The sequence below is a fragment of the Fibrobacter sp. UWB7 genome (assembly GCF_900142945.1).
Taxonomy (GTDB): Bacteria; Fibrobacterota; Fibrobacteria; order Fibrobacterales; family Fibrobacteraceae; genus Fibrobacter.
Genome location: NZ_FRCO01000009.1, coordinates 1 through 57,671, shown reverse-complemented (window position 1 = coordinate 57,671; position 57,671 = coordinate 1). Strand labels below are relative to the sequence as shown.

Below are 57,671 nucleotides of genomic sequence, written 5' to 3'. Positions count from 1 at the left end.
ACCGGCAAGACCGTCGTCGCAGACATTGTCGCTAGGCTTTTCTGGGCCCTTGAGTTGCGCACTAGCAAAAAGGTCGTAAATGTCGCCATACAGGATATCGTAAGCCAGTACAACGAAGGTGATACCCTTCAGAAAATGAAGGACAAAGTCCAAGAAGCTATGGGCGGTGTCCTGTTCATTGACGAAGCGTACCTATTCGCCGAAAGCGACTGGGGACGTAAGGCATTCCAGGTACTTTTGACCGAAATGGAAAACAACCGCAAGAACTTGACAGTAATCCTTGCCGGATACGAAGATCGCTTGCAGGCGCTCAAAGATATCAACCCCGGTATCGACAGCCGTATTCCATACAAGTTGCATTTCAGGGACTATTCCAAAGAGGAAAAGCTTGAAATTTTCAAGTTCCATCTGAAGAAGGAAACTGAGAAAAAAGACATCAAGCCTGTCCTTACAGGTCCTGCAGAACAGAAACTTCTCCGAGTCTTGGATGCTTGCGAAGGCAATGGTCGCGGTGTCAGAAACATCTTGGAAAAGACCCTTAAAAATGCCGATGGTGCATCTGAAATTACGGAACAGCATGTCGTCGATCCTCACGAAATCCATCCAGACGAAGCCGAAAAAGTCATGCAGGATATCGAACGCGAATTCATCGGCATGGCCAGTCTGAAGGAACGTCTCAAGCAGTACTTCATGCGTATCCAATATAGCGTCATGCGAAACAACGCTATGGGAATAACAAAGCCCTCTAATTACGCCTACCGCATCCGCTTTACAGGTCCTCCGGGTACCGGCAAGACATCAATTGCACGCTACATGGGCAGATTTTTCCACGCCATGGGCATTACTGAAACTGATGGTTTCCAGGAATGCGGTGCAACCTCGCTCAAGGGGGCCTATGTCGGACATGCGCAAAAAGCGGTCAACAACCTGTTCCATGAGAATCGAGGCAAGGTTATTTTCATCGACGAAATCTACAGCCTCTACAACCCCGACGCCCATCAGGATGATTCGTTCTCGCGCGAAGTGATTGATACACTCGTTCGCTGCCTGACTGCCGAAGAATACCAGAGTACGGTCGTCATTGTCGCAGGCTACAAGGATCGAGTCGACAAGTTCATGGAAGCTAACCCAGGACTTGCAAGCCGCATCCCCGATGAAATTGAATTCGAAAACTACTCCGCCAACGACTGCTACAAAATTTTTGTCGCCGAAGCCCAAAAGCATCAGTACGAAGTCTTGGACGGATGTCAAGAAAAGCTGGAGGCTTACTTCCAAACCGAAATAGACAAAAATCAGTCCAATTTCGGAAACGCCCGCGACGTGAAGGCTACATTCGGTCTAGTCGAAACCAACATCATGAACAGGATCTTTGCCAATGTCCAAATGTCGGATTTAGCAAAAACAATGCCAACAAGGGAACAGTTTACGCAAATTACCCCAGAAGACATTCCTGCAGCCACCCCAATCGCAGAAAAGGATGAAGACTAATTATGGAAAACACCTGCTTTAAAATCAGAGCTATTGATGAACTCAGAAAGACCGTAGCCGCCATCAAAGCTTCATGCACAGACAAAGATGTTTCAAAGCGTGCGGGCGAAATCGAAAAAGCTCTTGGCGATTCCGAAGGCAATCTAAAAGATGTCGGCGACAGATTATGCGAAACATACATAAATGTCCAGAGACTGAAAGAAAAGGGTGGAGATGTCGACAACATCATCTACACATTCGTCATTGAAATTCTTGATGGCATTTTACAAAGCGGACCTACCGAACGATATTACTTAGAGAACAATGATGCATTTTTGATGGAACTTTCTAAAGAAATCGACCTAAAAAGGGAAATCCCTGTTGATGCAATTCCTGAATTGGAATGCTCCTGGAGCGATGATCTAACGACAGAAGGGACGCTCAATTTTCTGGAATTCGTAGACAAGACCATCAAAAATAGAGACCACTTAATTTGGGAATACGGCGAACTTATTGCCTTTTTGACCCGCCTCCTGTATGAAAAAGGGGAATTCGATAAAAGGCGCCAACTCAAGGAAGATCTCCCGCTCCTCACATTCGTGCGTACTTGTGCCAAGAAAAAAGATGACGAAATCGCAGCGCAAATAGAAGAACTGAAAGCTGAATCCAACAGCGAAAATACCGCTAGCGATAATACATTTGGTGAGCCCAATACCGAAGAACCTGTTCATGAAAATGCCCAGGAACCCGTCGATCATCCCGCTTCGGAAACCTCTGTCGAAAACACCGCCACTGAGACAAATGAATCCCATACAACTGAAACCGCTACAGCTGATGCATCAGAAACTACAGAAGCGCCAAAAGAGGAACACGACTCCCCCGCTTCCGCAGCATTTACGGAATCTGAAGGCAACCGCGCCGATGTGCTGTTCGTCCTAGACGCAAGTGGCAGCATGCGCCCATGTTTTGACCAACTCAGAACACATATCAAGCGCTTTGTAGAACCGTTCAAGACAGCAGGTTTCACATCTCTACGCCTTGGGCTTTTGGCATACAGCGCCAACAAGGACAGAACACACAACAGAATTGTGTACCGCAACATGTTCCTCTGCCCAAACCGTGCTAGCAATATGGCAACCCTCTATGGCGACCATGAAACCGCAAGCAAAATGTTCTTTACCAACACTTCGAGCATCGAAGGGAATGTAGACAAGTTCGTCCGCAGGCTGGACGAAATCAAATGCCTTGGCGACGAAGACACTCCATTTGCCATGGACTGTGCCGCTGATTTCCCATTCGAACCCATCAACACGACCCGAAGAGTCATTATCCTCTTTACAGATGAAAGAATTGACGATGGCGTATCTAAAATGAAATCGGTCGGCGAAAACTACAGCACGCTCGACAAAATTATGGACAAGATTAGCAAGAAGCACATTTCCCTTTACTTCTATGGTCCATCGAGCCCCGCTACCGAGGTTCTCGAAGATTACCCGCGCGTTGTTTACCAAAATGTCATCGCTTACCAAGACAGGCATAGCCCCACAGAAACTTGGGACAGTCTGAACATCGGACGTGTTTTGGAAAGCCTTGGCAAGAGCATTTCGAGATCAGCCCTGTCCGCAACGGAAGAACCCGAGACAGAACGCGCCATTTACCATCAGGATACCTGGTCAGAGGATTCCTGGAATTAAGTTATTATTACCAAAAAAAGGATAAATCATGAGTGAAGAAAAAAGAGCCGACGTAGTATTCGTTGTGGACGCAAGCGACAGTATGAAACCCTGCTTCGACCAGTTGCGCAACAGCATCAAGAAATTTGTGGAACCGTTTAGAGAAGAAGGTTTTACATCGCTCCGTCTAGGACTCTTAGCATACAATGCAGGTCCGAGCAACGGCAAATGGGTTTACCGCAATACATTCATCAACGGCGACGCTCCCGAAAACATGAACATCCTTTACGGTAACGATGAAGATGCGCAAGAATCACTGTTCACACGCTCCGGCGACGGTTTTGTCGATGTGGAAACATTCTGCAACCGCCTCGATTCCATCAAATGCTGCGCTGACGAAAACACACCGCTCGCTCTTGACTGCGCTGGTGACTTCCCGTTCGAACCGATTTGCACGACCAGAAGAATCATCGTCGTATTTACCGACGAAAAACTCGAAGACGGTGTATTGAAGCAAGAAGTCATCGGTCAGAATTGTTCAGAACTTGAAAAAGTGATGAACAAAATCATCAACGAACGCCATGCAACACTTTATTATTTCGGTCCCCAGTGCGAAGGCGTAGAAATGATGGAAGAATATTCCCGAGTCATCGTCACCAACGTCAAGGAATACAAGGAACGCGCCGAAGACGAAGACATTTGGGCAAACATTGACTTCGAGAGAATTCTGGAAGGCATGGGAAAAAGTATTTCGCGCTCTGTTTTACAAGTTGTGGACGAAGGCAACTACTCCAAAGCTGTTTATGGTCAAGACAAGTGGGACCTGGAAGCCTGGGGCAAGGATGAAGTCGGTGGAATTATCGATATTACCGATGTGAAGGAAGGCGCCGTACTGGATGTCTCCGAACCGCTAGAATGGATAAACGCCCAGATGCTGTGGAAAACCCCTATCGACTTGGATATCCATGCTTTCTATAGATTGAAAAATGGCATCACAGGACACATCTACTATGGTAATAAAAACGCCCACGGCATGGAATTGGATCGCGACGCCGGTGTAGGAGACAAGCTCGATGACCCTGAAGGCAACCAGGAAAATATCAGATGCACTTCATTAGCCAATATTGATCGCATGATTATTGCGACTAAGATTTTTAATGAGCATGGCTGCTTCTCCGACTATGAAGGCGAAGTCAATATCACGACAAGTAATCCGAGACAGCCTCAAATCCTCTGCAGAATGGAATCCAAAAAACGTCTGAACTGGTGCGTCATCGCCTCTATCAACAATAGCGATCCGCAAAAGCCGCGAGTCTTGGCAATCAATAAAGTCGTTGCAAATGATCCAGATATCCATGACTCTAAATGGTATACAAAAGAATCCTAAGCCAAGGGCGATGAAAAAAATTTAACGAGAAAAAAAATGGCAAATACAATTTTTTCTAAAGATGAAATTATCGAAGGCACGGACAATGGCGAGCCTTACAAGTTCCAAGCCATCAAAGACGGCGTTGAAGGCTCAGGTTCTATTTACGGCCCAGGAATTGACCTCCTCCATAATAACGAAAAGGTCTTCTTAAAAAAGTATGTGGATCCCGCTCCGCGTTCACCATGGTTCAACGCGTTCGTAGATTACCAGAAAAAAATCCAAAATAAGATTGAACAGTCCAGCAACGCCAAGCAATTGATTGCAGGCATCCACCGCTTTTTTCAGGATGGCCGCCGCCGTTTCTGGCAGACTATTGAATACGTCGAAAACAGCAAGGACATGAAGAAGTACCTGGAGTCTAACGACACCACTTGGGAACAGCGCATGATGTTTGCCAAGGTATTCATGTTTGCAATGAAGGTCTTGCACGAAGAATTGCACCTCGTTCACGGAGACCTCAAACCCGCAAACTTGCTTTTGATTCCTCTCAATGGTGGAACTTACAGCGTCAAGCTCATCGATTTCGACCGCCCCATTCTCTTGGACGAAAGCGAAGTTCCCTGGATTACCGAAGGGTTCATCGGTTCGGAAGGATACTATTCACCCGAACACAAAAAGCGACAGCGACCCACGGACAAATCGGACGTGTTTACCTGCGGCTTGATTCTTTACGAATTGCTCGCAAAGGAAGGCCACCCCTTCAACTACGCTACAGTATCGGCAGACTATAACGAAAATGCAGCCCCCATGCCGCATCTGCTCGGCACGTTTGGCAACGAAGAAAGCGACAGACTCATTGAAGAAACATTGCACCGCATGTTGGAGCCAAACCCTGACGACCGCCCGACAGCGGATGAGGTCTATCAAGTTTTTTTTAGGGCGGGCGGAAGCATCCGCCCTAAGACGCCAGAAACAGCTCAAAATCATACAAGAGTCACTCAACCAGCCTATTCAGCACCTGTTGCATCTGCTTCAATGGTGACAAACCAGTCGCCAGTTGATGTCCAGGCGTTAAAAGGCGCTGCCGATGTCGTGTTCTTGCTTGATTCCACAGGCAGTATGTCACCTTGTATTACCGCCTTAAAGCAACATATCAATTCGTTTATCGAAGCACTTATCCGTGGAGATGAATCACGCAACATTTCTCCCGTCGAAGACTGGCGTGCAAGAGTTGTCGGATATCGTGACTTCGAGGAATGCAATAATAGCGAGAAAAATGCAAAGCTGTACCGCAAATTTGGTGGCGGCGGCTGGCTCATTTCAAACCCGTTTACCCGTGACGAAAATGAACTGCATAGCCAACTCGACAAGCTCAAATCCTTCGGCGGCGGCAAAGCCCCGCAGGAATCTCTTCTCGACGCCTTAATGCTCGTGCTCAAATCAGGGTTTCTCCCCGCAGGGCAACAAGACGCAGGCGAAGCCGATGGTGGCAGGGCATGGCGCACAAACGGTGTCGGTCGCATTGTCATCGTCTTTACCGACGCTGGCTACCACCCCACCATGAGCTACTGCGCCGAAAAGACGCTATTTGAAGAAGGCGCCCTTTACCCGCTCGACTTGAGAGGTGCAGGCTTGGATGAACTCCAACACGCCATCGAATCGGGATTCTTCAAAGTTTACGTCTTCGCTCCGAACATCAGCGATTACGATGAGCTAAGCGACCTTAGCAACGTTCTCATCATGCAAAGCGATGACGAAGACGAAGGTCTCGTCAAAATGATGAGCGATTCACAAATCGAACGCCTAATCGATGACATCGTCAAAGGCGTGAGCCGTTCTTCCAGTGACTTTAGGGAAATCCCGATTTAGGAGGTATCATGGGTTGGCACTGTCCAAAATGCAACTTTATGGTAGAAGATGGCGCATTCCAGTGCATGGCATGCGGCTACCACCAAGAAACACGATTGATCCTGACATCGGGTGTCGGGAATAAATGGCGTACATTAATCAGCGCCGAGATTACCCGCAGAACATACAAACGCCTGTACCCCGATACAGAACACCAGTATATCCCACGCAACGAAGGCGAACACCCGTTTTCCGTCATCAAGGATGCCGAAAACAACTGGTTCTTGCAAGTCAACGGAAAAAGCCCCGTCGCCGTCACCCTTAACGGGAACCTCTGCGACCCTGCCAGGGAATACCTACTGAACAACGGTGATTCGATTTCAATTGCATCACGAAGTGATTCATCGAGACAAGTTGCACCGCTGACAGTTTCGTTTATCTTAAAGGACGCTGTTTGACAATTATATAATTTAAGGAATTAAAGGTCGGTTGATATGAACAGAACAGAATTGAATGCCAAATGGGACGCCTATTGCCAAAACTTTGTCGGGCATGAGCCAGAAGGCTTTTCCCTAGAAAAAGTTGTCTTTGATGCCCAAAAGAAAGATTTCCCAAGCGAAACCTTGAAAAAAATTTCTATCGAAGACTGGATGGAATCGCTTTCTTTCCGCGGGGAATCCGCCATGTCGTTGCTTGGTCCTATGGAATGCAAGCGCGAAGAAATTCAGGAATACCTAAGCTTCTTGAAGCAAGGCAAAATCAAGATGGCATTCGATTACGAAGTCGGCAAAAGTGACCCGCTCCATGTCGTTCGTGAAAGCTCCAGCTTTGCTGGCAGGGAAATCTGGTTCATCGGCGACATTCACGGTGACCTTTTAGCATTCCAGTCCGCCATAGCGTTCATCAATTCTAATTCCAAAAGTAAACCGATATATGTCCTCCTTGGCGACATCTTCGACCGAAATGACTTCAGCTTGAACGTTGTCTTGGCAGTATTGCGCCTCTTAAAAAACAGCCCCGATTCCGTATTCATGATTGCAGGGAACCACGATGACGGCCTTTCGTGGAACGAAAACGGGAGAAAGTTCTCTTCTGTCATTACGCCGCAACAGTACACAGATTACCTGAACGCCATTGATGACGATCTGATCAGTTCCTTGATGGCAGAATTTATAAAGGTGTTAAAAATCCTCCCGCTTGGACTCGTATTGCCGAACGGGCTTTTGGCAACTCATGGTGGTGTCCCCTCGCGCCCCGACCGCAGCGTAAAAAACATTTGGGAAGGATTGAAGCCGCAAGACATCAAGAAGCTTATTGCAGACAAGCGCTTGGAATTCCAGCGAAACCGCTTTATGGGCGAAGTCTCATCCGGGAGCAAGCTCGCCCCCGAATTCAGCTGGGTCGAAATAATAAACTTCAGCCATGCCGTAGAATCCGCTTACGGCGCACAAATCTCTGCATTGTTGCGCGGTCACGACCACTGCGACCTCTGTAGGCACGAATGGGCTAAATCCTCGTTCAAAGGCAACGAAAACTGCCGTGATTTTGAACGCGTCCAAAATGTCCTCACCATGACCACCATGACCTTGATGGACGACGGAGAAAAGCGAATATCCGGCTTTTTGAAGCGCGAAGTATCGTGCCCGTCTGTAGCCCATTACATTGATGGAACGCCATTGCCTAAAGTCTATACTCTAGAATTTTCTGCCGAAGAAGTGAAGAACTTCAGCAACAAAGTCCACCAATATTTAGGCAAAGAATCTCTTGCGTATGTAGAAAGTCACTTAGAGCGCCTCCAGGAAGACTTGGAGGAATGCGAAGATGATAGAAAAGATAACGAAGAAAACCTCAATGCCAAAAAGCCTCTTTGTGACGAACAGAAAAAAGCTGTCGAAAAAGCCAATTCACAAATGGCAACTTTAGAAAAAGAACTCAACAATATTATAATCGGAACGGAAAGGGCAAAGGCAGATATTGAAAGTTTAGAAGCAGAACAAAAAACAACAATCGCTAACCACGAAACTTTGTTGAAAAAGCTCAGCGATGGTGAAAAGATTCTTAAAGAAAAGCAAAAAAACATTGATGAATGCAACAGAGCAATTGCAAAGTATAATGAAGAATTGAAAAATGCTGATAAAAAAGATAAACCTAAAATAATGAGCGGCTTGAAAGGTTTTATAGTAAATTTATTTGGTTTCAATGACACCAATAAGGACTACACACCAAATGAGTTGCAAATAAAACTCAACAAATTCAAAAATGACACCTTCCAACTGCAGTCAACATTAGAAGAAGACAACGAAAAGGCCGAAAAGTTGTCCAATCAACTGAAAACCATCGAACTCAAATTGAACGAAAAGAAAAACTTGTTAGCAATACTAAAACAGCAAAAATCCGACAAAGAACCTGAACTGGAAAAAGCAAAGGATTCCGTCCGTAAAGAAACGCAAAAATACAACGAACAGCAAAACGAAATCAACCAGTACGAACGTAAAGTCAAGCTTGCCAAAGATGATATCGAAAGCATACAGCGCGATATAAAGCTTTGCAACACCCAAAAAGAACAATACACCCGCTGGATTTCTACGCAGAACTAAGGAGATGACGCCATGAGTGAAAATGAAGTGATTTTGAATCAAGATAGAGCGAAAACATCTCTGGAAAATGCAGAAATCTGCGTCAAGGAATATCTGGGAGAACGCGAACGTCCTGTTGTCTTTTATCAGTTTGATGACGCCGCATACTACTACCGCGAAAAGGCGATAAGTGCCGTCAAGAATGCCATCAATACAGCAGCTGAATGTGGCGATGAAATCTCCGAAGTTCAAGCCTATAAAAACCTTTTTGACGTTATCATTTGCAACCTAGAAACTTCAGAGAAAAAGAAACTTTTCAAGGACTGCTACGAGCCTCTAGTAAACATCTTGACAAATGATGTTGCAAAGGGTCTCCTGTATTACCAGCTAGGGCACAGTTCCGAAAAACTGGATATTCCATCTGAAAGCTTTTTCGAAAATGCCGTCAAGCTCAACAACAAAAACGTCCTTGACGAAGATGTATTCAAGACCAACCCGAAATTCATTTTCGACTGGCTTGAACTTTATTTGACCGATCCTGCGCAAAAAGACACTGCCGACGAATACGAAAAACTATTGACTGACATTGTCGAAAATACGGAAAGCGCAGGCGAATATTTCTACAAAATGGCAAATCTCTTGAAGGAAAAATCCCTCGCAGAGCGCGCCGATATCTACTATCGCTTATGCATTCCGCTAGGCTACAAGAACGCCGTCGAAGATTCGACCTTCTTTACTGAAAACTACGAAGATGAATTTATCGAATGGTTCAATAACCAGCTCGAAAAGCAGACCGACCTTGTTGCCATCAAAAACCAATGCTTTGTCAGTCTTTGGAAAGCCAATGAAAAGAACCTGTTCTCCCGCTCTAAAAAACTATGGGCAGAGAAAATCACCGATAAAGATTTTAAAACAGGTTGCAGAGAATACAGTATCTTTGCCGATGATGGTTTTGATTGGGCAGAAAACTGGCTCCTCGCTGAAATCGAAGACAAGAACGTACAAGGCGCCATTTCGGACAATGTCATTGAAAGATGGTTTAATGCTGAACGAAAGGATGAACAACGCGACATCGCCTTGGGCATGTTGTTTGTAAACGGTCGCTGTGCCCATCTTAAAAACTCTCAAAAGTACTACATTTGTATTTCCAAATACTATTTGGAGAAAGGAGAATTCATGGCCGCCCTGGCCTCCTTTCTTTGCACCGGCAAAAATGAAATTAGCGTTGCTTTTGATTATTCTGATTTTGAGCCTGTCCTGCGTAGCGCTGTTAAAAGCCATTATGTAGAACTAATCCAGCAAAAGATTGACGAAAAAATACCGGGAGCCTCCAGGAATCCGCTGCCCATCAGCACCGATTCTTATGGCAAGTTCACGGAAAAGAAAATCAACGGCTTGACCTCTTTGAAGCAATACATCCAGACAAGCCGCCTTACCGAAAAACTTTTCCGCAGCTCCACAGAAAAGCCGAACTGCACTCGCTATTTCCTGTTGAACAAGATGGCTGTTCTTGCAAAAAATTCCGACGACATCGATTTCAGAGAACAAGAAAGCTCATTCAGGGAACAGGCAAAATTGGAACTCAAGGATGCCATCAGTGATTTTGACACCATGGCACTATGCGTATGGCTTGAAGAACATATCTATTCCGAAAAAGCCGACGACAAGGCTACGGTTACCGTCCTTTGCGACCTGATTCAGAAAATAGAACCGAAAAAGCTCACCGCACCCTATTTGCTGCTAGCCAACTATTGGGCATCCAAAAAAATCGACGATGACATTGTCCCGACAGTTCTATCGTGGATTCTAGATAATAGCAACGAATTGGACTGGTTTAAATCCACTACCGATTTAAAGGAACTTATTAAAAAGACTTTTGAAATATTATCTTTGAATAAGAAATGATTGAACCGATTGTGAATGGAGCTTTAAATGTTCTGTAATAACTGCCACCAGGACCTGAAGGATTTTGGAGAATTGCTCGACAAAATCCAGAATTGCCCTCTTTGCGGAGGACAGTTAATCAAGACCCCGCCTAAAGTGGCACAAAAAGGCATTTCCGAACTGCTCAACATTTTGGTCAATAATGCAGGCGAAAAAATCTACCTGTACGATGACCTTTTAAAAAGCGAACTGGAGAAAATCGACTCTCCAGAATTTGAAAATGCCCGTGACAAATTGCTCCTACTTACAATCAAGCATATCCCTTCAAGCATGTACAAAGTCAAGGATTTTTCCATTAGCGAAAAGCAGGAAGTTCTAGAAACCTGTTCCACCCGACTGATGCAAGATTTGGGATTGCAATTTGAACCGAGTGCGGAAATGCTAAATATTTTGCAGGAACGCATTTGGCAAAAGAAGTTACCGCTTTCCCAAAATTCTGGCGATGGCATTTTCAAGGATCCCCGCGATGGGCGTGCCTACAAGACTGTAAAAATCGGTGATCAAGTCTGGATGAAGGAAGAACTGAAATATAAGTGCCCATTCCAAAACGAAGACGGCTTGATGTACTCTAAAAAAGCACTCCGGTACCTAAACGTGCCCGGTTGGCGCCTCCCAACAAAAGACGATGTCACAAAGTTGATGGCAATGGCAAAACAAACAGGTTACGGAGACACGTCAAGTACCTTGATGTCACTTAAAGGCTGGGAAAAATTCAGTGTAACCCCTATAGATAAATTCGGATTTGGAGCGCAACCCTTCAAAGGATGTAATTACGTCCGTTATTGGCTAAAAGACGGCAACGTTTTCCAGATTTCGATAGGCAGTCTCGGAATAGCAACTGCATTTGAGGCTTATGTGCGCTTGATTAAGGACGACAATGTTGAAGAAACATCAAAGTCCAAAACAGTAAAGAAACCAGCCGCAAAAAAAGCCGCTGCCTGCAAAAGATAACCTTTAAATCACAATTTGAAATTGGAGCTTTAAATGTTCTGTAACAACTGCCATCAAGACCTTCAACAATTCGGCGCCTTGATTGAAAAATTTCAAAATTGCCCGCTATGCGGTGGGCTACTCATCAAGACCCCACCTAAAGCGGAACAAAAAGGCATCTCCGAACTGCTTGACATTTTGGTCAATAATGCAGGCGAAAAAATCTACCTTTACGACGATCTTTTAAAAAGCGAACTGGAAAAAATCAATTCTCCGGAATTCGAAAATGCCAGAGACAGGCTGTCGTTGCTTGTGACAAAGCACATTGCCTCGAGCATGTACAAAGTCAAGGATTTTTCCGATAACGAAAAACAGGAAGCTCTTGATGCTTGCTCCAAGCGACTCTTTTTAGATTTAGGATTGCAATTTGAACCAACCGCAGAATTGCTAAACCTATTGCAAGAACGCATTTGGCAAAAAAAATTTTCGCTCTCCCCGAATTTCTCAAACGGCATTTTCAAAGACCCTCGCGATGGTCAAACCTACAAAACCGTAAAAATCGGTGACCAAGTCTGGATGAAGGAAGAACTGAAATACAAATGCCTAGGATTTGATAGTAAAACACAAACATATTCTAAACAAGGACTTCAATATGTAGCAGTAAAAGGTTGGCGTATTCCAACAGAAGACGATTATCAGAACTTGATAAATTATGCCAAAAATTCCGGTTATGGGGATGCATCAAGTGTTCTGATGTCACGCACAGGATGGGAAAAATACAATATTACCCCAACAGACAATTTAGGTTTTGACGCAAAACCTTGCAAAGATGCAAATAATGTTAGTTATTGGTATCAGGGTAGTAACTGCATTGTAATACATGCAGGAGAGGTATCTCTAAATGCAGGTTATCCATATACAGACAGAAATAACTACGTCCGTCTTATCAAGGAGTAAAAAATGATTGTCGATTTAAAAGATCTCGAAGACGAAATCAAGATGGTCAAGGGTCTCGCCAAAGATGCAGGCTCCGATGGTCGCGCTATGCTCCGCAGTGTCAAACAGGCAGAATCGCTACTCAATAAAGCCAAGCTCGCCGAAGCCAAAGGCGATTTCGAAAAAGAAGACGAACTGATCGAACAGATTCGTTCCCTTCTCTAAGCTAGTCATGTCGATTAACGATAAACTGGCGAATGCTGCTGCAAAACGCTCCCTGCAAGAACTCGTCTCCCGTTATGGGGAGGCGGCTTCTCTTGACTTATCCGCATACGATGGCAAATCAAGCTTGACAGGACAAGCCACAAGAAGTCTAAAAAGTATCGCAGAAAGTAGGCTCGGCAAAACCGCAGAAGAAGCAAGCCGCAATATACACCAACAAGCGGGCTTCTCAGCAGAAGTCATCGAAACAACCACAATCAATAAACAGCGAATCATCGATGGCAAAAACACGCGCAGTTTCCGTTACGACGATCTTGGCAATACAAACGACCAGCTCATCGATGTTGTCGATGCTGAACAAATGTCAAATGGCACCTGGAAAGAAATTTCCGGGACAGGCTATCAGATGAAATTTCTCGGGAAAAACGGCAGCGAAACTTTTGATAAGCTCTGCAATTCAAAACACGACAAGTATTACGAAAGCGGTACGCCTGTTAAAATACCCAAGGATTTTTACGCTGATTTCTGCACTCAGGCAGACGCCAAAATAGATCAAGTCAAGCAGCAAATCAAGACATTAAAAGCAAACGGCGGCGATCCTTCTGTCATCGCCAAAAAGCAAGAGCGCCTCAAAAAATACGAAGCCATCCGCAAAAACACATACAGCAGCGAAACAACTAGCAACGACGCTATTCTCGCCCGCACAAGTCCAAAGCTCTATACCGCCAAAGCCGTACTTTCCACCGCAAACCAAGCCGGTCTGGAAGGTGCCAAATACGGGGCTGCTTACGGCGGAGGCATTGCTATCGCCTGCAATATAGGTGCTGTCTTAAAAGGCAAACCCATCGACGAAGCGATAAAGGATGTCGCTATACAATCGGCAAAATCTGCCGCACGTTCTTATGCTGTCGCTAGCGGAGCCACTGTCATTGATGCGGGTTTACAGCATTACAAAAACGAATTGCCCAAGCTCCTGAAAAACGCCAAGGCGCCCACAGAAATTGCAGGGTTCGTCATGGATTCTGCAGCGGCATTCTATAACTACTACAATGGCAGCATTTCCGGTGTCGATTGCATGAAGCAAATTGCCTGTAATGCATCGCAAGTATTAATAAACTTGACGCCTATAGGTCAAGCCGTCTTTATAGCACGAACCGTCTACACACTCGTCTCGATAAGTGTCTCTGTAATCAAGGAAGCCATAAACGCCCCACGAATTGCAAGAGAACGCCGCATCCAAATCGAACAGGAATGTGCAGAACAAATTAAAGCGCTAAAACAGTTCCGCGAAGAATACGAACAACAAGCCAAGACCTGGCTCAAGAAAACGACAGACACATTTGTCACTGCGTTCAATACAATGGACACTGCACTGCAAATCGGCGATGTCGATGCTTACATTTCTGGCGCCAATCAAATTACCCACGCCATGGGTGCCAAAACACAATTCGAAAACTGCGAACAGTTCAACCGTCTGATGAATTCAGATGAAGCCTTCGTCCTTTAAGAAGAGGAATCCAATATGCCAATACCTATACTTCTTGGAATTGCAGCAGCAGGTGCAGGTCTTTTGGGCACCAAAAAAGCTCACGATGCCAGCAAGACAAATACACGTGCCTCTAGCCTGAATCGACGCGCTGAATACTACATCAACAAAGCAAAAACCGGGCTCGAAGCCAAGAGAAGCGAATGCCAAAAGTCGCTAGAAACTCTCGGTTCCACCAAGCTCAATGTTTTAAACAATGGCATTTTACCGTTCGTTCGTTCATTCCAGAAAATTCATAATGTCGACTTGCGCAATAGCCCAGGTCTAGAAGAACTCTCCAAATTCCATATTACGAAGCAAGAACTTGCCGAAATGGAAAAAATGGGAACCCTTGCCGAAGGCATCAAAAATGGAGCTATTGGCGGTGTTGCAGCCGGTGCGCTAGTAGCTATCGGTGCTTATGGGGCCGCTACTACATTTGGAGTCGTCGCCGGTACTGGAACCGCGATTGGAACGCTTTCTGGAGTAGCTGCTACAAATGCAACATTGGCATTTCTCGGTGGAGGCTCCCTTGCCGCAGGTGGCTTTGGAATGGTCGGTGGAATGGCTGTCTTAGGTAGCGTAGCTATCGGTCCCGCCCTTGCCGTCATAGGGTTCGTCATGAACGCCAAAGCACAAGAGAACCTAGAAAAAGCAAGAGCAAACATCGCTGAAGCCGAAAAAGTTATCGAGCAATGCGACACTGCCTCAACATTATGCGACGCCATCAAGGATAGGTGTGAACTATTCAATAGCGCTCTGAACAAACTCATGAAACAACTCGAAGGCGCTGTGCGCACTGTAAATGACATCGTCAAACGCTATACAGAAAAATATGGCAGCGCAGACTTCAACAACTTCTGCGATGCAGAAAAGAAGTCCATCACCGCCGCATGCTCCCTAGCCAAAACAGTCAAGAGCATCCTGGACACACCAATTCTAATGGAAAACGGTGCTCTCACCAAGGAATCTGAAAAAGTTCTTAAAAGTATTCCTCAAGAATCCTAGAAATTAATCTTAACAGCAAAACCATATTCATAACTCTTCCCCTGTGGAGGAGTTTTTTACTTTACCCACAATACACCTTCCCTGCTTTTTCAAACTCTTCCTTGAACCAGAGACGCAGTTCTCGCGGTTCAAGGATTTCTGCTTCAGCAAGGAACTGCGGGAAGTAGATTTTTGCGAGTTTCTCGGAGCATTCGAAAGTGTAATCACCAGCACCACGGACTTCTGCACAATCCATTTTCGTGGGTGTCTTGCCGCAGGTATTATCCATCGCAATGACTTTAGGGCGATTTGTGACGAGCTTGTTGTAGCGTTCGGCACCTTTCTCCGTAAAACGCACTTTGACATTTTGTCCGTAACAGAGGAACGGGTCAAAATGCTCGTGGTAAAGATCTGCCTGATGCGAGAGATCAAAATTTTCGCAATGGTACGCACTGCTTTCCAAGTCGGCAGCGACTCCCCTGATGTGGCAAAGTCGAAGCGAATAGAAACGATTTGGTATAGGCTTACTAGTATCACTACCGCACACAACAACATACGCACGGACTTGCGATGGCGAAAATGCCAAAAAGCAGGGCGAAACGTTTTTCACTTCACCACGATAATTCAGCGTCACATTAACGCGCTTTTCTATGGCATTTAATAGTTTATTCAAATCATCGTGAAAGATAAAGCACTCGCGTTTCCCTCGCGGGAGATTGACGTAACTTTCAAAATAGTATCGGCAAAGAGCTGCTACCTTGACGTTACGGGCAGTCCCCAAATTATTCGCATAATTTGCAAAACTTTCGCCAGTCTTGGAAAGTGAAAACTGGAGCGGTGGAATATTTTTGTACAAAGTATCATCCATCGCTAGCTGGGTGGCATCCGGCACGGGAAATTCCGCATAGCGTGCAAGAATACGGTTACACAGGTCACCAATTCCCTTGAGCCCATAATCTTCGACATCGAGCTCCATCTGGCTACGCAATAAATGCGACGACGCCACCTTAATTTTCTGAGAAACGCTAATCATACCTTAAAGATAATTTTAATAGCGCTACTTTTGTACGTCAACACGCAATATTTAAAAGTTCCATTTTTCTCGACCTGTGCCAAGGATTTTGCGTATTTTCAACCAATTTCCGCAATATTGTACTTTCCAAAAGTTCCAACTTTCAGAACGCAAAAATATTGCCTATTTGAGCACATAGAAAAATCAGTTAAATTAATGGCAAAAGAGATAAAAACATCAAAATGGAGACCACTATGGCTACCACAACAAAAACCAACGACACCGAACTCGATATCGCCTTGAACGAACTCGAAACAGAAATAAAAGAACTAGAAGCAGCTGCTGAAGATATCGAAAAGACGGCTCAAGAAATTGACAAATACATGAACATGCTTGATGATCTTTTGGAATCTATCCCAGAAGAACAAAGTAACAACTAAGTTCTACTTTTTCTTTTCTTCTTCAGGCCGTGAGCGACAAGTGCTTCATATTAATGAAGCATGGTCGCGAGAGTGAGTGCCTCTTACACTTTCTATTTACTTTGGGCGCGAACGGCTTCAGGATCAGGTTTTGTATCTTCGAGCAAGCGGTCAGCCCATTCGTCCCAGAACTTGCAGCGTTCGCCTTCGAGCTTCATCTTTGCAAATTTTACCGGTTCTGTTTCGACGGCAAGCGTCACCACGGATTCCTTGTATGCCTGCGGGAGCCCAGCCACATGCGCCATGCGCTTCTTGAGTTCCGCGACAGTCGCATCAAGAATATCGACTTCAAAACGGCGCTCAATGTAGCGACGGGTAATGAACCCAAGCGACATGAAGTAATCGCCCTGATTGCCTTCAGCAAGATAATTCTTGTTGCGCAAATTCTTGAGAGCAAGCACAGCCTCTTCGTACGGCGGGAGCTGCGGAGCTTCGCCACGCTTTGCAAATTTCTTGTGCAAGAACCAGCCAAGGAATACGAGCAATGCAACGCCAAGCACAGCGAGCATTACATAAAGCCACTGCGGGAGTCTCGGGTCGCTCAGCGGATCTTCCACTTCGAGGATATCTGCTTCTTCGCCAGTCGTACGGTTAGAAACCTTGACTGCGACCGGGTCCGTATGCGTCTTGACCGTATCGGTTCCGACAATGGCGTTCACTTCTTGCGGAGCAATCAAAAAGTCACCGCTCACAAATGTATTGAGCGTTGCAAGCCATGTGAACTTCGCCGTGCCTTTGGGCATGCCTTCGGTAATTTTTTCATTCTTCATTTCCTTGACTTCAAAGCTGCCAAGGTTACCGACAAAGCTCGGTAAATCGACAATCGCATTATCAGGCGCCGTGACCTGGATTTCGTAATTGAACTTATCGCCGATAAAGACCTGTGCGTTATCGACATTCGCCTTGACCGTCAAGTCAAAAGCATTAGCAGAAACAACTAAAAGTAACGCAAGCGAAAAAAAGAATTTGAAACTTTTCAATGAAGTAAAACGAGACATCTTAAACCTCAAAAGGGAATATACAAAAAAAATGAAATCTTAAACAAACCGCCCACCGCTCTAAATCGCGGCACTCCTTCCTACCGCCTACTGCCTACTATTTATCACTTTATTCAGCATTCTTTGGCTGCGCAATGCGACGGTCGGGTGTTCCCTGTAAATCGATGCAAAAAGCTTCGTGTACGGAATTTCGCATTCGGCAAGTTCCTGCATGGCAGCTTTTGCTTTCTGCTTACCCAATTCCTTAAACGCATATGCATCCGCTTCGAATTCCTGAGTCCAGCAGTACCAATTGAAAAGATAACGGAACGGAATCGCCACTAGATGCAGCCACAAAATCGATTCAAAAAAGCTCACGTTCCAACGGGTGACCATTGCCGCCAAGAACCACACGGCAACCATCAAGAATGCCACCTTCATCAGATTACGCAAAATCGAATGGCGCAAAACGCGATGACCTTCTTCGTGCTTTTCCACGAACTGGCTTTTCTGCGGTTCCTTGCAGTTTTCCGGAAGCGGTACAATATCGTTTATTAGCGGAATAAATCGCAATACGGCAAAAACGCCACCACGCAACTGTGTCAACCTGCGTTCGCGAATTTCAATCGCAACACGCAACGCAATTTCAAGACAAAGTAAAATATACAACAACATAACAGAAATATTTGCGCAGTCCAATCAATGCCTAAGCAATGATTTTCACAATAGCATTCAAGCGCTTGACCGATTCTTCAAAGCGGGATTTTTCCCACTCCACGAATCCCTTGTCCACCGGATGGGCGCTATCGTAATCGTCAAAAATCTTTCGACCGCGTTCGTTGTCGCGATCCAAACCATGACTTACGCTATCAAACCATTCCTTGTCGAGCTGTCTGTAACGCTTGACCAATTCGTCCATTGTCTCTGGGAGCGTCACGACTCGTGCAAGTTCCTTGTTCGTTTCGCCAAGCAATTTACGCAATTCGCGTGGAGACTGCTTCGAGAGCGATTCGTCGCCTTCCACAAGCGTAAGCATCAAGTCGAGCACATAACGTTCCAGATATTCACCATACGTCTTGATGGCATTTTGTCGTACGCGTTCGCGCAAGAAGTTTTCACCAAGACCGTCAATATCAGATTTCGTATAAACGTCCTTGACCTTACTCACCTGCAAGCGGTTGTAAGCATCAAACACCAATCGAGCTGTTTCAGGATTATAAATCGAATAGAACGTAGACGATACAATGCCCTTGCCGCGGATAGCATACTTGTACGCATTGCGGTCGAGCGCATACGTATTCTTCGAATAGTTCCAGCCCGGCACAATTTCGTTAAGGCGTGGAGCCACACCCACCAGCTGCGGGTCGCCCGCATGGATCAGCGAGAACGGGAACTTGAGTCGTTGCGGCAAAGTCGTGAGTCCACTTGCAATCAAAGTAAACGGAGACTCGCGGAAATTCGACGGGAACTTGATGTTCACACCAAGACCAAAGAACATGCCCTGACCCGGCATCACTTCCTGGTCCGGCATACGACCTGTGTGGTTACTACCGACGTTCGCGCCATAACCCAAATTACCACAGCCTTCCGGCCAAAGCGCCGCAATCAAAAGCGAGTGGTGGTGCATCTGCGTCATCGGTCCCATGTAAGAACTATTGACTTCACCTTCTTCAATATGGCAGCACGGCGCAATGATAGATGACTTCACAATAGCCTTGCTCCCCACCTTGCAGCGGCTCATCAGCACGGAACTCTGGACCTCGGCGCCCGTGTGAACCTTAACGCCCATCTGCACATTCGTATTTTCGAGAATCACGGAATCGTAGACATGGCTCGATTCTTCAAGCGAACTCATGATGATGGAATTGCGAATCTTCGCGGCACCTTCGATGCGGGCATGCGCACCAATCCAGCTATTGCGGATAATGTTCGTATTCGAAACAACTGCGCCCTTCCCCACAATTCCAAACGGGAGTGCAAGTTCAGACCTGTACGTGCTGAGCATTTCAGCAAAAGAATCCTGGACGCTCTGTTCAGCCTTGTGGAAAAGCTGCAAGTCGACAAGCTCCGTCGTGAGTTCCGGGAACACCAGCACCTCACGGCCGCCCATCTCGTTACCCACGTTGATAGACGAACCGACCATGTAATTGATCTTGCCACTGCTGACGAGCGTGCCCACATTCTGCACAACCGCGCTACTGCGCACAAGCACATTGCTCAACGTCGAGACCTTGTAAATCAAGGCATTCTCGATAATGCAGTTATGCACCATGCAATCATAAATACCTGTAGCGACCGAAACATCGCCCGGCAAGAGGAGTGTGCCAAAAAACTTTGGGAGGCGCACATCGCCCATGAAACTCGAGCGGAAAATGCGGTTCGGGTCGAAGTCGGGCTCGACCAGTACCTTCGACCAGTCATCACAACTGTTCCCGTTTTTTTCCAAAATCTGGATTTCAAATGCCGTCATCGGACGGTACTTGCCAGTTGCGGACCTAATTACCTTAAAATTCTCGACCGAAGTAGCCAAAACACTGCTCTTCAGCGCTTTTTTCAATTTCAACAATCGCTGCATGGCTAAAAAATAGACTAAATTAGGGGCGATGATGAAGGACTACCTCTTCAACCTAATAAAAAAACATCAATATAATATCTCCATCTATACGGAAGATATTTTTGAGAGACGTTGTCAGGAAGAAATTATCCGCAGCGACGAGGACAACAGTTCCTTCGTGTATGTCGAATTCGACTTCGAAACCATAGACAGTGTTCTCGGGAATGAGACCAACTCCCAGCAGTTCTGGAACATCTTCCTAGAAGCGCTTTCCAAGAACAAACGCGGAAACGACGTTCTCGGATTCCTCGAACACGAAAGCGGAATAGGGCTTCTGCTCCTCGATTCTAAAATTGATGGCTGGATGCGCCTTGCAGGTCGCTTTATTCGTACCGCAAGCAAGCACAATTTCGAGATCATGAACCTCGTGCTTGAGAACAACGTAAAGCCAATCGTCTATCCGAGTTGCATTCAGGATATTCAGGCACAGCAAGCCGCAAAGCAGGAACAATGAAAGTTCTCGTCATAGGCTCCGTCTATCCAAGATTTCAAGAAGACGCCGAAGTCCCTTGGCTGCGTACTTCTATCGCGCACCTGAAAAAAGCGGGTGCCGAAATCCAGGTGCTCGCCCCTGCCTACAAAGGACTCAAGAGCCATGACATCGACGGAACGCACGTAAACCGTTTCCGCTACGCATTTGCAAATTGGGAAATCCTCACGCATGAGGAAGGCGCCCCAAGCAAGATGGCATCCAAGCCGTGGTTGCAGCTGCTTGCCATTCCCTACATCATCAACGGATTTTTCCAGTGCATCAGGATTTGCCGCAAGTGGCACCCTGACGTAATCCACGCACACTGGCCGTTCCCGCATGCTTACATTGCGCTCGGCGCCGCCAAGCTTTTTAAAATTCCGCTCGTGCTGAACTTTCACGGTGCAGAACTTCTGCTCATCCGCAAAAAGAAGTGGGTCAAGCCACTCCTGAAATTTGCCATCGGACAGGCACAGGCAATCTTTGCAAACTCGAGTTTCACCGCCGGAAAAATCAAGGCTCTCCGCAACGTGGATGTCGAATGGAGTCCGTACGGAACTACGCTAGAGACGAGTAGGTTGCAAGGTGAGTGTCGCAACGGCAAATTTATTTGCCGGTATGACCGAACCGCAGCACCTGACGCCGAAGGCGTCAAAGACGAGAGACGAAAGACGAAAGAGGGGGAAAGTCTTCCCCTCGCTTCTGCTGCAAATGCAGCATCCGCTACCCCTTCTAGCGGGGACACCCCGCAACTCCCCGTGCCGCATCCAGTAAACGGCAAGTTCAAAATTCTCTTTGTCGGGCGACACATCGAACGCAAAGGAATCTGCTACCTCATCGAAGCTGCAAAATACTTGCCCAGAGACAAGTTTGAAATCCGCATCGTCGGTGTCGGTGACTTGACCGAACAGCTCAAGGCGCAAGCCGCCGCAGTAAAAGAAGGCGCCGAAATCATTTTCACAGGCAAGCTCTCGCCTGAAGATCTCGCAAACGAATACAGGACTGCAAACGTCTTCACGCTCCCGGCTATCGTCGATCACAAAGGCGACACCGAAGGACTCGGAGTCGTGCTCATCGAAGCTATGGAACTTGGACTGCCGATTGTCGCTAGCAATGTCGGTGGCATCCCAGATGTCGTTGTCGATGGAGAATCCGGAATTCTCGTTCCTGAAAAAGACCCTGTCGCCCTTGCCGACGCCTTCAAGCGTCTCGAAGCAGCCCCGACATTGATTCAAAAACTTCTCGCCGGCGCCCGCAAACGCATCGACGAATGCTTCACCTGGGACGGCATCATCGAACGCCAGATGGAAGTCTATAAACGTCTTCAGCAATAAACAAAAAAAACCGCGAGTCTTCGCGGCATTCATTGTGGTGCATTTAACACCTAAAGCTTAATAATTACTGAACCTTAAATCCAGCTTTCTCGAAAGCGAGCCTGTTGTCTGGATTCTTCATGGCTACATTCGTAATCCAGTCGAATTCAGCAATGCCACCCTGCAAACCGGCACGTGCACAAAGCTGATCACGAGCCACATTGTAAGCATTGAGAATCTGGATCTTTTCAAAATCCTTGGCATTGTCAATTTTCGCAGACCACATCACGCCAAGTTCCACAAGACCATTGCTTGCCTTTGCGTAGACAGTTGCCTTTTCAACAGTGATAAGGGATTTTGCAGGAGCCGTGAACGGAAGCACAGGAACAATCGGCTGCGACTGCGGCAACACGACCTGGCTTGAAGCTTTTGCTTCTGGCTTCTTGTCAGAGCAAGAAACAAAAAAAGAGGCGATAGCCAAAAGGGAAATTACTAGAATTTTTTTTGACATGCTCGCCTCTTTTTTTTTTGTAATAGCGGTTCAGGGATTTGAACCCCGGACCAATGGATTATGATTCCAGTGCTCTACCGCTGAGCTAAACCGCCATCGATTGCAAATTTAGTAAATCACTTTTAGAATTTCAAGGGGTATTTGAAAAATAAACCCTAGTTTCCATAAAATTTTCGCCCCATTCAATCACGCGCCATGCCGGTGCGGCAGAACTCAGACTAAATACCGAAATATTCGGGTTAATCTGCATCTGCGTCGACGGAGTTACATACACAGTCTTGTCTTCAAGCTGGACCGTCATTTCGCTGTGGTAATGTCCCACAAAAATATGCTTGAGATTCTTAATCTTCAAAAGCGTCGCCTGGACTTCCACGATATTCTTCATGGAATATCTTAAATCCATGAACTTGTGTCCACAAAGGCAAGGCGGATGATGGAGGAACAGCAAAACCTCGTCATCAATCTTTGACGTTTCCTGCTCAAGCCACGAAAGCTGTTCACTCGAAACTGTACCATCCGCACTGTCCAAGAAGAAAATGGAACGGCCATCGATATCATAACGGTAATAGCACTTGCCGTTGTGAATTTTTCCGTTCAAGTCAAAATACTTCCCCATGATTTCAAGATTATCATGGTTTCCCGGAATGATGCAAACTGGAACTTTGCAGTCTTTTATAATATCAGCAATATAAGAATAGGCACCCGGCGTTGCGTTATCGGCTAAATCTCCGGAAATCACCAAAAGATCCAAATCTTTCATGGTTGGTGAATTATATGCCGTAAGGAAGTTCTTGCAGACATCAATATCTTGAACAAGGCTCGCACCATCACCAATGTGAGTATCAGATATCTGACCTATCTTAAGAACTTGTTTTTCCATACAACTACGTAGAATATAGCTTTTGAGACTAGAAAATGAAAACTTTACATGTTTTTTTGTGCTTTTTGTAATAAAGTCCATAGTTTTGTGAACTTTGTCACACAATCTTCAACATACTTTCGTGACCATTTAGTGAATTAACATTGAAAACTCAGGTTCAACATCTATCAACATTGAAAAAAGTGAATAGATTTTAAATTTTCAACATTAATCCACATTTTCTTTATTCTCGTAATTCGTTGATTATCATAGACTTAGAGTTTTGATTTGAAATTTCTATCCACTATTCACTATATTAAATACTAATTACTATATATAAATATATCTAGTATTATTTAATATAGGTGGTTGATTACTTTTCCTTCTTGCTTGCAGGCGTTTCGTTCATGTCGCAATTGCCTTGTAAGATGGCACCTTCGTTGATGACGAGCTGTTCTGCTTTTACGTTTCCAATAATTTTTGCATTGTCTTCAAGGATGAGCTTGCTCTTGCAGTCAACATTTCCTTTTATATTACCAGCAAGAATAGCGGCGTTACATTTAACGTCGCCTTCAATACTTGCAAGTTTTTCGAGAATTAGTTCTCCTTCGACTAAAACCTTTCCCTTGACCTTACCCGCAATTCGTATATCTGTCTTTCCGATAATGTCGCCATTAACTTGGACATTTCTTCCAACTTGAGTAAATTCCTGTTCGTTTTTGCTCCCCATAATTTGCCTCTAGTATGTAAATATTGTTTCTGGATCTTGCGGTAAGTTGTTCTTGGTTACAGAGTAATGCAAGTGTGGACCACTCGTATTGCCGGTATCGCCTACGTAGCCAATGACATCGCCTTTTGTGACGTTCGCTCCTCTTCGGGTTCTGATACTCTTGAGGTGCGAGTAGGATGACTTGTATCCGTTTTGGTGATCAATGACAACTGTGTTTCCGAGGTCGCCGCTGTTACCGGCGAACGTGACTTTTCCACTGCCTGATGCAAAGACCGGGTTCCCTTTGCGGGCTGAAATGTCAATTCCTAAGTGCTTGTTTTCGTACGAGAACTTCTTGCTGATGATGCCAACTGCCGGGATTACGTTCGGAATTCGTTCCAGGCGGATTTTTTCGTCAGTCGTAAGCCAGTTGTGGATACCTTCAAAATCGATTTGGTTTTTCGCAGAAGGCACATGCGCAAAGCGGTTGCGCTCAATGATGCTGTTGATTTTGTTGGAGTCGTTTTCGAGGAACGTCTCGAAGATATTCTGGATTCTATTTTCCATGATCCATAGCGAATCAAGTCTCGAGAAAAGCTCTTCATAGTTTGCGTTTTGCTTGATCAGCTGGGCGTTATGCACGCGCATCTTTTCATAGTTCGCAAGAGTCTTGTTGATTTTTGCGATATGGACAATGAACAAAATAAGAATGATAGCGACTAGGACAAGCCCGATATGGAACAACCAAAACTGCTTGCTCGATATGCGGTACTTCCTTGCACCGGTCGTGTTTTCCGGAATAATCTGGATAGTGTAATACTTACGACTCACGATTCTTTACCGTTAGCGGTTGTCCATTATTTCCTGAATTCGAGTCAGGTCGTCCATGGAATAGTAGTTGATGACGATGGTGCCCTTGGTCTGGTCCTTGGCGTTCGGGTTGAGTGCAACCTTTGTACCGAAGAATGTTTCGAGCCTGTTTTCGAAATTCTTGAGATCAGCGCTGAGTTCCGGCTTCGGTCTCGGTTCGCTACCGTGGACTTCCGGCATTTCATCTTCTTCGGGAGCGGCTGTGCCATTTTCAGGTTCGCCTTCTCTTGCCTCTCCTTCGTCTTTTGCCTGGGCGAACGGATCTTCGCCGCGAGCAATAGCTTCGATCTGACGGACGTTCAAGCCTTCTTCGATGACGCGCTTGGCGAGAGCTTCCGGGTCTGCAATTTTTTCACTGCAGAGAGCACGGGCGGCACCGCCTGCGAGTTTGCCTTCCTGAATCCAGGCCTGCACTTGGTTCGGGAGCTTCAAAAGACGGAGTGCGTTCGTGATGGCGGAACGGGACTTGCCGACCGTCTTTGCCAAATCGTCGTGTGTGTAATTGTGGTTGTCAATCAACTGCTGGTAGGACTGTGCTACTTCGATCGGGTTCAAGTCCACACGCTGGATGTTCTCGATGAGTGCCCATTCGCTCATGGTCTTGTCGTCGAGATTGTCGTAAACCTGAGCCTTGATGGTTCTGCAGTTGGCAAGTTTCGATGCACGGGTACGGCGTTCACCGCTGATGATCTGGTAGCGGTCGCCCACCTTGCGGACAGCAATCGGCTGGATAAGGCCGTGCTTTTCGATAGTTTCAGCAAGTTCGACAAGTTCATCGTCGTCGAAGAACTTACGTGGCTGGAACGGGTTCGGGTCAATCAAGTCGATATTGATTTCGACGATTTTCTGATTGTCCGGATTTACATTTTCGTTTGTAGCGGTATTGTTGATAGCGTTATCGACAGAGTTGCCGAGAACATCGTGTGCCTTAAAAATTGCAGAGAGACCGCGACCAAGTGCTTGTTTACCCATAATAGTTTCTAGTTGTTAGTCAATGGTTATTAGTTAAAAGTTAGTAGTTGTTAGTTACTAGTCAATGGTTGTTAGTTAAAAGTTATGCATCTATGTAGCTGTTAAAACTAATGACTAAAGACCAATGACTATTGACAGGGTCTACTTTTCCTTATTCAGTATTTCTTCGGCGAGCTTCATGTACGACTGCGAACCTGTGCTCTGCACATCGTAAAGGATGACCGGCTTGCCGTGGGACGGAGCTTCGGAGAGTTTCACGTTGCGCGGAATCATCGTCTGGAAAACGGTATCGCTTAAGTTTTCACGGACTTCTTCAGCGACCTGCTTCGAAAGGCTTAGACGGGAATCGTACATCGTGAGGAGGGCACCTTCGATTTTCAAGTTGGAGTTCAGATTCTTTTGGACTTCACGAATTGTCTTGAAAAGTTCAGTCATACCCTGCAATGCATAATATTCACACTGCACCGGAATGAGCACGCTCGTTGCGGCTGTCAGTGTATTAATTGTGAGCAAGTTCAGGCTCGGAGGAGCGTCGATGATAATGAAATCGAACTCCTGCTTGAGAACGTTCATCACGCGTTCGAGTCTGCGTTCGCGACTCATGACGTTGACAAGTTCAATTTCCATGACGGCAAGGTCAGGTCCAGAAGTGATGACCTTGAGGTATTCAAGCGACGTGTCCAAAATGGCAGGCTTGATATTTTCGAGCGTGAGATTGTCCGGATTACCAGCCATGTCCAGAATTTCGTGGATATCCATATCCTGGGATTCCATGAAACCAAGACCTTGAGAGGCATTACCCTGAGGGTCCATGTCTAAAAGAAGGGTCTTCTTTTCAAGGGCTGCAAAACTAGCGGCCAAGTTCACAGCCGTTGTAGTTTTACCGACGCCACCTTTTTGGTTGCATATGGCGATAATTTTACTCATTATTACCTCGGGTGACTAAAGCGTACACCTGTTCTTCTTCTGGAAGTTCATACTTCTGGATATGCACTTTCGGATCGTTTTCCAAATGGGCAATATTGTTGAAGCTCTTCAGCGTGACAAAAGTTCCGCCGTGCTTGAGACCTGCCTGGGCTCGTTCCCAGTCGTTTTCAAAAGTCGAGAGGGCGCGGCAGCTGATAAAGTCAAGGTCGGTCAGGCCGGAAGTTTCAAAGCGCTTGCCGACGACGGTCAAGTTATCCAAGTGGAGTTTTTCCTTGACCATCTGCATAAAGTTCACGCGCATGTGGCGTGGTTCGACTGCATAGAACTGCACGTTCGGCATGGCAATCGCAAGCGGGAAAACTGGGCAACCTGCACCAGCACCCATATCGGCCCAACGGAGTTTGTCACCTTGAGTGGAAATTTCCTTTCCTAAAAACACAAAGGGAACGAGAGAGTCGGCAATGTGCCTGCTTAAAAACTTTTCAGAATCCTTTGCCGAAATCAAGTTACCATATTCCTTGGTGTCCACTACCAAGTCTGCAAACTGGTAAAGCTTGTCGAGAGTCTCTTCGGACAGCTGCACACCATGTCCCGAAAGGAACTGGTTCAAAAGATCTTGCTGCGCTTTGTTAGTTTTGTAATTCAAATTTTTTTGACGTCATCCTGACCCGCAAGGGGAAGGATCCAGTTAAGTTTTGCTAGAACTTTTGCGTAGTGAAACAAAAATGTTCCACGTGAAACATGCGATAGCGAGTGTCGCAAAAATATGCTTGCATATTTTTATGACCGAGCATGAGCATGTAGGACACGAAGTGTCCAAACATTTCTGTTCCGAATTGAAATTTAGTATAACTTTTTAAGAAAACAATTCACAAACTCCCCTGCCCTATAAAAATCATAAAATATATGTTGATAACATTTTGATAAATGTTGAGAAACTGTTAAAGCGAGCGTCGCGAAAACAAGCTTGCTTGTTTTCATGACCGAGCTGCTAGTTTCGCGCTTGCGCAAATGTTGTTAAGGCGAAAGTTGCGAAAAGCATGCTTGCGTGCTTTCCATAACCGAGCCGACCAACATAGCGCTTGCGCAAAAACTCAAATTTTTTTTATTGTCATTCCGCCATCGAGCGGGAATTTCCCTTTTGTTGAAACTATAACTTCGTTATAGTCTTACAATCTCATGCTCGGTCATGCCGGTGTGCAAGCACCCCGTCACGACTCCCGCTATCGAGTTTGCTCCTTCGGAGCCAACTTGCTGCACCTCGGAAATGTCGGTAAACAAGTTTCCCGCCGCTTCCTCGGTTTGTGATTGTTTGGACACTTTGTGTCCTACCTCTTGGGGCTCAGTAATGCCCATACAAGTATGGGCGCTACATTCGCCCTGTAGAGGTTTCACGTGAAACACGCACGAGGTTTCCAAGCAAAAATGTGCTTGCACATTTTTATTTGGAAACCGAAGGGTGTAGGACTATGGCTTTGCTATAGTCCAAACATAAAAAAATCCTCCCTATTTAGGGAGGAGGTAAATCTATAAAAGTCTGAAGTATTATTGTTTGCGGCGGTGCATGAAGAAAGTCACGGTCTTATGATCTAGCCCGTCTTCGATATATGTTCTGGTCATCGTGAGCATTCCATTCTTAATCCCTACTTCGTAACGATTCCAGGCAACCCATTCTCCATCGTAGTAAATATCTTTCTGGTAACAGGTATTGCTGTCGTTCTCATCCATGACTATAATCTGGTTTTGATTAGGTCTAAATATAGTATCATTTTTCAAAACGTAAATGCTGGTGTATTTTCTCCCTTCATCGGTGTATGTGCTGGCTAGGGAATCTCCATCAAAGTAGATAATGGTGGTGTCGCTGATTCCATCTTTCGTTGAAATGAGTGTACTGATGTTGCCTTCGCAAATGAATTTGGTTTCTGTGGTGTTGATGGTGGTTTGGTATGTCCATTCGCCATCTCGGAGATTTGCCTCGTAGGTGCTGTCGAGATGAGTATCGGTCCAGTAGGCTTTATAAATATAGATGGAATTGCCTCTGTTATTTGCTGTACCCTTATCCCAATATGCGCTGTCTATAAATAAACCGTCTTCGCTGAAGAAAGAAAATTCTGCACTTTGGAGTTCGAGGATTGTTCGGATACAGTTGGTGTAAGATGGATCAGCTATATTTTGACCATTATTGGTAGTAATGTTATTAGCGGATGTACTGCTAGAATCGTCGCTACAGGCAATGAAAAGTGCTGCCGCTAAAAGAAGTATTTTAGATTTCATGACTCCCCCAAGAAAAATGTGGTAATGAATAAATTAGTTAAGTTGTGTGTAAATCTAATCAAATAGAAGGGGATATGCAAGTGTTTGGACCGTAACTTTATTGCAGTCTAACATGCTCGCCCATACAAGTATGGACGCTGCATTCGCCGTGTAAAGGTTTCACGTGAAACATGCGATAGTGAGTGTCGCAAAAATATGCTTGCATATTTTTATGACCGAGCATGAGCATGTAGGACTCGAAGAGTCCAAACACAATCAAGGATACCAAGCAAAAACATACTTGTATGTTTTTATTTGGTATCCGCAGAGTGTAGGACTATGATGAAATCATAGTCCAAACAATATATTAGTGAGATACGGTTTGTTCTCTTGTGTGAGGAAATCTTTCCATAGGTATCGGAAGCGTAATCATCTTTAAGAACCATCCGATGTTGTGTTGCTTGTTGGTAATTTCAAAAGATACACCTGCTGTTACCTGAGCTAAGAAAATTCCAAATTGTATCCCCACTTCTTCGATGAAACCGAATTCTTTGATTGAATAATGAGATTTGTTTTCTTTTTCCTCGGATCTGAGGAAACATTCTATAGCATGACTTTCGGCTATTGCAACTCCAGAGAGATTGTTTCCATATAATATGTACTTTGTTGTTCCGGATGCAAGCCACATGCCTCCCATTGCTATTTTCTGTAAAGTGCTTTCATTTGGGGCTGCCATTCCGAGAATGCCGAATCCTAAAAATGATACAGCGCTTCCGATTGATAAATCGCTGATTTTCTTTTCGCCTTCAGTCCTTTCGAACCTGCGGTCGAATCGTAAAAATGTAAAGTCTGCAAGTAGCCTATCAATACCAAAAAGCTTGCTCCCCAAGTTTTGTGCGCTCATGCAAATTACATCCACTTCAATTCGTTTGGTAGATGTATATCCTATCCCTCCCAAGAATAATACATTGAAGGGGTTGTATTTGTTTTCGTAGATGTTGCTGAGTTCTACAGAAAAAGCAGAATCCTGCACTGGATCTTCCAATGCGGATATGTTTGCAAAAGCAAAAGATATGGATATAAGGAATATGAAAAGTATCTTTTTGTTCATATGGTAATCTCTATTCTGTTGCCTTCGGGGTCGAGGACGACGCTTTCGTAATACCCATCACCGGTAGTTCGAGGTTGACCTACAACGGGTACGCCTTCGGAAGACATTTGTTGGGTCAGGTGGTCTACCTCTTCTTTTGAACCAACGGAAAAGGAAAGATGGGTAAAACCCAGATGTTGGGTGTCTGGCTTCGCTATCGTGTTTGCTCCTTCGGAGCCAACTTGCTGCACCTCGGAAATGTCGGTAAACGAGTTTCCCGCCGCTTCCTCGGTTTGCAATTGTTTGGACACTTTGTGTCCTACCTCTTGGGGCTCAGTAATGCCCATACAAGTATGGGCGCTACATTCGCCCTGTAGAGGTTTCACGTGAAACACGGCCGAGGTCAGAAAGCGAAAAAATGCTCGCATTTTTTCATTTGCTGACCGATGGGTGTTGGACTGTAACGAAGTTACAGTCCAAACATTTTCTATCCCAACACATATATCAGGGCGGTGCATGATTTCTAGGCGGGCACCATCGTCGAAGGTGACAAATCGGCTGGTAAATTGTTTTGCTGGGTTGTGGTAAATCGGGTGGACTACTCCATCGAAGTATTTCCGGTAGAACTCGCATACCTTGTCGATATCTTTAACCCAGATGGCAATATGTTCAATCTTCATAAAACCTCTATAAACAATATACCTAATTCAAATAAAAAAGACCCTCTAAACCGTGAACATGTTTGGACACTTCGTGTCCTACAGTCTCATACTCGGTCATGCCGGTGTGCGAGCACCCCGTCGCGACACTCGCTATCGACTGTTTCACGTGAAACATAGCCGAGGTTTCCAAGCAAAAATGTGCTTGCATATTTTATTTGGAAACCGAAGAGTGTAGGACTACGATGTAATCGTAGTCCCAACGTAATATGAGGCGAGTGAAGCAGAAACAAATATATTTGTTTATATTTCCGAGCCGATTAAGGTTGGACTCGAAGAGTCCCAACACATGAGCCGAGAGTCGCAGAATCCTATTATATATAGTATATTTTATTCCATGAAACTTTATCGATTCTTTCTCCCCTATTTAATGGTCTTTTTCATGGCGAGCGCATCCTTTGCCAATGAATCCCAAAAAATAGAAAATGCTGCAGTTAACTCGAACGGATCCGGCCTTGCACTGATTCCCTGGGATCTGTTTATTGGCGGAATGAATAGTTTTACCGTAGGTGCCGACTGGATATTTGGCAATTTCAATATTCTTTATGCTTCGACCTCCCAAGTAAATGAGGTCCCGAAACATTCGTGGGTGTGGACTCTCAGAACCCAGGCTCTTTGGGCGCCTACATTTGGTGCTTATTTGCAGCCCACGATACAGTATATGTTTTTTGGTGGGCCTTTGACAATGTTCAAGGTTTCGGTCGGGCCGGAAATCGGTTATAAAAGAAAAACCGGATTTGAATATGGTGGGTCTGCCCGCGTAGGTTCATTTATGGATTTATTGAATTTTGAAATGGGATATCTGGTAAATTCAAAACGCACCTATATGAACATCATTCTTAACCTGCCTTCGGGTCTCGGAATCTGGGTTTAAATGGAGGTTTTCATGATCGATATTGAGATTATCCAGGGAGATATTACCAAGCTTAAAGTCGATGCCATCGTGAATGCGGCAAACTGCTCTCTGTTGGGTGGTGGCGGTGTTGATGGGGCAATCCATCGTGCGGCGGGTCCGAAACTTTTGCAGGCATGTATTCCCCTGAAAGGTTGTGAGACGGGGCAAGCTAAAATCACTCCCGGATTTAAGCTTCCGGCGAAGTTCGTAATCCATACTCCGGGTCCGGTTTATCAGGACGGTTTACATGGTGAACCTGAGCTTTTGGAATCTTGCTACAAGAACTGCCTCGCTTTTGCCGAAGAAAACAACTGCGAAACTGTCGCCTTCCCCGCAATCTCTACTGGCGTTTATGGCTACCCCTGGAAAGAGGCAACCGAAATTGCCATGAAAACAGTTCGCGAATATTCCGCAAGTAATGTCAAGAAGGTCATCTTCTGTTGCTTCAGCGCGCAAATGGAAAAAATCTACCAAGATGTATCGCAGCGTATTTAGTAGTGAAAAAACGTGCGTCAAAAGTGCTGTAAAAAGAACGCTTCGTCGGCAAATCCAAATATCCTCCCTTTAATACCCTATTCTTTTTGTATATTGTTTACTGTAATTTCATTAAGGAGTATATAATGGAAGAAATCAAAAACTTTATCAAGGAATGTGGCGCCTATTTCCTCGCAACCGTCGATGGCGATGAACCGAAGGTACGCCCGTTTGGAACCATCGAAATTTTCGAAGGCAAACTCTACATCCAGACCGGTAAGTCCAAGAATGTTTCAAAGCAGATCCAGAAAAACGGCAAGGTGCAGCTTTGCGCTATGAACAAGACCTGCAATAAGTGGCTCCGTTTGAGCGGAACACTCGTTCGTGATGACCGCCGTGAACCCAAGGTCCATATGCTCGAAGCCTACCCCGAACTCAAGCGTATGTATTCCCCAGATGATGAGAATACCGAAGTCCTCTACTTCAAGGATGCGACCGCCACGTTCTGCAGCTTTACAGAACCGCCGCGCACTGTGAAATTCTAGTTTCCTTGTCATCCCGGACTCTGTTCCGGGATTTTTTAGACGCCGAGTTCCCTGTGAGCTCGGCTTTTTTGTTGCTCACATTATAAAATCTGAAAAAGGTTTCACCTGGACATGCGTCATGACCCTAAATTTTAATACAACGTATATTATATAGTTGATAAATCGACTCAATATTATTAACTATTGAGATTTGATTTTTAAAATTTCCCTTTAATCTGTTATAACTGTTTATAAATAATGAACAGGTTTTACCACATTAGTAGTGTTTCACGTGAAACGTAACCAATTTTTGTGGATAATATGTAAAAACGTTCGATAAATGAGTCTTCATTCTTTAAAAGTAATCACGTTATGTCAACAATTGCGTTTACCGATATATACCGAAAAAAGTACGTGAGTGTTCATTTATTTGGTTTACATATATTATATTTCATTGTGGAGGCTATATGCAGGACAATACGAAACGTGGCGAACGAGCTCTTTTTTGGATGAAGGCTATCTTTGGAATTTTCATCCTGTATTTCTTTTGGAGCACGCCTATTAATGCAATGTTGCCTGGTGCGAATGATAATACTGTGACTGCTTCAGTTTTGATTCGCATTGCCTTCGGAGCTGTGGTCAGTTTGGGAATGCTTTTTTCCTTGATTGCGTTTTTGGTCAGTTTTTTGTCGTGGCTGCATAGATCGATTGCAAACCTGCGAATTATTTCTGTGACGGATTTTTCTCCTATGGGCGCAGTCCTCCTTACCTGCATTCCGTTTGTCGGATTCATTTTGCATTTTTGGATTTTCAATGACATGGTAGAACGTCAGCAGGATTGCATGCAGGAACGTGGAATTTTTAAAGAACGTTTTCCGAGAAAATTTTTGATCGGATGGCTCCTGACTTCAATTGGATGTTTGGCGCTGATGTTTATGGGTTTCAGTAATCCTACCGGTGAAGAAATTCGTGGCTTGGCTGAAAACATTTTAACCGTCGTGAGCATTGGGCTGTACATCAAATGCTTCATGTTCTACATTGCGCAAGAACGTGAACTTTACAATGTCCACACAGAAACACTTTTCCGCAAACGTGTTGATGAAATTATCCGCGAGCGCGAAATAGAACGTGCTGCCGATCAGCTCCGCGACAAACAGTAAATTTTTTTTGAAATCGCTGACCGTCATCCTGACCCTGTAAGGGGAAGGATCCAGTTATTTTTTAAGTCGTGACTTAACTAGATTGGACTAAAGTCCCAACTCTTTGGCTCAGAATGGCATAATTAACCGAAATACGTCGCGACGTACTTTTTCTGGAATTCCGGGTCTTCGTGCGCCCAGTGCTTTTCTTCCATCGCCTGGTATTGCCAGTTGAGCGCCTGCATAAATTTTTCCGGCTCGCAGAGATTCTTGAAAATCGCATCGAGATCGTCGACTGTTGCGCTTGAGCTGACCAGTTGTACCTTCGGGATGTAGCTGTACGGAGAACTTGCGAAATCACTCCCGATGAAGACTGCACCGAGTGCTGCCGCTTCCTTGAGTTTCAAATCGCTCTTTGCACGGTTGAAATTGTTGGCGGCGAGTGGAGCCAAGAAAAAGTCTGGTTTGTAGCTTGCGACTGTCTGCGCAAACGGAAAAAAGCATGTGTACGGAATCTTTGTGTATTTTCCGTCGAGGTCCTTCAGAAAATCCGGCTCGCCAAAAATCTGGAAGTCAATGCTCCCGTCTTCAATGTGCTTACGGATCCAGGGGATCCATGCACCTTCGAGGTCGCCCGGAATTTCAGCGGTGAAATGCCCGAGACTGCCGGCATACATCACCTTCGGTTTTCCTGTGAAGGTGGACATCCTCTGCGACATTCCGAACAGCGATTTGGAAATTCCATTCGGCATCACGACCGCGTTTACGCCAAGGTCGGACTTGATGCGGCTTGCGAGGTAGCGCGTCGAGCAGACCACCACGTCGAACAGTGGCAAGACCTGCTTGAGACTCGTGAGCATCATCTGGTCGTGATTCGGAATCTGTTTTGCGTACGAAGCGATCACCGGTGACAAATCCCACTGCAAGTCATCTAGGTCGGTTACGAGCTTGAACCCGCATTCCTTTTTGAGCTTTGCATAGAACAACGCAAGCTGTGCACGTCCCGGTGCCGTCGGCTTCTGCAAAATCACAGCTCGTGTCTGCTTGAGCGCGTCTTTGTTTGTGCAGACGATTTGGGTGACAGACGGCACGATCTGGAAATCGTTAGGTCCCATGAATTGGGTGCAGGGCAAAATGCAGCGAACCCAGTCGGATTGCGCCATATCATAAGGATGCACGATAACTTGCGTTCTATTCATAGTTGGAAAAGTAGTGTTTCTTACTTTATGTCAAACTGAACTTTTGGGGCTACGCTTGCGCCAGCGTCAGCAGAGAAGAGGGCTTTCGGGGAGGCGCCTGCGAAACCTGCGATAAGGTTTGTCGGGAACTGGCGAATGGTAGTGTTGTATGCCTGAACGGTTTCGTTGTAGCGCTTGCGTTCGACGGCGATGCGGTTTTCGGCGCCTTCGAGTTGCACGCGGAGTTCCTGGAAGCTCTTGTTGCTCTTGAGATCCGGGTAGTTTTCGGAGACTGCCATGAGGCGCTGGAGGGCTCCGCTCAAGCTGCCTTGCATTTCCTGAAAGCGCTTGAGGGCGGCTTCGTCGTTCATGAGGCTTTCGTCGAGTTTGACAGTTCCGCCCATGCGGCTGCGCATGTCCATGACTTCGGTGAGGGTGCTCTTTTCGAAGTTGGCTTCGCCCTGGACAGTGCTGACGAGATTCGGAATGAGGTCAAAGCGGCGCTGGTAGGTATTTTCGACTTGTGCCCATTGGGTCTTTACGCCTTCTTCGAGGGCGATGATGTTATTGTAGGTGCCGATACCCTTCCCTACGATGATGAGCAGGATGACGACGACAACTATAACGGCGATTAAAGCTTTTTTCATAAGATCTCCGGTTTTTGGCTAATATAAAAAACTATTCTACGACTAACGATTTATCGTAGATGTACTCGACTTCTTCGGGGGTGATGCCGCCGGGAACGAGGTCAAGTTTGGAGTGATTTGTTTTCATCGCGGCGACGAACTTGTCGCGCAATTCGCGAGTGACGGTGCATGTGCCGATGAGCTTGTGGAGCATTTCAGCAAATTCTTCAACACTTTGCAGACCTAAAAGCGAGAGGACTTTTTCAACATCATTCGAAACTTTTTTGTGACAAATTTCGACATATGCGGCGAGGAAATATCCGACGGCAGGGCCGTGCGGTGTGCCTTTGCTGAGCGTGAGATCGTAGCTCATGCCATGTGGTACGGCGGTGCTTGTCATGGCGATGGACATGCCTGCAATTGTAGAGGTGTACATCAGTTTTTCGTACATACTAGCATCGATGGGCGCGGCATTTTTTGCGGCATTTCCCGAGGCAAGGAGCGCTTCTTTACACTCTCCCCAGAGCTTGAGACCGTATTCCGGACACATGCGGTTGAGTATGTTCGAGTGAACGTTCAGGATGCTTTCGACCATGTGCGCGAGTGCATCGACGGCGGTGTTTACGATCAGTTGTTTTTTGGCGGAGGCGAGATACTTTCCGTCAACGAGCGCGAGCATCGGGAAAATTCGGTGCGGGATGCTCTTCTTTAAATTGATTTTGTGGTTCGTGATGATGGCGACGGGAGTTGCTTCGGAGCCTGTTCCGCAGGTGGTCGGGACGGCGACAACGGGTGCATGGTCGAGCGGATGGCTCGGCGTTTTGTGCAGTTCATCTGCGTTCACGTTTGGATTCACGAGGAGAATCGCCATAGCTTTGGCGGCATCGATAGCGGAACCTCCCCCAATGCCGATGATAAAATCAGCATTGGATTCCCGTGCAATTTGTGCGCCCTTCCCCACTGTATCGGTGGACGGGTTTTCTTCGACTTCATCAAAAATCTGGTAGGCGACTCCCCCATCGTTTAACACTTCGGTCACGTCGTTCAGGGAACCGTTAGCCTTAGCAGAGCTGTGTCCGGTCACGATGAGCGCGCGTTTTCCGACGGCAAGCATTTCTTTCGCGTGGTTCTTCACGCAGTCCTTTTCAACGTAGATATCCGTAGGTACATAAAATCGCATGGAGTCTCCTTACAGCATCAGCCATTCTTTGTTGAACCAGTGGTAAAGTCGCCCTTGTTCATTGCGGTTCTTGATGAGCCACTGTGCAAATGTCGGGCGGTCAATCGGTTCGCAAATAGAGTAAATAAAGGCTTCCACGAGACCTTCGCGGATGAGTCCTTGGTAAAATCTCTGGATCGGGTCGTCAATTTCATCGGTGAAGGCGACGAGCTTGATTATTTTTTCAAGAATGTGGATCAAAAATTCCATTTGTTGTGATGAAGTGGAATCTTGATCGTAGAGCTTGCGATTGCCGAGCGTATCCGTGACGAGCATGGTCTGGATAGCAAGCAAAAATTCGTTATTGACTGTAGAATCGCTACCGGTTTGCTTGATCGTCGGCTTGTACATTTCGACGGTACTGTCTTTCTTTATAACAAAATATTTTGTTCGACCGTAAAGTCTCGAAAGGTTGTCGCGGATGATTTCGGCTTTTTTGCTGATGAACGTGGAGTACATGGTATACGCATAGAATTGAGGCCACTTGCCCATTTGACTCGACAAAAATCCGGTGTAATAGTAGCTGCCTTCATGCGTGCGGGAATTGTTGATGCTCCGTCTGACCCAAGCGTAGGCGCTGTCGGCGTTGTTCATACGCATATACGTGATGGTCGCGTTGTATGGAATGTTGAACGAGTTTGGTACTTTGGCGAATGCTTCGCGGTAGATGGCGATTGCAGAATCCGGCATGCCCTTGTCGTCGTAAATGGTTCCGATCAGGCTGTAGAGATTTTCTTCGAGTCCCTCGCCTTTCAGCTTTGTCGCGGCTCTGGCGTAAGTGAGCGCTTTGTCCAAGTCGCGCTTGGCGTGGTACGTAAAAGCCATCTCGTATTTGACGAGAGCGCTCTTCGGGTCTTTTTTCTCGGCTTCCTTGTACTTGGCTAGAGCTTCGTCGTACTGCCCTTGTTCATGGAATTGTACACCTTGATCAACGAGCTTTTTGACGGCTTCGGCTTTGGAAGCTTTTGACGATGCCTTAGAGGTTGCATTTGGCGCAGCAAAAAGCGTGACGGCTAGAGCTAAAATGAGAGCGATGGATTTTTTCATGGTAAGTTAGTTCTTGAGAAGGGCGCTATAGAAATTGCGAACATCTTCCCAGCGGTAGTACGGGGCGGCGGGGCATTGCGCATTTTTCGCATTGTCTTGAGCCTTGCATTCGATGGGCAGGGTCTGTTCAATTTCATTGTACAAAATTTTGACGAGGATGGGCTTGTTTTTTGATTTGTAGAATACCATTTGCAGGTTTGCCGCCATCGGGATGATTCTAAAGTCGTTCCATTGTTCGTGCAATTTGGAGAGGTCCGAAACCTTGGCATTGGCGACGGGCAGCTGCATGAGTGCGGATAGCGGGAGAAGTGTGGCGTCGTGGCCAAAGCGGAGTGTGGCGGCAATCGGCGCCTGTGCTGCGCGCGCATTTATCGTTGTATCCACGGCAATCGCTTCGTCGGCTTCTTCCAGAATGTTCTGGAGCGTGGGCTTGGCGAAGTTAAGACCATCGGGGCGGTTGATGAGCGGGCTTGTGCCTTCAAGGCTGTACCACCAGGCGTTTTGCGCTTTCCAGCGTGCAATCTTTTCTTCAGTGGTAAACAGGTTTACAAAGGTGTCAGCGGGCACTTTGGCGGCTTGGGCGATTTCGTCGAGGAGCGGCTTGTCCATCCCCTGGAGCGATGTTGCAATTTCAAAGAAATGGTTGTAGAATCCGTTGGTGTCCACGTTATTTACAACATAATTGTAGTCGTTGAATAGCTTTTCTAGGAACTGTTGCGGATTGACGTTTTTCCAGAGTTTGTCACTTTCGTCTGTGTACGTCTTGACTTTGGAATAGTCGAGCTTGCCCCAGTCAAAGGCGCTGATGAACTTCATGTAGCTTTTGCCGGAGATGAGCTCGGAATGGATTTTCGGGTTCAGCGAACGGAGCTCTCCGATGAAGGCTGCCATGCTCACGATGCAGCGACCGCTCGTGCTCGCATACGACCTGACGTACGGCGTAATCTTTTTCCCGCCGATATTCCAGTCCTTGAAAACATCGCCAAAATTTTTGGACATGCGGTTTGCAATCCCTTCATGTTGCTTGACGCCCACTTGCGTGAGGTCGCCTTTGCGGGGGGCTGCCTTGTCTACGAGGACTTTCGTATAGGCGAGCGTCTGTTTGCCGAGTTCGGTGAGTTTCTGGGCGGAATCTGCCTTGGCGAGAGTTTCAAAAAGGTATTTGTATTCTTCGTCGTTGTGGTGGTAGCGGCTGCCGTGGCGCCCGTAATGGCTGATATAGAATGGCTTGTAGCCGGCTGGTGCCTTCGTATATTTAATATTTACGGGTTCCGGGTACACTAAATAGCCACTTGAAGTGAATTCGGGATGTTTGGCGAGTTCATCATCGCTAGTCTGTGCGTTCACGGGTGCGGCAAGGAAAAATCCCGCAGCAAGTACAAAAATCCCTTTTGCAAAATCCAATTTTTTCATATTACTAATATAATATTATTGATGTTTTGGTTTATTCATGTAATAATAAAAATGAGTATCAAGACTATAATTATTTAGTATTAAGTGGGATGTTAGGTTGTTATAAAGAAATGAAAGGTTGACGTTGTGAGATTGGAAGCGTCGGCCAAGGATGGGGAGGGTGCAGGGAGGGGCCCGTGCGGCCTTCGCAACTCCGAGCTGGGGCCCCGCCCGCATGACGTACTTTATAGAATAAAGCCCAAATTTTAGGCGATTAGCCGCTATTTCAACTTGAAACGAAAATATATTTGGCACATCTTTTGCTACTTTTAACCACGTTTAATTTTTAATCAAGGACAACCATGAGCATTGTAGATACAGTACTCCATAAGATTTTTGGTACACCTCATGAACGTAAGGTGAAACAGCTCCGCCCGGTGATTGCGAAAATTCACGAAGCCTGCAAGGCTCTCGCAACGCTCGATGACGCGGAACTTGCTGCAAAGAGCGCCGAATTCCGCGAAAAACTGAATAATGGAGCTACCCTCGACGATATCAAGGTTGATGCCTTTGCCGTTTGCCGCGAAGCTTGCGACCGCCGTCTCGGTATCTTCAATATCTTCAAGCCGGAATTTGGCTTTGACTTTAGCCGCCTCGGCCCGGAACTCCAGGAAGCCGTGAACAAGGCTAAGGCTGAACTCGAAAGCGGAAAGAATGAATGGGAAGTCTACCTCCCGGCAGCTCTCTACGCGAAGGTTCGCGAACTCTATCCGGAATCCGTGAAGCCGTTCCGCATGTTGCCTTTCGATGTGCAGATGATCGGTGGTCTCGTGCTCCACGAAGGTGCTATTGCTGAAATGGCTACCGGTGAAGGTAAGACGCTTGCCGCTGCTCTCCCGGTTTACTTGAACGGTCTTTCTGGCCACGGCGTGCATGTAGTGACGGTGAACGATTACCTCGCTGGCCGTGACGCTAAGCAGATGGGCTTGGTCTACAAGTTCCTCGGCCTTACGGTCGGTCTCATTGTGAATGGCCTTGATGCTGAACAGCGCCGTCAAAGCTACAACTCCGACGTGACTTACGGTACCAACAACGAATTCGGTTTCGACTACCTCCGCGACAACATGGCGGTAGAACCGAACCAGCTCGTGCAGCGTGAACTCAACTTCTGTATCGTTGACGAAGTCGACTCCATCTTGATCGACGAAGCCCGTACGCCGCTCATCATTAGTGGTCCTGCTGAAGACGCTACTGAAAAGTACGCCAAGGCAAACGAAATTTCGAAGCAGCTCGTCCGCAACAAGGACTTCTCTGTTGATGAAAAGGACAAGAACATCCAGTTTACGGAAAAGGGTGTGCTCCACATCCAGGACTTGATGCACATTACGAACCTCTATGGCGAACATGCCGACTGGGTTCACTTCCTCGATAACGCTCTCCGCGCTTGGTACCTCTTTGAAAAGGATGTCGACTATATCGTCCGTGATGGCGAAGTCATCATCGTTGACGAAAACACGGGCCGCTTGATGGAAGGCCGCCGCTATTCTAACGGTATTCACCAGGCTATCGAAGCTAAGGAAGGCGTGCAGATCCGCCGCGAAAACCAGACGCTTGCGACGATCACGTTCCAGAACTACTTCCGTATGTACAAGAAGCTCTCCGGTATGACCGGTACGGCTGAAACCGAAGCAACGGAATTCATCAAGATTTACAACATGAACACGTGGGTCATTCCGACGAACAAGCCGTGCATCCGCAAGGACTTGCAGGACCTCGTTTATAAGTCCGAAGATGCCAAGTGGCGCGCCATTGTTGCTGAAATCAAGGAACGCCATGCGAAGGGGCAGCCGCTCCTCGTGGGTACGGCTTCCATCGAAAAGTCCGAAATCCTCCACGGCATGCTCGAAAAGGAAGGCATCCCGCACGAAGTCTTGAACGCCAAGAACCATGGCCGTGAAGCTGAAATCATCCAGTACGCCGGCCACAAGGATAAGGTGACGATTGCAACGAACATGGCTGGTCGTGGTACTGACATTGCTCTTGGACCGGGAGTGACTGAACTCGGCGGTTTGCATGTGCTCGGTACGGAACGCCATGAATCCCGCCGTATCGATAACCAGTTGCGCGGTCGTTCCGGCCGTCAGGGTGACCCGGGTTCTAGCCAGTACTTCCTCTCCCTCGACGATAACCTGATGCGTATCTTCGGTGGCGACAACGTCAAGAACCTCATGAACCGTTTTGGCGTGGGCGAAGACGAAGTGATTACCCACCCGATCGTTTCCCGCTCCATCCGTGGTGCCCAGCGTCGCGTCGAAAGCCAGAGCTTCGATATCCGTAAGCACTTGCTCGACTACGATAACGTGATGAACGAACAGCGCAAGGTGATTTACGGGCTTCGTCGCCGCATCTTGAACGGTGAAGATATCCGTGACGAAATCATGAACCGCATCGAAGATGCTTGCGATATCAAGGTTTCTAACTACATCCCGGCAAAGAGCTATGCGGAACAGTGGAATCTCGAAGGCTTGCACGAAGACTTGCAGCGCACGCTCGGCATGGAATACAGCCTCACGCTTGATGAAGCTGTATCGAAGACGCCGGAACAGGTGCTCGAAGAAATCATCGAACTTTGCAAGGTGCGTTACGACAAGCTCACTAAGATTATTCCGGATGCAGATTTCCGCAATATCGAACGTCGCTTCCTCCTCATGACGATTGACCAGGTGTGGAAGGAACACTTGTATGCTATGGACCAGCTGAAGGATGCTATCCGCTTCCACGGATACGCCCAGAAGGATCCGCTGATGGTTTACAAGAACGATGGCTTCAAGATGTTCGAAAGCTGCATGGAAAAGATTGCAACGCTTACGGCTCTCCGCATTTTGAACATCCGCATCACACTCCCGAACGGTGTGACGGTCTCTCCGGACCAGCTCCAACTCAAGAGCCAGGAACAGATCGATGCCGAACGCAAGGCTGCTGAAGAAGCCGCCGCTGTTGCAGGTAACGCTGGCGAAACTAATGCAGAAAGTCATCCTGAGCAAAGCGAAGGATCCAGTGAAGGTTCTTCCGAACAGTTGAGTGCCGAAGGCGCAAAGGCCGCAGGTCTCGCCGGTCAGGCCGCTTCTTCTGAAACGAATGCCCTTTCCGAAGATCAGCAGGATGCTCAGCCGATGCCGCAGAGCGCTCTCCCGGGTACTCGCCCGAACCGTTCCGCTGCCGCTAACGCCGCCCTTGCTGCCGCTGTGAAGCGTGCCCAGCAGCAGGCTGGTGCAAAGCTCGGTCGCAATGACCTCTGCTGGTGCGGTTCTGGTCTCAAGTACAAGAAGTGCCACGGCAAGGACGTCGAATAATTCGACCAAGAATCGCGAGCACTCCCGCACAAAATGCAATTGAAAAATCCTCGGCTTCCCCGCCGAGGATTTTTTTACATCCATAAAAAAAAGCGAGATATTCAGTTTGTTTTGAATAAATAAGAATTCGTCGAGAGAATAAAGCGTCGGCCAAGGATGGGGAGGGTGCAGGGAGGGGCCCGTGCGGCCTTCGCAACTCCGAGCTGGGGCCCCGCCCGCATGATGTACTTTTATGAAATAAGAAAAAGCCATTGGCGCTCAGCCAAAAAATTTTTGCATATTTGTTCTTATGAAAACTGCGAAGAAATTTTTCAGCCTCGAAGGCATTGACGGTTCCGGAAAGTCCACACAAATCGACATGCTTGTCCGCGTGCTTGAATCCGAAGGCCACAAGGTCGTGAGGTTGCGTGAACCCGGCGGTGCAAAAATTTCCGAACGCATTCGCGAACTCTTGCTCGACCCCGCTTTCAAGGGCATCATGGCAGATGATACCGAACTTTTGTTGTACAATGCCGCCCGCGCCCAAGTGATTCACGAAATCATTCAACCCGCGCTCGATGCAGGGAACATCGTCATCGCCGACCGTTTTGCGTGGAGCACATTTGCTTACCAAGGTTATGCCCGCGGGCTCGGTGCCGATAAAGTCCAGCGCCTCACGGAATTCACTTGCGGAGGCTGCTTCCCAGAACTCACTGTAGTTCTCGACTTGACCGTCGAATCAAGCCGCAAGCGCATGGCCATTCGTGGTGGCGCCCCCGACCGCCTCGAAAGCGAAAAGGCTGAATTCTTCGAGCGTGTCCGCGAAGGCTATCTCGCCGCAGGTCGCGATTATAGCGATTGCGTGAGTGTCGTCAATGCAGACCGCACTCCCGATGAAGTCCACCAAGATGTCCTTTCACTTATTAAAGCGAAACTGAAATGATCTTTTTTTGCATACTCATCTTTGGCGTACTCTTCCTGTTCTTTAATGTCAGGATGGTGGCGCCTGGAATCAAGGGAAGCGTCATTGCCGGAATTTCGGTGATCCTCCTCCCCATCTGCTTCTTGTTTAGAACAAGTTATTTTGCATCGCTTGGCATGTCCTTCTTTGCCGTCTGGCTTGCCGAAGCACTCTTCTTTTATATTCTCTGGTGGATTATCCGTGGTATTCGCCGTGCTATCGTCAAGAAGCCGCTTGACCGACGCATTGAAATTTCGGTGGCGAGACTTTTGCTTTTCGTGACTGTGTTACTCACGGTTATCTTCCGCATTGCAGGTGCTGGCACAAACGAGAACTTCCATGTTCGCGAGTTCAAGATTGCCATTCCGACCGAAAAAGAATTTACGGCGGTCTTCTTTAGCGACCTCCACATCGACCCGATTTTCAAGCGCGAAAAGATGGAACGCATCGTTCATGTGAGCGATAGCCTCCACCCGGACTTGGTGCTGTTTGGCGGAGATTTTTCGGATGTCGTGGATTCGACGCTTTCTGCCTGGGAATACGACTTCTTGGTGCAAAAGCTTGCCGCAACCGCCAAGATGGCTGCTATTGCTATCGACGGGAATCACGAAGGGTTACTTGAACGCGAAGGGAGTGACTTTAAAAAGTGGATGCAGAATAACGGTTTCGTCGTGCTGGAAGACTCCACCGTCTGTACGCCTTTTGCCTGTATTACTGGTCGTGTAGACCATAGCGTTGCCAGAATGCGTGATGTCGAACGCAAGCCGCTTTTTGACTTGCGCCCTACGGCTGAAGAATCTAAACTCCCCTGGCTTCTCCTCGATCACCAGCCACGTGGCATCGAAGAAGACCACCCTGGCCGCCGTCCTGACTTTGCCATGTCCGGTCACACGCACAATGGTCAGTTTTTCCCGGGAACACTCATTATCAACTGGGTTTGGCGCCTCGCCTATGGTCTTGGCGAATTAGATCAGGTCAAATGGCTCGTTTCTAGCGGTGTTGATTCCTGGGGTCCTCCGGTCCGTATTGGTAGCGATACCGAGCTCTTGTTCCTCCGTTTTGTACCCGACCGGCTGTAATGACAGTCAGTGTCAAAATACATTAACTATATTTTAGGGAACTATGACTCTTTGCTTAGAAACGGATCAGTTAGAAACCGTACAGAGAATTCTTGGGCTCCATTTTGAGGGCTTTGAAGTTTGGGCGTACGGCACACGTGTCACGGGCGTAGATTTGACCCCGGATACGGATTTGGAATTGGCAGTCATCTCGGACTCCCCTATCTCCCTTGATGACATGACTTCGGTGGAAAAGGCGTTTGTTGAAAGCGGACTCCCGTTCCGTGTCGATATTGTCGACTGGTCCAAGCTCCCCGAATCTCTTCAAAAGCAAATCAAGAAAGAACATTCTGTCATTCAGGAGGCCGCCGATAGCTTCCAGTAAGGCTGGCGAGGTTTGAATATGAATCGCTTGTTACCCCTATTTTTAGCTGCTGCTCTTTCTACCATGGCTTTTGCACAGGACGATGTTGAACGCGTCAAGTCCGTGGTTAAAAGCGGCCGCTGCTCGGATGCGATTGCTCCGCTGCAGAAAATCTACAATGCATCTTTCCGTAAGCTTGAAGGCGAAAAGGCTTCTGTCATGCTTGCAGAATGCTACCTCCGCACAGGTAAGAAGGACGATGCTTACGATGTGGCTTCCCGCTTCTTGGAATACCATGTGAAGTCCGCTTACCGCGAACGTATGGAACTCGCCCGTGCTGTTGTCGATGTCGAAAAGGGTTCCGTGTTTGATGGTGTCGAAGCCATGCTCCGCGTGCTCTCTTACTCGACCAACCCGGCTGCAAGGTCCCGTGCCAAGGAAGTAGCTATCCAGACTTTGGCAGCATCTCTCCTTACCGCAGACCAGCTCCAGGCTTTGCTTGAAAAGTATCCTGTCGATCGTGAAGTGATGGGCTGGATGCAGCTCCAGTTGGGCCGCGAATGCCAGAACGCCAAGCGTTACCGTGCTGCTAGATACTGGTACAAGAAGGTTCTCAAGACAACTTCTTCCGAGAATTTGCAGAAGACCGCCAAGAAAGGTATAAGCGCTCTTGAAGGTCTCGGCGCCGGTCTTCCGACCGTGCTCGTGCTCGCTCCGCTCTCCGGCGACTTTGCCGAATTCGGTGCCGCCGCAGTGCAGGGTTCTCTCCTCGCTTATGAACAGGCGAACCTTAAGGGCAAGGTGAACATCATCTTCCAGGACACGCACGCCGATGCCGCTATCGCTCTTATGCGTACACAGCGCGCTGTGAACCAGGATAGCATCATTGCCATTATCGGTCCTATCATGAGTGCTCCGGCAACGTCTGTCGCCGCATGGCTTGGTGCAAACTTCCAGCATGTGCCGATGCTTACTCCGACTGCAACAGATGCAGGCATCGCAAAGCTTGGTCCGAACATCTTCCAAGTGAACCTCACCATGGACATCCTCGCCCAGACGATTGCGGACTTCGCTATCAAGTGCCTCGACATCCGCGAATTTGGCGTGATGAGCCCGCTCGGCGATTTCGGTACGGCCATGTCCGAAAGCTTTACCCGTGCTGTTGAACGTCGTGGTGGTGATGTTGTCGGCTTCCGCAATTACGAAGAAGGCCGTCCGGACTACAAGACGGAATTCAACCTCATGCGCGATGTCCGCTTCAATCAGGAAAACCGCCGTCGCAATATCGCTAAGGGCGTGAATGATCTGAACTCTGTGAACCCTCGTGACCGCAAGCTTTACCTCGCCGACTCTACCGTTGAATTCCCGGGCCTCTTCATTCCGGCAACAAATCCGGCAGATGCAGGTGCCATGGTGAGCCAGGCCGCTTTCAACAAGGTCTCCGGCACATATCTCGGAACATCCGGCTGGTATGGTCGTGAACTTTTGATTCAGGGCAAGCGCCTTGTCGAAGGTTCTTACTTCAGCGTTCCGAGCATCGACATGAACAAGGGCAACACGGCTTACACGAACTTTGTGAAGGACTTCACGGCTCGTTGGGGCGTGGAACCGGGTGAAGACAAGGTAAGCGGTCTCAGCTACGATGCCGCAAACATCATCTTTACTTCGCTTGCCGCTGTGACGGGCAAAGATGATGACATGACGCATTACATCAATGCGACCAAGGACTTCAAGGGCATCTACGGTGACATCCAGTTCCGTCGCGGTGCAAATGCCAATACGAAGATCATTACAGTGAACAAGGGCAAGTTCGAAGTCGTGACGACCTGCGAACGCCAGGACAAGGCAAAAGAATCCGCCAAGTCCAAGAAAAAGAAGTAACGCATTACGTCATCTTCGACCCCCGTCATCCTGAGCGAAAGCGAAGGATCCAGTTAAGTCTTGTAATTGCACAAGCTTTATTAAAAAGGACCCCTGCGGCATTGCCACAGGGTCCTTTTTCTAGGAGGAAAAACCGGTAATTCCGGAATTGAGAGAGAGAAACTAGCTATTCGCTGCGATGCATGCCGCTACGAAGTCCGCCGATTCGCCTTGCTGGTAATAAGCGTAGAGGTTCGAATCGTCCATGATATCTTCGAGGTTGATGCCGCTTGTGGAGGTCAGCTCGTCCTTGATCCTTGCCTTGAAGGCCTGGAATCCAGTGTGGAGCAAGTAGTAGAGAGCCGTGGTCTGTGTCTTGTGGAACATCTTCATGGTGGCCTCCATAGAAAAGAGTTGTTGTGGCGCCTGGATGAGTTTTTAATTCCTCTTCTAGTAACCACTTAGCTGCAATTTCTTTAATAAAGTGTTAATAATATGTTTAATTCTTATTAACATCTATTGTATTTATACATTTTTTTACCTCAAGAAACAAGGTTTGTCATATTCCAAAATGGACGATGGCTTATGCAGACGAAAGTTTCTAAATTACAGACAATGCTAAAGAGATTCATCGCACCGCTGTTAATGGTCGCCGGCATTTCCGTTGCCGACGAGCTTTCTTTTGCACTTTCTCCGACGCAAAATGCACTCGCTGAACAGGTCACGCAAAAGACGATGGAACTCAACTACGTTGAAGCATTCAACCTGGCCCGCAAGCTCCGCCTCGAAAACGACGGGGTCGGCTGCGTGTTCCAGAACATCATCCGCGTGAGCATGTACGACGACAAGGGCGATACCACGTCGCTCAAGGTTGCCGCCAAGAATCTTGAAACCTGCAAGACCGAAGGTCTGTGGGATGCGCTCCGTAATTTTGAGATCGGCTACGTGCTTACCGAGACGGGACATTCCGTCAAGGGCGCCATGCAGACGCGCTCGGCTGCAAGCCAGTTCGAAGATGCCAAGGATTACGAGTCGAAGGCTTTCTATGCGATTTACGCCTACTATGTCGATAACAGCTTTGGCTGGCTCCCGTTCAAGTCGGACAATCGCGAAGCGTACCTCAAGATTCTCGATTCCGGCTCCTTGCGCTCGGCACGATTCTGGCCGCTGTTCCTGACACCGCTTATCTGGATGCACTACGACCGCAAGGATTACAAGACTGGGCTTTCGCTTGCCGAACGTGGGCTTAAGAAGGCTCCGAATCATCCGGTGATGCTCCAGATCAAGGCAGACATGCTTTACAGGCTCGAACGTTACGACGAGGCAGCTACTATTTACGAAAAGAGCGCTGCCGACTACCTCGAACGCACTGGCAAGTCCATTCGTTACTGGTGTTCTGTCTTGAACCTCATCCGCATTTATCATGACGCCGGTGATGATGCCAAGTCCGCAGAGCAGCGTCAAAAGCTCAACGATCCGGATTACCAGAAACTTAAGAAGTGGATGCCCGGTTCGCTTATCGACGACCTCACTGATCGCAAGTTGATTTAGCCTTTAGTAGTAAAAAAAACTAATGACCATTGACCCATGATTATTGGGCAATTCTTATTGTTAAAAAAAATTATCAAAAAATAGTGGAATAAACTCGGCAAAAAAGCGTGTTAATAAGTAGAAACTCATTAACATATCAGGAGGTTTTTTATGTCGAGCCAGTTATCGGTATTGCGAGTCGGTTTCTTTTTGGACGGCTACACGCTTAAAAAAGTCAACGAGTATTACCTTAAATACCACCGGTATCATGCACGTCTGGATTTCAAGGCGCTCAAGGGCTGGGTCAGGGATTACTCCATGAAACTTTTGGGTCGTGAAGGTTGTCCGGTCGAAGTGGAAGCTCATTATTACCATCCGTATGTCAGGCGTGTTGATCGTCAGGAACCTTTATACGGCGATGGCATAGACCGTTTGGAAAAGCAGCTTATGATGGCTGGGTTCGAGGTCCATTACAATATCCCTGAGAAAGTTGAGAAGATGGGACCGAATATGCAGCTTGTCGAGGACGCATACCTTTATGCGTACTACCATAAAATTGATGTCATCGTGTTGTTGAGTACTCAGGGGCAGTATTCAACGTTGCCGGAACGCCTCAGGCGTGAGGGAGTTCCCATGCTCCTCTTGGGGTGGAATTTCGAATATTTAAGAGGGGAGACTCCGATTTATTGGAGAACGGATCCGAGCTTGCGTGAACAAAGCGGTTATTATGTTGCAATGGAAGAGGTGGCTGAAAAATATCCGCCTACACGTTCTGCCGAAAGGAATTTGTTCATGTTGCCGTATAATCCGCAGCCCACAGATTCTAACATTTGGCGGGCGTATTTGCAAAAGATTATGGCATCGCTTGATGACAAGGACAATTACAGTGATAAGCCAAACTTTAGAAAATCAGGATGCAAAAAGAGCCCCGCAGTGGCGAGGCTCGGCTAGTAGAATTTAGTTCGTTCTTAAATCTTGTCCTGCTGTTTCTTGGCCCAGGGGCTAAGGAACGTCCAGCCGAGACGGAGACCGATGAACCAGGTGTCACCGTCGTTGTCTGTATTGAAGACGAACGTGTCGAGCTTGTCGCCTTCGACATCAAGTTCGTTGTAGCGTACAGCGCGGTAACCTCCGTAGAGACCGATGGAGAACTGTTCGAACTGGAGGCGTGCTTCGAGTTCTGCGTTGAACGATGCTGCAATGGAACTGTAGTAACGGTCGCGCATAATGGATTCTTCGTTGCTCGTTTTGTTTGTAACAACGTAGTTAGACGTAAAGTGGATGTTCATCATGTTGAAGCCGATACCTACAGCCGGAATCAAGTTGAAGAATGCGTCTTCGCCAAGAACCTTCCAGCCGAACATCCAGTCGGCACCATAGTTGAACCAGCGTGCATCGTAGAGGGGGAACGCCACTGCGCTTCCGCTTGTATCGACTGCGGCGGCCGAGGAACTCGGTCGTTCCGAAATCTGGGTTATTGCAAAGTTGATGCTGACCCAGGTCAGGAACTGCTTGTACTGGGCACCGATATTGAAGTGGAGGTTGGGATAGTATTTGTTGAACTCGCTGTATTTGGGCTTAGCGGTCAGCCTGTATTCGGTCGAATCCGATATGGTCTTGAGGGTACCGGTGGCGAAGGGGACCGTGTTGATGTAGTCGTGGAATCCGTTGAACATTCCGCGGAAATCACCGCCAAAGGAAACGAAACCACGGATATGGTCCTTGTCGTAAAATCCTTCTTCGGCTGCGGAGGAATTGCTAGCAAAAGCAAGAATGCTAAACACCGCGGCCATGCACAAAGAGGCTATTTTTGTCTTCATAAAGGCTCTCTCCTAATAGGAATCTCAAAAAGAGATATTAAATCAAACAATAAAATACATTATCTTCTGGTTTTGTGCATGAAAATTTACGATAGAATGTTGAAAATCAATAAATTAAGGGCGTTTTGGTCTTCGTTCCAAGGGGTGCGGTTTAGTTTTTTGCCGTTTTTCGTTTTTTTTGTAACCTGGATGGCTGCATTTGCCATGACGGGCTGCCGTGATACGTCGAAAGATTCACAGCCTGAATCGGCGATGGTAAAGTGTAGTGAATCCGTTCAGTTTGAATCGGTCGAGAGCGACTATTTCTCGATTGGCAAACTGTGTGGGGTGGATGTCGCTGTTGTGCGTTCCGTGGTTGGCAAGGATACGCTCGTCCACAAGTATGTGATGATGGATTCTGCTGCGGCTGCTCTCGGGACGGATTTGCAACGTCGGGGGTTCCCAGAGGAGTGGTTATCGGCGGTGGTGTTGCGTGTGCCGCTTCACCATGTGGCAGCCCTTTCGACCTCGCAGGTTGGCTACATGCTCCGGCTTGGGCTCCGTGATAACATTGTCGGCGTCTCGGACGGGCAGTACATCGTGGATAGCATTTTGTATGAACGTGCAAAGAATAAATCTGTAGCAAGTATTGGTTACGATGCGGGCGCCTTGGAAAAGCTGATGGCGCTCAATCTGGACTTGGTGCTCGACTTTACTACAGGCGGTGATTACGATAACTACGAACAAATTGCACGCACGAACCTTCCGTTGATGCTCACATCGGAATGGCAGGAAAATACCCCGCTAGCAAAGCTGGAATGGATTAAGTTGTACGGAATTCTGTTCGGCATCCGCGCTCAAGCTGATTCTATTTACAGACAAGAGAAAGAAAAGTACGAAACACTAAAGGCTTTGATTGCTTCTGCAGATTCCCTCTCGTCTCTCGTCTCTCGTCATTCGTCTGAACATTGCCCTCGCGTTCTCGCGGGCATGTCTTATGGCGGTGTGTGGCACGCTTCTGGCGGCAAAAGCTTTACAGCGAATCTGGTTCGCGATGCGGGTGGCTGTTATGTGTGGGCTTCCGATACTTCGCGTGAACTCACGTTCTCGTTCGAGGAGGTCTATGCGCTTGTCGATAGTGTCGATGTCTGGGTCAATCCGTCCATGTTTGCAACGGCTGATGAAATCCTGGCTCTTGAACCTCGCGTGAAAAATATCAAGGCATTTAAGGAGAAGCAAGTTTTCCAGAATGATGGGCTCAAGGGTCCAGGGGCAGGTAATGATTTTTACGAAGGAGCCATCACGCGACCGGCGGAACTCCTTTGGAATCTTACAAAATGCATAAAAGGCTCCGTTCCGGGGGTAAATTCGATTGACACTAGTTACAAATGGTACAGAAATATCTATACTTTTTAGCGTATGATGTCACACACAGGTATTGGAGATTGGATTTCTGCTCAATATGACCTCGGAGTACCGTTCTTGCAACAGGTACCCAGGGAATATGCGGACTATCTGCTTTTAAATTCGCAGATTCGTGAATACGATGCTGGCGAAATCATCCTCCAGGGCGGAGCCGAAGGCGATTGCTTCTGCGTCTTGCAGAGTGGACGCGTGATTATTTGCGGCCAGATTCTGCCGGACGGTCATTACAGCGCGCTTGCGACTTTGGAAAGCGGCTCTTGCTTTGGCGAAATGTCTGTCCTGTGTAACGAACCTATTGCCAATACGATTATTGCCGCCGAAGACGGCTGCACGGTGCTTCACATTCCGAAGGCTGAATTTTTGAGGTTCCTCGACAAGAATCCGAGCGCCTTGCTTTACCTTTACAAGGTGATGGCGGATCGTCTCCGTGCAAAGAACCAGGCGCTTGATGAATTCGAACGCTTGTCGCTTTTGGCTTCAGCGAAGGTTCTTCCGTTTATTGATTTTGCGCAGACGATGGAAAAGAGCCGTATTACCGGAACGGTCATTTTCGAATGCTCCGGTGAATCGGGCTTTATCGCTTTCCAGGATGGACGTATCTGCTGTGCCAAGTGCGGCAAGCTTGCAGGTCCGGATGCACTCGAAAAGATGCTCTCCTGGGGTGACGAAACATTGTTCAAGCTGGATACGCACGTGATGCCCGATGTCGTAAACATCAACCAGATGTCGGATACCACAAGCCTCATCCTTGATGCGCTCAGAAATATTGATGAAAAACAAAGTGCCCGTAAATAGGGACAAATCGCTGCCCGCTCGTAGGGCAAAGGAAAAAAGATGAATTACGCAGACGCAGGAGTTTCCTTGGCACGTGCCGATGAGGCAATGGTCGGTGTCAAGAAGTCCGTACGTACCACTTTCAACCAGGGCGTTCTCGGCGACGTGGGCAACTTCGGTGGCCTGTTCACGCTGAACCACCTCGGCATGAAGGACCCTGTCCTCGTGAGCTCCGTTGATGGCGTGGGCACCAAGCTCAAGGTCGATATCGAAATGGGCACGCACGAACTGCCGGGCCAGGACATCGTGAACCACTGCTGTGACGATATCCTCGTTCAGGGCGCACGTCCGCTGTTCTTCCTCGACTACGTGGCTACGGGCCGCTTGGAACCGGGTGTCATGGACAAGCTCGTTGCCGGTATGGCCAAGGCCTGCCGCGAAAACGACCTCGTCTTGATCGGTGGCGAAACTGCTGAAATGCCGGGCTTCTACGGTCCGGGCGACTACGATATCTCCGGTACGATCGTGGGTGTCGTGGAACGCGAAAACATCATCGACGGGAAGTCGATCAAGCCGGGTACGATCATCCTCGGTCTCCCGTCCACGGGTCTCCATACAAACGGCTATTCTCTTGCTCGTAAGGTTCTCTTTGACGTGGCCGGCTACAAGGTCGACACTGTCGTTGACGGCATGGACAAGTCCATCGGCGAAGCTCTTGCAACTCCGCACCGCAGCTACTACCCGAGCCTCATCGATCTCTGCAACAAGAAGAAGATCCAGGGCCTTGCTCACATCACGGGTTCGGGCTACCAGGGCAACATCCCGCGTATCCTTCCGGACAACGTCGACGTGATTATCGACCGCACCACGTGGGATCCTCCGATGATCTTCAAGCTCATCCAGCAGGCTGGCTCTGTCGAAAAGGACGAAATGTACTCCACGTTCAACATGGGCATGGGCATGCTCATCTTCATCGACCCGGCTGACAAGGCTGAAGTCGTCGCTCACCTCGAAGCTAAGGGTGAAAAGTGGACGCAGATCGGTGAAGTTGTCGCCGGCACCAAGCAGGTGAAGTTCCGCGACTAGTCATTAGTAGTTGGTCATTGGTTATTGGTTTAAATAATCGCGCCTTTTGCGCCTAACTAAGGCTGATGACTATTGGCTAATAGCTAATAACCAAAAGGCTTGCACGCAAGTGCGGCCTTTTCTTTTTCTAACCACTTCTTACTGTCTACTTCCTACCGTCTATTTTGTCGCATCTCACATAACAGCTTTCAAAAAACTTTTTTTCGTGCCTTTTGTTGGAATAAAATCTAATTTTAAACGAGGTGTGAAAAGGAAAAATATGAAAAAACTTTTACTGAGTTCTTTAATTGTCGCAGGTGCTTTTTCAATGTTCAGCGCCTGCTCTGATGATTCTACTATAGCGCCGGTCAGTACTACGCCGTCGAGCGATTCGGGTTATTTATCGAGTGCTTCTAGCAGCTCTGGCACAATTGCCCCGAATCCGGGTTCTAGCTCTACTGTTGATCCGGGCTTGGGTGGCGGTTCTGAATCGTCTTCGAGTTCTTCTGCGGTCGCCCCGAATCCAGGTTCCAGCTCCAATGTTAATCCGGCTCAGTCTAGTTCGTCTGTAAATCCGACATCTAGCGCAACTCCGGGTTCGTCTGCTGCCGAAAGCTCTAGCAGTACCGAACCGGAAGTGGGTGCCGATGGTTTCCCGACTCTCGAATCTTACGGTCCGCCTCCAGCTGAATACACCAAGGACATCTTGAGCAATGGCAACAAGGGCTGGAACAGCCGTTATTGGGATGCCTGTAAGCCGCACTGCTCCTGGATTAGCGATGGTCAGGAAGGCAAGACCGATACGACTACGCAGGAATCTTATGAAAAGGGCATGACGACCGCCCGTAACTGCAACATCCATGACGTTGAAGTTCCGACCTTTACGCTTGGCCACGCTGTGCAGCAGTACTGGTTTGGCTTTGAAGGTACGAACAGCGCCTGCGGAAATGCCAAGGAAAAGGGCGTGTTCACTTGCACGGACATGGCTCCTATCGCCGTGAACGAAAACCTCTCTTACGCTTATGTGGCAGGTCCTGGTTCCCAGACGACTTGCGGCAAGTGCTTCCACTTGCAGTATGATGGCTCCTTCAAGGATGCTAGCGGTAACAATGCCCCGAAGGAAACTCACAAGGCTCTTAAGGGCAAGCACATTGTCGTGATGACGTCCAACATCGGTCACGATGTGGAAAACGGCCAGTTCGACCTCATGGTTCCGGGCGGTGGCGTGGGTGCCTTCGATGCACTTTCGACTCAGGTGAACGGCGCTAATATCAACTGGGGCGCAGGCTTTGGTGGCTTCCTTACCGAATGCCAGAGCAAGCATGGTTACGATAACAAGCTTGAAGTTTATCAGGAATGCGTGAAGGACATGTGCGACGCCGCATTCGGTTCCGCTGGACTTCCGAACTTGCTCCGTGGTTGCCATTGGTTTGCTGACTGGTACATGGCTGCAGACAATCCGACCTACCATTGGGAAGAAGTGGAATGCCCGCAGTACCTCATCGACCATTACATGACGCGTATCAACAAGACTAAGGATAACCGTTACAAGTGGCACGACGACTGGTCTACCTATAAGGAAGGTGATCCGCTCGAAGAACAAGAATGCTTGACGGATGAATATCCGAACGGTTGCAAGCCGAACTAAACGTTCGTAAAAAGCAAACGAGAACGCCTAATCGCAATTGGAAACGCCTGGAAGCTCTGCTTTCGGGCGTTTTTACTTGACTTTGTTTATATAAAAAGTTAAATTATGTTTACGAAAATCTGTCAAGTAGGAGAGGAGATATGAAGATCAAATTGTATGTGGCGGCGCTTTTGTGCAGTGTTTACGCTTTTGCTGCAGATGGTGTTCGCTATAAAGACCGCTTGTTTGAAACGGGATTACCCACAACGGTGACCGTTGCCGACAGTGTTCCGTTTTTAGATAAAATGTTTTACAATGAACTGACATCGATGATGGACATGTTTAATATCCGTCCGATGTTCTATATGTACAGCGAGGAAGGCGTAAGCCTCAAGCCGTTGCAAATGGATATTTATGAACCCGAGGGGGATGATGCTAAAAATAGGGCTGCCGTGTTGGTTTGTCATGGTGGCGCCTTTGTGGCAGGGACAAAGACTTCTTTTGACCAGAAGGCTGTTGCCTATGTTGACTCTCTTGCTGCACGTGGTTTTGTAACGGCGTCATTGGAGTACCGTCTAGGTGTTTTGATGTCGAATCAAAAACAGACATTTGTCATCGATAGTGTGGATTTTGCTCGTACCGTTTACAAAAGCGCTCAGGATGTGAATGCCGCTATCCGTTATTTGAGAGCGAATGCGAAATCTCTTCGTATTGATACGAATAAAATATATATACTCGGAAATAGCGCCGGCGCCTTGTTGGGGCTGGAGAATATCTATGCTCTCGGGGAAAAAGATTTTCCAAGCTATCTGTATGATGGAGCGCAATATATCAAGGAGTTTTCTGACGAACAAAGTGCGTATGTCTACGACACAATCCCGCTGGGCGGTCTAGATCGGTATGGACCTAAGGGAGTGGGCGGTGTTGCAAATGGAGTGGTGGCTCTTTGGGGGGCTGTGCATGATCCAGCAATTCTCAAGAATAGCAAGGTTCCCGTATTCTTAGCGCATGGCGATTCTGATTATGTAATGCCGTATAAGGTGGGCTATGCAATGGAACAGGCAGATAAGATGTTGGCAGACAACGTTCCTGAAAAGTATAGCACTATTGCAAGTGCCATCCATCTTGAAGTTCATACACCGACGCTTTATGGAAGTTACTTCATTGATTCCGTCTTGACAAAAAATAAAGTTTATCATGAATTCTATAATCCTGTAGGTTATGGATTGAAGCATGAATTCTATGATGCGACCCGTACAGGTAAAGATGGTAAGGAAATTGTTTTTGCGGACTCTGTACAGAATAAGGCTTTTGATTTCTTGTACAGGCTTGCGATTGATTCGATTCCTGAAGCTGGGGAATTGCCGATATCTCCGCTAGTCGCTATGGCTAAGTCCTCGAAGATTTCTATGGGCGAAGGTAACTTGAGCTTTACGGTTGTTCGTGGTGAAAACGTTGCCTATGCAGTTTTTGACTTGAAGGGAAAGCGTGTGCTTTTTGGTCGAGCCTCCAAGGGTGAAACGATTTTGCTCTCCAACGCAAATAGCGGTGTGTATTTCCTGCATGTTCAGGGCGAAAATCCACGTCGAGTGCTCATTCGAAAGTAGGTCGCTTCAGTCAAATTTCGCTTAAAACGTCCCGGAAGCTCCGCTCCCGGGATATTTTTTCATTCGTCACCCTGAACGAAGTGAAGACAACCTCAAAAGGCGAGTATGCCCCAAGGCGAATGCCGCGACCGTGCTTGCACGGGCATGGCTGAGCCGTTTGGCAAGACGCAAAGCGTCAATGTTGCAGCCATGCTTGCATGGATATAACCGAGCCTAAGAGGTTGGGGCTTGCTCCCAACCAGTCATTTTTCGTCGATAGCAAAAAAGATTTCTGTTTATAGATTGTTAATATTGTGTATTATTGGTGAATACAACCCGTTTTTATTGAAAAAAGTGAAATTTTTTTACGCTACCCCCTTGTTTTTCCTCCCGAATATTCTATAATTGGTCTCACCCTCGAAACGACGGTCAAAACGAAGAATCGAGAGTAAAGCGAAAGCCCGCGAGACTTTCGGGAAGATTGAAGGAATCGGAGATGTGCTTAGTGACGGCCCAAGAAAATTTCTTGGAAGTCAAATTTACGA

At 47.3% G+C, this 57,671-nt stretch carries 52 protein-coding genes and 1 tRNA gene (1 of these 53 running past the window's edge); 31 read left to right on the top strand and 22 right to left on the bottom strand.

Annotated features, from left to right (window positions below; all coding sequences use genetic code 11):
* The 12 genes in view from BUC30_RS15285 to BUC30_RS15230 are tightly spaced (at most 36 nt apart) and all read left to right on the top strand, a layout consistent with a single transcriptional unit that may run on beyond the window.
* Positions 1 to 1,488, top strand: partial view of an AAA family ATPase gene (locus tag BUC30_RS15285; protein WP_073443295.1) — the 3' portion only. The gene continues 1,101 nt to the left of window position 1, outside the view; only the last 1,488 of its 2,589 coding nucleotides appear in the window; the start codon falls outside the window, past its left edge; the stop codon is at positions 1,486 to 1,488.
* Positions 1,489 to 1,490: 2 nt separating this feature from the next.
* Positions 1,491 to 3,161, top strand: coding sequence for a vWA domain-containing protein (locus BUC30_RS15280; RefSeq protein WP_073443293.1), 1,671 nt, complete (start codon positions 1,491 to 1,493; stop codon positions 3,159 to 3,161).
* A gap of 28 nt (positions 3,162 to 3,189) precedes the next feature.
* The gene (locus BUC30_RS15275) at positions 3,190 to 4,527 is read left to right on the top strand and encodes a VWA domain-containing protein (RefSeq protein ID WP_073443291.1); all 1,338 of its coding nucleotides are present in this window, start codon (positions 3,190 to 3,192) and stop codon (positions 4,525 to 4,527) included.
* A gap of 36 nt (positions 4,528 to 4,563) precedes the next feature.
* Positions 4,564 to 6,378, top strand: a complete 1,815-nt coding sequence (locus BUC30_RS15270; RefSeq protein ID WP_073443289.1) for a protein kinase domain-containing protein — start codon at positions 4,564 to 4,566, stop codon at positions 6,376 to 6,378.
* Positions 6,379 to 6,386: 8 nt separating this feature from the next.
* Complete coding sequence (locus BUC30_RS15265) at positions 6,387 to 6,815, top strand: FHA domain-containing protein (protein WP_073443287.1); 429 nt, start codon at positions 6,387 to 6,389, stop codon at positions 6,813 to 6,815.
* Between the two features lie 36 nt (positions 6,816 to 6,851).
* Positions 6,852 to 8,954, top strand: a complete 2,103-nt coding sequence (locus BUC30_RS15260) for a metallophosphoesterase (protein WP_073443285.1) — start codon at positions 6,852 to 6,854, stop codon at positions 8,952 to 8,954.
* Between the two features lie 12 nt (positions 8,955 to 8,966).
* Complete coding sequence (locus BUC30_RS15255; RefSeq protein ID WP_073443283.1) at positions 8,967 to 10,838, top strand: hypothetical protein; 1,872 nt, start codon at positions 8,967 to 8,969, stop codon at positions 10,836 to 10,838.
* Between the two features lie 27 nt (positions 10,839 to 10,865).
* Positions 10,866 to 11,828 (top strand): FISUMP domain-containing protein, encoded by a 963-nt coding sequence (locus BUC30_RS15250; protein WP_073443281.1) that lies wholly within the window; start codon positions 10,866 to 10,868, stop codon positions 11,826 to 11,828.
* A 33-nt stretch (positions 11,829 to 11,861) separates the two neighbouring features.
* Positions 11,862 to 12,764, top strand: a complete 903-nt coding sequence (locus BUC30_RS15245; protein WP_073443279.1) for an FISUMP domain-containing protein — start codon at positions 11,862 to 11,864, stop codon at positions 12,762 to 12,764.
* 3 nt (positions 12,765 to 12,767) lie between these two features.
* On the top strand, positions 12,768 to 12,968 hold the full coding sequence (locus BUC30_RS15240) for a hypothetical protein (protein WP_073443277.1): 201 nt from the start codon (positions 12,768 to 12,770) through the stop codon (positions 12,966 to 12,968).
* 7 nt (positions 12,969 to 12,975) lie between these two features.
* Positions 12,976 to 14,472: a hypothetical protein gene (locus BUC30_RS15235; protein WP_073443275.1), complete on the top strand. Its 1,497-nt coding sequence runs from the start codon at positions 12,976 to 12,978 to the stop codon at positions 14,470 to 14,472.
* Between the two features lie 15 nt (positions 14,473 to 14,487).
* Positions 14,488 to 15,498: a hypothetical protein gene (locus BUC30_RS15230; RefSeq protein WP_073443273.1), complete on the top strand. Its 1,011-nt coding sequence runs from the start codon at positions 14,488 to 14,490 to the stop codon at positions 15,496 to 15,498.
* A 61-nt stretch (positions 15,499 to 15,559) separates the two neighbouring features.
* On the opposite strand, the gene BUC30_RS15225 is transcribed toward BUC30_RS15230, so the two are convergent.
* The gene (locus BUC30_RS15225; RefSeq protein WP_073443271.1) at positions 15,560 to 16,510 is read right to left on the bottom strand and encodes a WYL domain-containing protein; all 951 of its coding nucleotides are present in this window, start codon (positions 16,508 to 16,510) and stop codon (positions 15,560 to 15,562) included.
* Positions 16,511 to 16,743: 233 nt separating this feature from the next.
* Here BUC30_RS15225 and BUC30_RS15220 point away from each other — a divergent pair, with 233 nt between their 5' ends.
* Positions 16,744 to 16,929, top strand: a complete 186-nt coding sequence (locus BUC30_RS15220; protein ID WP_073443269.1) for a hypothetical protein — start codon at positions 16,744 to 16,746, stop codon at positions 16,927 to 16,929.
* 92 nt (positions 16,930 to 17,021) lie between these two features.
* Here the strand turns inward: BUC30_RS15220 and BUC30_RS15215 are convergent, their stop codons facing one another.
* The 3 genes from BUC30_RS15215 to BUC30_RS15205 all read right to left on the bottom strand — a co-directional run bounded on the left by BUC30_RS15215 (position 17,022) and on the right by BUC30_RS15205 (position 20,508).
* Positions 17,022 to 17,966 (bottom strand): hypothetical protein, encoded by a 945-nt coding sequence (locus BUC30_RS15215; RefSeq protein ID WP_073443267.1) that lies wholly within the window; start codon positions 17,964 to 17,966, stop codon positions 17,022 to 17,024.
* A gap of 87 nt (positions 17,967 to 18,053) precedes the next feature.
* Positions 18,054 to 18,620 (bottom strand): M48 family metalloprotease, encoded by a 567-nt coding sequence (locus BUC30_RS15210; RefSeq protein ID WP_139260865.1) that lies wholly within the window; start codon positions 18,618 to 18,620, stop codon positions 18,054 to 18,056.
* Positions 18,621 to 18,651: 31 nt separating this feature from the next.
* Positions 18,652 to 20,508 (bottom strand): DUF4954 family protein, encoded by a 1,857-nt coding sequence (locus BUC30_RS15205; RefSeq protein ID WP_244536686.1) that lies wholly within the window; start codon positions 20,506 to 20,508, stop codon positions 18,652 to 18,654.
* Positions 20,509 to 20,548: 40 nt separating this feature from the next.
* On the opposite strand from BUC30_RS15205, the gene BUC30_RS15200 reads away from it, so the two are divergent.
* Both BUC30_RS15200 and BUC30_RS16395 read left to right on the top strand, forming a co-directional pair.
* Complete coding sequence (locus BUC30_RS15200; protein ID WP_073443261.1) at positions 20,549 to 21,013, top strand: hypothetical protein; 465 nt, start codon at positions 20,549 to 20,551, stop codon at positions 21,011 to 21,013.
* A complete protein-coding gene (locus BUC30_RS16395; RefSeq protein WP_244536685.1) occupies positions 21,010 to 22,362 on the top strand; it encodes a glycosyltransferase in 1,353 nt (450 codons plus the stop codon). Before BUC30_RS15200 ends, BUC30_RS16395 begins: the two co-directional genes overlap by 4 nt.
* 64 nt (positions 22,363 to 22,426) lie before the next feature.
* On the opposite strand, the gene BUC30_RS15185 is transcribed toward BUC30_RS16395, so the two are convergent.
* The 11 genes from BUC30_RS15185 to BUC30_RS15130 form a co-directional block, all read right to left on the bottom strand.
* Positions 22,427 to 22,852: a hypothetical protein gene (locus tag BUC30_RS15185; protein WP_073443259.1), complete on the bottom strand. Its 426-nt coding sequence runs from the start codon at positions 22,850 to 22,852 to the stop codon at positions 22,427 to 22,429.
* A gap of 23 nt (positions 22,853 to 22,875) precedes the next feature.
* A tRNA-Met gene (locus BUC30_RS15180) sits at positions 22,876 to 22,947 on the bottom strand.
* A 35-nt stretch (positions 22,948 to 22,982) separates the two neighbouring features.
* Entirely contained in the window at positions 22,983 to 23,732 is a 750-nt protein-coding gene (locus BUC30_RS15175) for a metallophosphoesterase family protein (protein WP_073443256.1), read from the bottom strand.
* Between the two features lie 352 nt (positions 23,733 to 24,084).
* Positions 24,085 to 24,441: a bactofilin family protein gene (locus BUC30_RS15170; RefSeq protein WP_073443254.1), complete on the bottom strand. Its 357-nt coding sequence runs from the start codon at positions 24,439 to 24,441 to the stop codon at positions 24,085 to 24,087.
* Positions 24,442 to 24,450: 9 nt separating this feature from the next.
* Positions 24,451 to 25,251 carry a M23 family metallopeptidase gene (locus BUC30_RS15165; protein WP_073443252.1) on the bottom strand — a complete coding sequence of 267 codons (801 nt, stop codon included), beginning with the start codon at positions 25,249 to 25,251 and terminating at the stop codon, positions 24,451 to 24,453.
* Positions 25,252 to 25,263: 12 nt separating this feature from the next.
* Positions 25,264 to 26,262 (bottom strand): ParB/RepB/Spo0J family partition protein, encoded by a 999-nt coding sequence (locus tag BUC30_RS15160; RefSeq protein WP_073443250.1) that lies wholly within the window; start codon positions 26,260 to 26,262, stop codon positions 25,264 to 25,266.
* A 141-nt stretch (positions 26,263 to 26,403) separates the two neighbouring features.
* Entirely contained in the window at positions 26,404 to 27,189 is a 786-nt protein-coding gene (locus tag BUC30_RS15155; protein WP_073443249.1) for a ParA family protein, read from the bottom strand.
* On the bottom strand, positions 27,182 to 27,835 hold the full coding sequence (locus BUC30_RS15150) for a 16S rRNA (guanine(527)-N(7))-methyltransferase RsmG (RefSeq protein ID WP_073443247.1): 654 nt from the start codon (positions 27,833 to 27,835) through the stop codon (positions 27,182 to 27,184). Before BUC30_RS15150 ends, BUC30_RS15155 begins: the two co-directional genes overlap by 8 nt.
* 899 nt (positions 27,836 to 28,734) lie before the next feature.
* Entirely contained in the window at positions 28,735 to 29,463 is a 729-nt protein-coding gene (locus tag BUC30_RS15140) for a hypothetical protein (RefSeq protein WP_073443243.1), read from the bottom strand.
* A 346-nt stretch (positions 29,464 to 29,809) separates the two neighbouring features.
* A complete protein-coding gene (locus tag BUC30_RS15135) occupies positions 29,810 to 30,553 on the bottom strand; it encodes a hypothetical protein (RefSeq protein WP_073443241.1) in 744 nt (247 codons plus the stop codon).
* Entirely contained in the window at positions 30,550 to 31,212 is a 663-nt protein-coding gene (locus tag BUC30_RS15130) for a VOC family protein (RefSeq protein ID WP_073443239.1), read from the bottom strand. Before BUC30_RS15130 ends, BUC30_RS15135 begins: the two co-directional genes overlap by 4 nt.
* Before the next feature lie 376 nt (positions 31,213 to 31,588).
* Between BUC30_RS15130 and BUC30_RS15125 the strand changes: the two genes are divergently transcribed.
* The 4 genes from BUC30_RS15125 (at position 31,589) to BUC30_RS15110 (ending at position 34,304) form a co-directional block, all read left to right on the top strand.
* Positions 31,589 to 32,125 carry a hypothetical protein gene (locus BUC30_RS15125; protein ID WP_139260864.1) on the top strand — a complete coding sequence of 179 codons (537 nt, stop codon included), beginning with the start codon at positions 31,589 to 31,591 and terminating at the stop codon, positions 32,123 to 32,125.
* 12 nt (positions 32,126 to 32,137) lie between these two features.
* Complete coding sequence (locus BUC30_RS15120) at positions 32,138 to 32,641, top strand: O-acetyl-ADP-ribose deacetylase (RefSeq protein WP_073443235.1); 504 nt, start codon at positions 32,138 to 32,140, stop codon at positions 32,639 to 32,641.
* Positions 32,642 to 32,766: 125 nt separating this feature from the next.
* Positions 32,767 to 33,165: a pyridoxamine 5'-phosphate oxidase family protein gene (locus BUC30_RS15115; protein ID WP_073443233.1), complete on the top strand. Its 399-nt coding sequence runs from the start codon at positions 32,767 to 32,769 to the stop codon at positions 33,163 to 33,165.
* A 446-nt stretch (positions 33,166 to 33,611) separates the two neighbouring features.
* On the top strand, positions 33,612 to 34,304 hold the full coding sequence (locus BUC30_RS15110; protein ID WP_073443231.1) for a hypothetical protein: 693 nt from the start codon (positions 33,612 to 33,614) through the stop codon (positions 34,302 to 34,304).
* A 122-nt stretch (positions 34,305 to 34,426) separates the two neighbouring features.
* Here the strand turns inward: BUC30_RS15110 and BUC30_RS15105 are convergent, their stop codons facing one another.
* The 5 genes from BUC30_RS15105 to BUC30_RS15085 are packed head-to-tail and all read right to left on the bottom strand — an operon-like array spanning position 34,427 to position 39,766.
* Positions 34,427 to 35,482 carry a glycosyltransferase family protein gene (locus BUC30_RS15105; protein WP_073443229.1) on the bottom strand — a complete coding sequence of 352 codons (1,056 nt, stop codon included), beginning with the start codon at positions 35,480 to 35,482 and terminating at the stop codon, positions 34,427 to 34,429.
* Positions 35,483 to 35,502: 20 nt separating this feature from the next.
* Positions 35,503 to 36,108 (bottom strand): LemA family protein, encoded by a 606-nt coding sequence (locus BUC30_RS15100; protein WP_073443227.1) that lies wholly within the window; start codon positions 36,106 to 36,108, stop codon positions 35,503 to 35,505.
* A 31-nt stretch (positions 36,109 to 36,139) separates the two neighbouring features.
* Positions 36,140 to 37,267, bottom strand: coding sequence for an iron-containing alcohol dehydrogenase family protein (locus BUC30_RS15095; RefSeq protein ID WP_073443225.1), 1,128 nt, complete (start codon positions 37,265 to 37,267; stop codon positions 36,140 to 36,142).
* A gap of 9 nt (positions 37,268 to 37,276) precedes the next feature.
* Positions 37,277 to 38,353 (bottom strand): tetratricopeptide repeat protein, encoded by a 1,077-nt coding sequence (locus BUC30_RS15090; RefSeq protein ID WP_073443223.1) that lies wholly within the window; start codon positions 38,351 to 38,353, stop codon positions 37,277 to 37,279.
* Between the two features lie 6 nt (positions 38,354 to 38,359).
* On the bottom strand, positions 38,360 to 39,766 hold the full coding sequence (locus BUC30_RS15085) for a histidine-type phosphatase (protein WP_073443221.1): 1,407 nt from the start codon (positions 39,764 to 39,766) through the stop codon (positions 38,360 to 38,362).
* A gap of 341 nt (positions 39,767 to 40,107) precedes the next feature.
* Between BUC30_RS15085 and secA the strand changes: the two genes are divergently transcribed.
* From secA to BUC30_RS15060, 5 genes are all read left to right on the top strand, one after another.
* Positions 40,108 to 43,098: a preprotein translocase subunit SecA gene (secA, locus tag BUC30_RS15080; protein WP_073443219.1), complete on the top strand. Its 2,991-nt coding sequence runs from the start codon at positions 40,108 to 40,110 to the stop codon at positions 43,096 to 43,098.
* A gap of 289 nt (positions 43,099 to 43,387) precedes the next feature.
* Entirely contained in the window at positions 43,388 to 44,020 is a 633-nt protein-coding gene (tmk, locus tag BUC30_RS15075; protein WP_073443217.1) for a dTMP kinase, read from the top strand.
* Positions 44,017 to 45,117, top strand: a complete 1,101-nt coding sequence (locus BUC30_RS15070; RefSeq protein ID WP_073443215.1) for a metallophosphoesterase — start codon at positions 44,017 to 44,019, stop codon at positions 45,115 to 45,117. Before tmk ends, BUC30_RS15070 begins: the two co-directional genes overlap by 4 nt.
* Before the next feature lie 43 nt (positions 45,118 to 45,160).
* Positions 45,161 to 45,481 carry a nucleotidyltransferase family protein gene (locus BUC30_RS15065; RefSeq protein WP_014546153.1) on the top strand — a complete coding sequence of 107 codons (321 nt, stop codon included), beginning with the start codon at positions 45,161 to 45,163 and terminating at the stop codon, positions 45,479 to 45,481.
* 18 nt (positions 45,482 to 45,499) lie between these two features.
* The gene (locus tag BUC30_RS15060) at positions 45,500 to 47,341 is read left to right on the top strand and encodes an ABC transporter substrate-binding protein (RefSeq protein ID WP_073443213.1); all 1,842 of its coding nucleotides are present in this window, start codon (positions 45,500 to 45,502) and stop codon (positions 47,339 to 47,341) included.
* A gap of 162 nt (positions 47,342 to 47,503) precedes the next feature.
* On the opposite strand, the gene BUC30_RS15055 is transcribed toward BUC30_RS15060, so the two are convergent.
* Entirely contained in the window at positions 47,504 to 47,713 is a 210-nt protein-coding gene (locus tag BUC30_RS15055) for a hypothetical protein (protein WP_244536684.1), read from the bottom strand.
* A 192-nt stretch (positions 47,714 to 47,905) separates the two neighbouring features.
* On the opposite strand from BUC30_RS15055, the gene BUC30_RS15050 reads away from it, so the two are divergent.
* Positions 47,906 to 48,871 (top strand): tetratricopeptide repeat protein, encoded by a 966-nt coding sequence (locus tag BUC30_RS15050; protein WP_244536683.1) that lies wholly within the window; start codon positions 47,906 to 47,908, stop codon positions 48,869 to 48,871.
* Between the two features lie 150 nt (positions 48,872 to 49,021).
* Positions 49,022 to 49,801, top strand: a complete 780-nt coding sequence (locus BUC30_RS15045) for an NYN domain-containing protein (RefSeq protein ID WP_073443209.1) — start codon at positions 49,022 to 49,024, stop codon at positions 49,799 to 49,801.
* Positions 49,802 to 49,818: 17 nt separating this feature from the next.
* On the opposite strand, the gene BUC30_RS15040 is transcribed toward BUC30_RS15045, so the two are convergent.
* On the bottom strand, positions 49,819 to 50,670 hold the full coding sequence (locus BUC30_RS15040) for a hypothetical protein (protein ID WP_073443207.1): 852 nt from the start codon (positions 50,668 to 50,670) through the stop codon (positions 49,819 to 49,821).
* Between the two features lie 189 nt (positions 50,671 to 50,859).
* Here BUC30_RS15040 and BUC30_RS15035 point away from each other — a divergent pair, with 189 nt between their 5' ends.
* The 5 genes from BUC30_RS15035 (at position 50,860) to BUC30_RS15015 (ending at position 57,147) form a co-directional block, all read left to right on the top strand.
* Entirely contained in the window at positions 50,860 to 52,065 is a 1,206-nt protein-coding gene (locus BUC30_RS15035) for an ABC transporter substrate-binding protein (protein ID WP_244536682.1), read from the top strand.
* A gap of 3 nt (positions 52,066 to 52,068) precedes the next feature.
* Entirely contained in the window at positions 52,069 to 52,869 is an 801-nt protein-coding gene (locus BUC30_RS15030) for a cyclic nucleotide-binding domain-containing protein (RefSeq protein WP_073443203.1), read from the top strand.
* Positions 52,870 to 52,908: 39 nt separating this feature from the next.
* On the top strand, positions 52,909 to 53,934 hold the full coding sequence (gene purM / locus BUC30_RS15025) for a phosphoribosylformylglycinamidine cyclo-ligase (RefSeq protein ID WP_073443201.1): 1,026 nt from the start codon (positions 52,909 to 52,911) through the stop codon (positions 53,932 to 53,934).
* Between the two features lie 259 nt (positions 53,935 to 54,193).
* Positions 54,194 to 55,561: a glycosyl hydrolase family 5 gene (locus tag BUC30_RS15020; RefSeq protein ID WP_073443198.1), complete on the top strand. Its 1,368-nt coding sequence runs from the start codon at positions 54,194 to 54,196 to the stop codon at positions 55,559 to 55,561.
* Positions 55,562 to 55,701: 140 nt separating this feature from the next.
* A complete protein-coding gene (locus BUC30_RS15015; protein ID WP_073443196.1) occupies positions 55,702 to 57,147 on the top strand; it encodes a carboxylesterase family protein in 1,446 nt (481 codons plus the stop codon).
* Positions 57,148 to 57,671 lie beyond the last annotated feature (524 nt).

Bases quoted from the DNA above. Each gene is read 5' to 3' on its own strand.
- BUC30_RS15280 (WP_073443293.1), top strand. From the start codon at position 1,491: ATGGAAAACACCTGCTTTAAAATCAGAGCTATTGATGAACTCAGAAAG.
- BUC30_RS15275 (WP_073443291.1), top strand. From the start codon at position 3,190: ATGAGTGAAGAAAAAAGAGCCGACGTAGTATTCGTTGTGGACGCAAGC.
- BUC30_RS15270 (WP_073443289.1), top strand. From the start codon at position 4,564: ATGGCAAATACAATTTTTTCTAAAGATGAAATTATCGAAGGCACGGAC.
- BUC30_RS15265 (WP_073443287.1), top strand. From the start codon at position 6,387: ATGGGTTGGCACTGTCCAAAATGCAACTTTATGGTAGAAGATGGCGCA.
- BUC30_RS15260 (WP_073443285.1), top strand. From the start codon at position 6,852: ATGAACAGAACAGAATTGAATGCCAAATGGGACGCCTATTGCCAAAAC.
- BUC30_RS15255 (WP_073443283.1), top strand. From the start codon at position 8,967: ATGAGTGAAAATGAAGTGATTTTGAATCAAGATAGAGCGAAAACATCT.
- BUC30_RS15250 (WP_073443281.1), top strand. From the start codon at position 10,866: ATGTTCTGTAATAACTGCCACCAGGACCTGAAGGATTTTGGAGAATTG.
- BUC30_RS15245 (WP_073443279.1), top strand. From the start codon at position 11,862: ATGTTCTGTAACAACTGCCATCAAGACCTTCAACAATTCGGCGCCTTG.
- BUC30_RS15240 (WP_073443277.1), top strand. From the start codon at position 12,768: ATGATTGTCGATTTAAAAGATCTCGAAGACGAAATCAAGATGGTCAAG.
- BUC30_RS15235 (WP_073443275.1), top strand. From the start codon at position 12,976: ATGTCGATTAACGATAAACTGGCGAATGCTGCTGCAAAACGCTCCCTG.
- BUC30_RS15230 (WP_073443273.1), top strand. From the start codon at position 14,488: ATGCCAATACCTATACTTCTTGGAATTGCAGCAGCAGGTGCAGGTCTT.
- BUC30_RS15225 (WP_073443271.1), bottom strand. From the start codon at position 16,510: ATGATTAGCGTTTCTCAGAAAATTAAGGTGGCGTCGTCGCATTTATTG.
- BUC30_RS15220 (WP_073443269.1), top strand. From the start codon at position 16,744: ATGGCTACCACAACAAAAACCAACGACACCGAACTCGATATCGCCTTG.
- BUC30_RS15215 (WP_073443267.1), bottom strand. From the start codon at position 17,966: ATGTCTCGTTTTACTTCATTGAAAAGTTTCAAATTCTTTTTTTCGCTT.
- BUC30_RS15210 (WP_139260865.1), bottom strand. From the start codon at position 18,620: ATGTTGTTGTATATTTTACTTTGTCTTGAAATTGCGTTGCGTGTTGCG.
- BUC30_RS15200 (WP_073443261.1), top strand. From the start codon at position 20,549: ATGATGAAGGACTACCTCTTCAACCTAATAAAAAAACATCAATATAAT.
- BUC30_RS16395 (WP_244536685.1), top strand. From the start codon at position 21,010: ATGAAAGTTCTCGTCATAGGCTCCGTCTATCCAAGATTTCAAGAAGAC.
- BUC30_RS15185 (WP_073443259.1), bottom strand. From the start codon at position 22,852: ATGTCAAAAAAAATTCTAGTAATTTCCCTTTTGGCTATCGCCTCTTTT.
- BUC30_RS15175 (WP_073443256.1), bottom strand. From the start codon at position 23,732: ATGGAAAAACAAGTTCTTAAGATAGGTCAGATATCTGATACTCACATT.
- BUC30_RS15170 (WP_073443254.1), bottom strand. From the start codon at position 24,441: ATGGGGAGCAAAAACGAACAGGAATTTACTCAAGTTGGAAGAAATGTC.
- BUC30_RS15160 (WP_073443250.1), bottom strand. From the start codon at position 26,262: ATGGGTAAACAAGCACTTGGTCGCGGTCTCTCTGCAATTTTTAAGGCA.
- BUC30_RS15155 (WP_073443249.1), bottom strand. From the start codon at position 27,189: ATGAGTAAAATTATCGCCATATGCAACCAAAAAGGTGGCGTCGGTAAA.
- BUC30_RS15140 (WP_073443243.1), bottom strand. From the start codon at position 29,463: ATGAAATCTAAAATACTTCTTTTAGCGGCAGCACTTTTCATTGCCTGT.
- BUC30_RS15135 (WP_073443241.1), bottom strand. From the start codon at position 30,553: ATGAACAAAAAGATACTTTTCATATTCCTTATATCCATATCTTTTGCT.
- BUC30_RS15130 (WP_073443239.1), bottom strand. From the start codon at position 31,212: ATGAAGATTGAACATATTGCCATCTGGGTTAAAGATATCGACAAGGTA.
- BUC30_RS15125 (WP_139260864.1), top strand. From the start codon at position 31,589: ATGAAACTTTATCGATTCTTTCTCCCCTATTTAATGGTCTTTTTCATG.
- BUC30_RS15120 (WP_073443235.1), top strand. From the start codon at position 32,138: ATGATCGATATTGAGATTATCCAGGGAGATATTACCAAGCTTAAAGTC.
- BUC30_RS15115 (WP_073443233.1), top strand. From the start codon at position 32,767: ATGGAAGAAATCAAAAACTTTATCAAGGAATGTGGCGCCTATTTCCTC.
- BUC30_RS15110 (WP_073443231.1), top strand. From the start codon at position 33,612: ATGCAGGACAATACGAAACGTGGCGAACGAGCTCTTTTTTGGATGAAG.
- BUC30_RS15105 (WP_073443229.1), bottom strand. From the start codon at position 35,482: ATGAATAGAACGCAAGTTATCGTGCATCCTTATGATATGGCGCAATCC.
- BUC30_RS15100 (WP_073443227.1), bottom strand. From the start codon at position 36,108: ATGAAAAAAGCTTTAATCGCCGTTATAGTTGTCGTCGTCATCCTGCTC.
- BUC30_RS15095 (WP_073443225.1), bottom strand. From the start codon at position 37,267: ATGCGATTTTATGTACCTACGGATATCTACGTTGAAAAGGACTGCGTG.
- BUC30_RS15090 (WP_073443223.1), bottom strand. From the start codon at position 38,353: ATGAAAAAATCCATCGCTCTCATTTTAGCTCTAGCCGTCACGCTTTTT.
- BUC30_RS15085 (WP_073443221.1), bottom strand. From the start codon at position 39,766: ATGAAAAAATTGGATTTTGCAAAAGGGATTTTTGTACTTGCTGCGGGA.
- secA (WP_073443219.1), top strand. From the start codon at position 40,108: ATGAGCATTGTAGATACAGTACTCCATAAGATTTTTGGTACACCTCAT.
- tmk (WP_073443217.1), top strand. From the start codon at position 43,388: ATGAAAACTGCGAAGAAATTTTTCAGCCTCGAAGGCATTGACGGTTCC.
- BUC30_RS15070 (WP_073443215.1), top strand. From the start codon at position 44,017: ATGATCTTTTTTTGCATACTCATCTTTGGCGTACTCTTCCTGTTCTTT.
- BUC30_RS15065 (WP_014546153.1), top strand. From the start codon at position 45,161: ATGACTCTTTGCTTAGAAACGGATCAGTTAGAAACCGTACAGAGAATT.
- BUC30_RS15060 (WP_073443213.1), top strand. From the start codon at position 45,500: ATGAATCGCTTGTTACCCCTATTTTTAGCTGCTGCTCTTTCTACCATG.
- BUC30_RS15055 (WP_244536684.1), bottom strand. From the start codon at position 47,713: ATGAAGATGTTCCACAAGACACAGACCACGGCTCTCTACTACTTGCTC.
- BUC30_RS15050 (WP_244536683.1), top strand. From the start codon at position 47,906: ATGCAGACGAAAGTTTCTAAATTACAGACAATGCTAAAGAGATTCATC.
- BUC30_RS15045 (WP_073443209.1), top strand. From the start codon at position 49,022: ATGTCGAGCCAGTTATCGGTATTGCGAGTCGGTTTCTTTTTGGACGGC.
- BUC30_RS15040 (WP_073443207.1), bottom strand. From the start codon at position 50,670: ATGAAGACAAAAATAGCCTCTTTGTGCATGGCCGCGGTGTTTAGCATT.
- BUC30_RS15035 (WP_244536682.1), top strand. From the start codon at position 50,860: ATGGCTGCATTTGCCATGACGGGCTGCCGTGATACGTCGAAAGATTCA.
- BUC30_RS15030 (WP_073443203.1), top strand. From the start codon at position 52,069: ATGATGTCACACACAGGTATTGGAGATTGGATTTCTGCTCAATATGAC.
- purM (WP_073443201.1), top strand. From the start codon at position 52,909: ATGAATTACGCAGACGCAGGAGTTTCCTTGGCACGTGCCGATGAGGCA.
- BUC30_RS15020 (WP_073443198.1), top strand. From the start codon at position 54,194: ATGAAAAAACTTTTACTGAGTTCTTTAATTGTCGCAGGTGCTTTTTCA.
- BUC30_RS15015 (WP_073443196.1), top strand. From the start codon at position 55,702: ATGAAGATCAAATTGTATGTGGCGGCGCTTTTGTGCAGTGTTTACGCT.